The organism is Staphylococcus sp. EG-SA-17, from assembly GCF_017151845.1.
Classification (GTDB): domain Bacteria; phylum Bacillota; class Bacilli; order Staphylococcales; family Staphylococcaceae; genus Staphylococcus; species Staphylococcus aureus.
The window spans coordinates 1-57671 of record NZ_JACVZO010000011.1 but is presented as its reverse complement, the minus strand read 5'-3'; the positions used below and the strand labels follow the sequence as shown (position 1 = coordinate 57671).

Annotated in this window: 62 protein-coding genes and 4 pseudogenes; 47 read left to right on the top strand and 19 right to left on the bottom strand. The window is 30.5% G+C overall.

What is annotated here, in order from left to right; genetic code table 11:
* Nucleotides 1–199 precede the first annotated feature (199 nt).
* From IDG65_RS07200 to IDG65_RS07175, 6 genes and pseudogenes are all read left to right on the top strand, one after another.
* Nucleotides 200–1278, top strand: a pseudogene (locus tag IDG65_RS07200) (YeeE/YedE family protein).
* Between the two features lie 59 nt (nucleotides 1279–1337).
* The gene (locus tag IDG65_RS07195; protein WP_000581077.1) at nucleotides 1338–1562 is read left to right on the top strand and encodes a sulfurtransferase TusA family protein; all 225 of its coding nucleotides are present in this window, start codon (nucleotides 1338–1340) and stop codon (nucleotides 1560–1562) included.
* Nucleotides 1563–1769: 207 nt separating this feature from the next.
* Nucleotides 1770–3020, top strand: coding sequence for an ammonium transporter (locus IDG65_RS07190; RefSeq protein WP_001052258.1), 1251 nt, complete (start codon nucleotides 1770–1772; stop codon nucleotides 3018–3020).
* A 182-nt stretch (nucleotides 3021–3202) separates the two neighbouring features.
* Nucleotides 3203–4153: a LacI family DNA-binding transcriptional regulator gene (locus IDG65_RS07185; RefSeq protein WP_000790322.1), complete on the top strand. Its 951-nt coding sequence runs from the start codon at nucleotides 3203–3205 to the stop codon at nucleotides 4151–4153.
* Between the two features lie 148 nt (nucleotides 4154–4301).
* Complete coding sequence (locus tag IDG65_RS07180) at nucleotides 4302–5786, top strand: sucrose-6-phosphate hydrolase (protein WP_000141410.1); 1485 nt, start codon at nucleotides 4302–4304, stop codon at nucleotides 5784–5786.
* On the top strand, nucleotides 5783–6742 hold the full coding sequence (locus IDG65_RS07175; RefSeq protein ID WP_001253301.1) for a carbohydrate kinase family protein: 960 nt from the start codon (nucleotides 5783–5785) through the stop codon (nucleotides 6740–6742). Before IDG65_RS07180 ends, IDG65_RS07175 begins: the two co-directional genes overlap by 4 nt.
* Before the next feature lie 188 nt (nucleotides 6743–6930).
* Here the strand turns inward: IDG65_RS07175 and IDG65_RS07170 are convergent, their stop codons facing one another.
* The 5 genes from IDG65_RS07170 to agrB all read right to left on the bottom strand — a co-directional run bounded on the left by IDG65_RS07170 (nucleotide 6931) and on the right by agrB (nucleotide 9868).
* Nucleotides 6931–7038, bottom strand: coding sequence for a hypothetical protein (locus tag IDG65_RS07170; protein WP_031789494.1), 108 nt, complete (start codon nucleotides 7036–7038; stop codon nucleotides 6931–6933).
* A 71-nt stretch (nucleotides 7039–7109) separates the two neighbouring features.
* Nucleotides 7110–7826, bottom strand: coding sequence for a quorum-sensing response regulator AgrA (agrA, locus tag IDG65_RS07165; protein WP_000688492.1), 717 nt, complete (start codon nucleotides 7824–7826; stop codon nucleotides 7110–7112).
* Between the two features lie 18 nt (nucleotides 7827–7844).
* Nucleotides 7845–9137 (bottom strand): quorum-sensing sensor histidine kinase AgrC, encoded by a 1293-nt coding sequence (gene agrC, locus IDG65_RS07160; protein ID WP_001670396.1) that lies wholly within the window; start codon nucleotides 9135–9137, stop codon nucleotides 7845–7847.
* Nucleotides 9138–9161: 24 nt separating this feature from the next.
* Nucleotides 9162–9302 carry a cyclic lactone autoinducer peptide AIP-I precursor gene (agrD, locus tag IDG65_RS07155; protein ID WP_001093929.1) on the bottom strand — a complete coding sequence of 47 codons (141 nt, stop codon included), beginning with the start codon at nucleotides 9300–9302 and terminating at the stop codon, nucleotides 9162–9164.
* Nucleotides 9299–9868 carry an accessory gene regulator AgrB gene (gene agrB / locus IDG65_RS07150; protein ID WP_001105713.1) on the bottom strand — a complete coding sequence of 190 codons (570 nt, stop codon included), beginning with the start codon at nucleotides 9866–9868 and terminating at the stop codon, nucleotides 9299–9301. Before agrB ends, agrD begins: the two co-directional genes overlap by 4 nt.
* Before the next feature lie 289 nt (nucleotides 9869–10157).
* Between agrB and hld the strand changes: the two genes are divergently transcribed.
* The gene (gene hld / locus IDG65_RS15125; protein ID WP_000046022.1) at nucleotides 10158–10238 is read left to right on the top strand and encodes a delta-hemolysin; all 81 of its coding nucleotides are present in this window, start codon (nucleotides 10158–10160) and stop codon (nucleotides 10236–10238) included.
* A 598-nt stretch (nucleotides 10239–10836) separates the two neighbouring features.
* Here hld and IDG65_RS07140 read toward each other — a convergent pair.
* Together IDG65_RS07140 and IDG65_RS07135 are read right to left on the bottom strand one after the other, a co-directional pair.
* Entirely contained in the window at nucleotides 10837–11622 is a 786-nt protein-coding gene (locus IDG65_RS07140) for a carbon-nitrogen family hydrolase (RefSeq protein WP_000867943.1), read from the bottom strand.
* A 269-nt stretch (nucleotides 11623–11891) separates the two neighbouring features.
* Entirely contained in the window at nucleotides 11892–12518 is a 627-nt protein-coding gene (locus IDG65_RS07135; protein ID WP_000522384.1) for a nitroreductase family protein, read from the bottom strand.
* 196 nt (nucleotides 12519–12714) lie between these two features.
* Here IDG65_RS07135 and IDG65_RS07130 point away from each other — a divergent pair, with 196 nt between their 5' ends.
* Nucleotides 12715–13974, top strand: a complete 1260-nt coding sequence (locus IDG65_RS07130; protein WP_000120317.1) for an SdrH family protein — start codon at nucleotides 12715–12717, stop codon at nucleotides 13972–13974.
* 24 nt (nucleotides 13975–13998) lie between these two features.
* Here the strand turns inward: IDG65_RS07130 and mroQ are convergent, their stop codons facing one another.
* Nucleotides 13999–14742, bottom strand: coding sequence for a CPBP family intramembrane glutamic endopeptidase MroQ (gene mroQ / locus IDG65_RS07125; RefSeq protein ID WP_000197645.1), 744 nt, complete (start codon nucleotides 14740–14742; stop codon nucleotides 13999–14001).
* Between the two features lie 176 nt (nucleotides 14743–14918).
* On the opposite strand from mroQ, the gene groES reads away from it, so the two are divergent.
* Complete coding sequence (groES, locus tag IDG65_RS07120; protein ID WP_000917289.1) at nucleotides 14919–15203, top strand: co-chaperone GroES; 285 nt, start codon at nucleotides 14919–14921, stop codon at nucleotides 15201–15203.
* A 75-nt stretch (nucleotides 15204–15278) separates the two neighbouring features.
* A complete protein-coding gene (groL, locus tag IDG65_RS07115) occupies nucleotides 15279–16895 on the top strand; it encodes a chaperonin GroEL (protein WP_000240649.1) in 1617 nt (538 codons plus the stop codon).
* Between the two features lie 68 nt (nucleotides 16896–16963).
* Here the strand turns inward: groL and IDG65_RS07110 are convergent, their stop codons facing one another.
* Together IDG65_RS07110 and IDG65_RS07105 are read right to left on the bottom strand one after the other, a co-directional pair.
* Nucleotides 16964–18136 carry a tyrosine-type recombinase/integrase gene (locus tag IDG65_RS07110; protein ID WP_000179345.1) on the bottom strand — a complete coding sequence of 391 codons (1173 nt, stop codon included), beginning with the start codon at nucleotides 18134–18136 and terminating at the stop codon, nucleotides 16964–16966.
* Nucleotides 18137–18149: 13 nt separating this feature from the next.
* The gene (locus tag IDG65_RS07105; protein ID WP_000620857.1) at nucleotides 18150–18824 is read right to left on the bottom strand and encodes a helix-turn-helix domain-containing protein; all 675 of its coding nucleotides are present in this window, start codon (nucleotides 18822–18824) and stop codon (nucleotides 18150–18152) included.
* 172 nt (nucleotides 18825–18996) lie between these two features.
* Between IDG65_RS07105 and IDG65_RS07100 the strand changes: the two genes are divergently transcribed.
* The 16 genes from IDG65_RS07100 to IDG65_RS07025 all read left to right on the top strand — a co-directional run bounded on the left by IDG65_RS07100 (nucleotide 18997) and on the right by IDG65_RS07025 (nucleotide 27757).
* Nucleotides 18997–19215 (top strand): helix-turn-helix domain-containing protein, encoded by a 219-nt coding sequence (locus IDG65_RS07100; protein ID WP_000153640.1) that lies wholly within the window; start codon nucleotides 18997–18999, stop codon nucleotides 19213–19215.
* A 4-nt stretch (nucleotides 19216–19219) separates the two neighbouring features.
* The gene (locus IDG65_RS07095) at nucleotides 19220–19537 is read left to right on the top strand and encodes a helix-turn-helix domain-containing protein (protein WP_000481967.1); all 318 of its coding nucleotides are present in this window, start codon (nucleotides 19220–19222) and stop codon (nucleotides 19535–19537) included.
* Complete coding sequence (locus IDG65_RS07090; RefSeq protein ID WP_000708433.1) at nucleotides 19534–19689, top strand: hypothetical protein; 156 nt, start codon at nucleotides 19534–19536, stop codon at nucleotides 19687–19689. Before IDG65_RS07095 ends, IDG65_RS07090 begins: the two co-directional genes overlap by 4 nt.
* On the top strand, nucleotides 19674–19877 hold the full coding sequence (locus IDG65_RS07085; RefSeq protein ID WP_001231378.1) for a hypothetical protein: 204 nt from the start codon (nucleotides 19674–19676) through the stop codon (nucleotides 19875–19877). The genes IDG65_RS07090 and IDG65_RS07085 overlap by 16 nt, the downstream gene beginning before the upstream one ends.
* Before the next feature lies 1 nt (nucleotide 19878).
* Nucleotides 19879–20262 (top strand): hypothetical protein, encoded by a 384-nt coding sequence (locus IDG65_RS07080; protein WP_000403839.1) that lies wholly within the window; start codon nucleotides 19879–19881, stop codon nucleotides 20260–20262.
* Nucleotides 20263–20580: a type II toxin-antitoxin system toxin TscT gene (gene tscT, locus IDG65_RS07075; protein ID WP_001103930.1), complete on the top strand. Its 318-nt coding sequence runs from the start codon at nucleotides 20263–20265 to the stop codon at nucleotides 20578–20580.
* Nucleotides 20581–20643: 63 nt separating this feature from the next.
* Entirely contained in the window at nucleotides 20644–21513 is an 870-nt protein-coding gene (locus IDG65_RS07070) for a primase alpha helix C-terminal domain-containing protein (protein ID WP_001002721.1), read from the top strand.
* Between the two features lie 13 nt (nucleotides 21514–21526).
* Entirely contained in the window at nucleotides 21527–23236 is a 1710-nt protein-coding gene (locus IDG65_RS07065) for a DUF927 domain-containing protein (RefSeq protein ID WP_000447451.1), read from the top strand.
* Nucleotides 23237–23547: 311 nt separating this feature from the next.
* A complete protein-coding gene (locus tag IDG65_RS07060) occupies nucleotides 23548–23928 on the top strand; it encodes a hypothetical protein (protein WP_000356937.1) in 381 nt (126 codons plus the stop codon).
* Entirely contained in the window at nucleotides 23925–24566 is a 642-nt protein-coding gene (locus IDG65_RS07055; RefSeq protein ID WP_001019766.1) for a hypothetical protein, read from the top strand. The genes IDG65_RS07060 and IDG65_RS07055 overlap by 4 nt, the downstream gene beginning before the upstream one ends.
* Before the next feature lie 535 nt (nucleotides 24567–25101).
* Nucleotides 25102–25443: a hypothetical protein gene (locus tag IDG65_RS07050; RefSeq protein ID WP_001190608.1), complete on the top strand. Its 342-nt coding sequence runs from the start codon at nucleotides 25102–25104 to the stop codon at nucleotides 25441–25443.
* Nucleotides 25444–25454: 11 nt separating this feature from the next.
* Complete coding sequence (locus IDG65_RS07045; RefSeq protein WP_000846285.1) at nucleotides 25455–26033, top strand: hypothetical protein; 579 nt, start codon at nucleotides 25455–25457, stop codon at nucleotides 26031–26033.
* Nucleotides 26034–26050: 17 nt separating this feature from the next.
* Complete coding sequence (locus IDG65_RS07040) at nucleotides 26051–26269, top strand: capsid morphogenesis B protein (protein WP_000448775.1); 219 nt, start codon at nucleotides 26051–26053, stop codon at nucleotides 26267–26269.
* Between the two features lie 50 nt (nucleotides 26270–26319).
* Nucleotides 26320–26847: a spore coat protein gene (locus IDG65_RS07035; RefSeq protein WP_052997658.1), complete on the top strand. Its 528-nt coding sequence runs from the start codon at nucleotides 26320–26322 to the stop codon at nucleotides 26845–26847.
* A gap of 2 nt (nucleotides 26848–26849) precedes the next feature.
* Entirely contained in the window at nucleotides 26850–27191 is a 342-nt protein-coding gene (locus IDG65_RS07030) for a hypothetical protein (protein WP_000358778.1), read from the top strand.
* Nucleotides 27188–27757 carry a terminase small subunit gene (locus tag IDG65_RS07025; protein WP_001293073.1) on the top strand — a complete coding sequence of 190 codons (570 nt, stop codon included), beginning with the start codon at nucleotides 27188–27190 and terminating at the stop codon, nucleotides 27755–27757. The genes IDG65_RS07030 and IDG65_RS07025 overlap by 4 nt, the downstream gene beginning before the upstream one ends.
* 154 nt (nucleotides 27758–27911) lie before the next feature.
* On the opposite strand, the gene tst is transcribed toward IDG65_RS07025, so the two are convergent.
* Complete coding sequence (tst, locus tag IDG65_RS07020; protein WP_001035597.1) at nucleotides 27912–28616, bottom strand: toxic shock syndrome toxin TSST-1; 705 nt, start codon at nucleotides 28614–28616, stop codon at nucleotides 27912–27914.
* 418 nt (nucleotides 28617–29034) lie between these two features.
* On the opposite strand from tst, the gene IDG65_RS07015 reads away from it, so the two are divergent.
* From IDG65_RS07015 to IDG65_RS14815, 3 genes and pseudogenes are all read left to right on the top strand, one after another.
* The gene (locus tag IDG65_RS07015; RefSeq protein ID WP_000812237.1) at nucleotides 29035–29262 is read left to right on the top strand and encodes a hypothetical protein; all 228 of its coding nucleotides are present in this window, start codon (nucleotides 29035–29037) and stop codon (nucleotides 29260–29262) included.
* Between the two features lie 71 nt (nucleotides 29263–29333).
* A pseudogene (locus tag IDG65_RS14820) lies at nucleotides 29334–29432 on the top strand (hypothetical protein); the annotation flags it as partial.
* A 303-nt stretch (nucleotides 29433–29735) separates the two neighbouring features.
* Nucleotides 29736–30011 (top strand): annotated as a pseudogene (locus tag IDG65_RS14815) (hypothetical protein).
* 105 nt (nucleotides 30012–30116) lie between these two features.
* On the opposite strand, the gene IDG65_RS07010 reads toward IDG65_RS14815, so the two are convergent.
* Both IDG65_RS07010 and IDG65_RS07005 read right to left on the bottom strand, forming a co-directional pair.
* Nucleotides 30117–31052 carry a TDT family transporter gene (locus tag IDG65_RS07010; protein ID WP_001239269.1) on the bottom strand — a complete coding sequence of 312 codons (936 nt, stop codon included), beginning with the start codon at nucleotides 31050–31052 and terminating at the stop codon, nucleotides 30117–30119.
* A 1113-nt stretch (nucleotides 31053–32165) separates the two neighbouring features.
* Nucleotides 32166–33473, bottom strand: coding sequence for a TrkH family potassium uptake protein (locus IDG65_RS07005; protein ID WP_001045063.1), 1308 nt, complete (start codon nucleotides 33471–33473; stop codon nucleotides 32166–32168).
* Between the two features lie 160 nt (nucleotides 33474–33633).
* Here IDG65_RS07005 and IDG65_RS07000 point away from each other — a divergent pair, with 160 nt between their 5' ends.
* Both IDG65_RS07000 and IDG65_RS06995 read left to right on the top strand, forming a co-directional pair.
* Entirely contained in the window at nucleotides 33634–34545 is a 912-nt protein-coding gene (locus IDG65_RS07000; protein WP_000825510.1) for an iron-hydroxamate ABC transporter substrate-binding protein, read from the top strand.
* Between the two features lie 61 nt (nucleotides 34546–34606).
* On the top strand, nucleotides 34607–35452 hold the full coding sequence (locus IDG65_RS06995; protein WP_000812008.1) for a class I SAM-dependent methyltransferase: 846 nt from the start codon (nucleotides 34607–34609) through the stop codon (nucleotides 35450–35452).
* Between the two features lie 371 nt (nucleotides 35453–35823).
* Here the strand turns inward: IDG65_RS06995 and IDG65_RS06990 are convergent, their stop codons facing one another.
* A complete protein-coding gene (locus IDG65_RS06990; RefSeq protein ID WP_000206641.1) occupies nucleotides 35824–37047 on the bottom strand; it encodes an ArgE/DapE family deacylase in 1224 nt (407 codons plus the stop codon).
* A gap of 434 nt (nucleotides 37048–37481) precedes the next feature.
* Between IDG65_RS06990 and lukH the strand changes: the two genes are divergently transcribed.
* Nucleotides 37482–38534: a bi-component leukocidin LukGH subunit H gene (gene lukH, locus IDG65_RS06985; protein WP_000791416.1), complete on the top strand. Its 1053-nt coding sequence runs from the start codon at nucleotides 37482–37484 to the stop codon at nucleotides 38532–38534.
* 21 nt (nucleotides 38535–38555) lie between these two features.
* On the top strand, nucleotides 38556–39572 hold the full coding sequence (lukG, locus tag IDG65_RS06980) for a bi-component leukocidin LukGH subunit G (protein WP_000595402.1): 1017 nt from the start codon (nucleotides 38556–38558) through the stop codon (nucleotides 39570–39572).
* A 237-nt stretch (nucleotides 39573–39809) separates the two neighbouring features.
* Here the strand turns inward: lukG and sph are convergent, their stop codons facing one another.
* The gene (gene sph, locus IDG65_RS06975) at nucleotides 39810–40802 is read right to left on the bottom strand and encodes a sphingomyelin phosphodiesterase (RefSeq protein WP_001670393.1); all 993 of its coding nucleotides are present in this window, start codon (nucleotides 40800–40802) and stop codon (nucleotides 39810–39812) included.
* Nucleotides 40803–41190: 388 nt separating this feature from the next.
* Here sph and eap point away from each other — a divergent pair, with 388 nt between their 5' ends.
* On the top strand, nucleotides 41191–43239 hold the full coding sequence (gene eap / locus IDG65_RS06970) for an extracellular adherence protein Eap/Map (protein ID WP_000669724.1): 2049 nt from the start codon (nucleotides 41191–41193) through the stop codon (nucleotides 43237–43239).
* 278 nt (nucleotides 43240–43517) lie between these two features.
* Here the strand turns inward: eap and IDG65_RS06965 are convergent, their stop codons facing one another.
* Nucleotides 43518–44804, bottom strand: a complete 1287-nt coding sequence (locus IDG65_RS06965) for an aminotransferase class I/II-fold pyridoxal phosphate-dependent enzyme (RefSeq protein ID WP_001068520.1) — start codon at nucleotides 44802–44804, stop codon at nucleotides 43518–43520.
* 199 nt (nucleotides 44805–45003) lie between these two features.
* Here IDG65_RS06965 and IDG65_RS06960 point away from each other — a divergent pair, with 199 nt between their 5' ends.
* From IDG65_RS06960 to pmtD, 7 genes are all read left to right on the top strand, one after another.
* Nucleotides 45004–45102 (top strand): Trp-rich small protein, encoded by a 99-nt coding sequence (locus tag IDG65_RS06960; RefSeq protein WP_000990056.1) that lies wholly within the window; start codon nucleotides 45004–45006, stop codon nucleotides 45100–45102.
* Nucleotides 45103–45344: 242 nt separating this feature from the next.
* Nucleotides 45345–45503, top strand: a complete 159-nt coding sequence (locus IDG65_RS06955) for an SE1626 family protein (protein WP_000681967.1) — start codon at nucleotides 45345–45347, stop codon at nucleotides 45501–45503.
* Nucleotides 45504–45779: 276 nt separating this feature from the next.
* Entirely contained in the window at nucleotides 45780–46160 is a 381-nt protein-coding gene (gene pmtR / locus IDG65_RS06950; protein ID WP_000691586.1) for a PSM export ABC transporter transcriptional regulator PmtR, read from the top strand.
* The gene (pmtA, locus tag IDG65_RS06945; protein ID WP_000991299.1) at nucleotides 46157–47053 is read left to right on the top strand and encodes a phenol-soluble modulin export ABC transporter ATP-binding protein PmtA; all 897 of its coding nucleotides are present in this window, start codon (nucleotides 46157–46159) and stop codon (nucleotides 47051–47053) included. Before pmtR ends, pmtA begins: the two co-directional genes overlap by 4 nt.
* A complete protein-coding gene (pmtB, locus tag IDG65_RS06940) occupies nucleotides 47054–47734 on the top strand; it encodes a phenol-soluble modulin export ABC transporter permease subunit PmtB (RefSeq protein WP_000645731.1) in 681 nt (226 codons plus the stop codon).
* A complete protein-coding gene (gene pmtC, locus IDG65_RS06935; RefSeq protein ID WP_000763048.1) occupies nucleotides 47731–48603 on the top strand; it encodes a phenol-soluble modulin export ABC transporter ATP-binding protein PmtC in 873 nt (290 codons plus the stop codon). The genes pmtB and pmtC overlap by 4 nt, the downstream gene beginning before the upstream one ends.
* Nucleotides 48603–49343: a phenol-soluble modulin export ABC transporter permease subunit PmtD gene (gene pmtD / locus IDG65_RS06930; protein ID WP_001221654.1), complete on the top strand. Its 741-nt coding sequence runs from the start codon at nucleotides 48603–48605 to the stop codon at nucleotides 49341–49343. Before pmtC ends, pmtD begins: the two co-directional genes overlap by 1 nt.
* 65 nt (nucleotides 49344–49408) lie before the next feature.
* On the opposite strand, the gene IDG65_RS06925 is transcribed toward pmtD, so the two are convergent.
* Nucleotides 49409–49972 (bottom strand): thioredoxin family protein, encoded by a 564-nt coding sequence (locus IDG65_RS06925; protein WP_000182843.1) that lies wholly within the window; start codon nucleotides 49970–49972, stop codon nucleotides 49409–49411.
* Between the two features lie 120 nt (nucleotides 49973–50092).
* Between IDG65_RS06925 and IDG65_RS06920 the strand changes: the two genes are divergently transcribed.
* The 3 genes from IDG65_RS06920 to IDG65_RS06910 are packed head-to-tail and all read left to right on the top strand — an operon-like array spanning nucleotide 50093 to nucleotide 52073.
* Nucleotides 50093–50617 carry a membrane protein gene (locus tag IDG65_RS06920; protein WP_000966288.1) on the top strand — a complete coding sequence of 175 codons (525 nt, stop codon included), beginning with the start codon at nucleotides 50093–50095 and terminating at the stop codon, nucleotides 50615–50617.
* Nucleotides 50618–50676: 59 nt separating this feature from the next.
* The gene (locus IDG65_RS06915) at nucleotides 50677–51234 is read left to right on the top strand and encodes an HAAS signaling domain-containing protein (RefSeq protein WP_001033968.1); all 558 of its coding nucleotides are present in this window, start codon (nucleotides 50677–50679) and stop codon (nucleotides 51232–51234) included.
* On the top strand, nucleotides 51231–52073 hold the full coding sequence (locus IDG65_RS06910) for a DUF4097 family beta strand repeat-containing protein (RefSeq protein WP_000713068.1): 843 nt from the start codon (nucleotides 51231–51233) through the stop codon (nucleotides 52071–52073). Before IDG65_RS06915 ends, IDG65_RS06910 begins: the two co-directional genes overlap by 4 nt.
* Before the next feature lie 56 nt (nucleotides 52074–52129).
* On the opposite strand, the gene IDG65_RS06905 is transcribed toward IDG65_RS06910, so the two are convergent.
* Complete coding sequence (locus IDG65_RS06905; RefSeq protein WP_001188075.1) at nucleotides 52130–53170, bottom strand: C45 family autoproteolytic acyltransferase/hydrolase; 1041 nt, start codon at nucleotides 53168–53170, stop codon at nucleotides 52130–52132.
* Nucleotides 53171–53620: 450 nt separating this feature from the next.
* Between IDG65_RS06905 and IDG65_RS06900 the strand changes: the two genes are divergently transcribed.
* Complete coding sequence (locus IDG65_RS06900; protein ID WP_000267034.1) at nucleotides 53621–53794, top strand: hypothetical protein; 174 nt, start codon at nucleotides 53621–53623, stop codon at nucleotides 53792–53794.
* Nucleotides 53795–53850: 56 nt separating this feature from the next.
* On the opposite strand, the pseudogene IDG65_RS06895 reads toward IDG65_RS06900, so the two are convergent.
* A pseudogene (locus tag IDG65_RS06895) lies at nucleotides 53851–54156 on the bottom strand (YolD-like family protein); the annotation flags it as partial.
* A gap of 184 nt (nucleotides 54157–54340) precedes the next feature.
* Between IDG65_RS06895 and IDG65_RS06890 the strand changes: the two are divergent.
* Complete coding sequence (locus tag IDG65_RS06890) at nucleotides 54341–55453, top strand: tyrosine-type recombinase/integrase (protein ID WP_000706211.1); 1113 nt, start codon at nucleotides 54341–54343, stop codon at nucleotides 55451–55453.
* A gap of 2 nt (nucleotides 55454–55455) precedes the next feature.
* Nucleotides 55456–57519 (top strand): tyrosine-type recombinase/integrase, encoded by a 2064-nt coding sequence (locus IDG65_RS06885; RefSeq protein ID WP_000026855.1) that lies wholly within the window; start codon nucleotides 55456–55458, stop codon nucleotides 57517–57519.
* Nucleotides 57520–57671: the final 152 nt, after the last annotated feature.

Below are 57671 nucleotides of genomic sequence, written 5' to 3'. Positions count from 1 at the left end.
GAAAGGAAAAACTGTTGTGTTGATAAATATAGTATAGGTTAATAAATTAACACGTAGAGATATAATGATGAATCGTAATTAATCGCCTTCCTTATATGAATATAATATAAATATCAAAAATATTGTGTATAAGGTTGAAAACAAGAAAATCATCACCTATAATACATACTAAACTTATCGGAAATGAGAGGTTAGGATTATGTGGATGATTTTTAGTGGCTTAATTGTCGGGGGACTCTTAGGTTTTGTCATGCAAAGAACAAGATTTTGTTTAACAGGTGGCTTTCGAGATATGTATGTGCAAAAGAATAATAAGATGTTCTATGCATTATTAATCGCTATTACTATTCAAAGTATAGGATTATTGATTTTGACGGCAACAGATATTTTACAAATTCCTGCACATAGTTTTCCAATATTGGGAACAATTATAGGTTCTTTTATTTTTGGAATTGGAATAGTATTGGCTGGAGGGTGTGCAACAGGTACTTGGTATCGCGCTGGTGAAGGGTTAATTGGTAGTTGGATTGCATTAGTATTATATGCTGTTACTGCAGCAATCACTAAAACAGGGATTTTAAAACCAGTAATGGATAAAATTAATCAACCAACGAATGTAAATAGTGATATGTCTCAAACAACTGGCATTCCGTTTTGGGGATTAGTCGTTATATTAACTATAATCACCATTTTTCTAGTTGTAAGAACACTCAATAATAAGAAAGTTCGAGTAGCTGTTCCAAAACTAAAGCAACGTTATACAGGTATTAGATATTACCTTTTCGAGAAACGATACCATCCATTTATTGCAGCAATTGCAATTGGACTTATCGCACTATTAGCTTGGCCAATGAGTGCATCAACTGGAAGAAATGACGGTTTAGGTATAACAACGCCATCAGCAAATTTAGTACACTTTTTGATTACAGGTGAAACTAAATTTATTGATTGGGGTGTCTTTTTAGTTCTAGGGATTTTCATTGGTTCATATATTGCAGCTAGAGGATCAAGAGAATTTAAATGGCGATTGCCAGACAAGATTACAATACGAAACAGTGCTATTGGTGGCATATGTATGGGATTTGGTGCGTCAGTTGCTGGTGGTTGTTCTATCGGTAACGGTTTGGTTGAAACGGCAACGATGACTTGGCAAGGATGGATTGCGCTAGCATCGATGATAGTTGGTGTATGGACAATGAGTCATTTTATCTTTGTTCGTCCAATGAAAAAGTACAACAACAATCTGCAAAGGTCAAACAGCAAACGCAAATAGTATAGAAGATTATTATACAAATGATGTTGATCAAATAAAAGTGATTGGAAAAGGAGAAATAATTATGATACACGAATTAGGTACAGTAGGAATGGTATGTCCATTTCCGTTAATTGAAGCGCAAAAGAAAATGGCAACATTGCAATCTGGAGATGAATTAAAAATTGATTTTGATTGCACGCAAGCGACGGAAGCTATTCCAAATTGGGCAGCAGAAAATGGATATCCTGTAACAAACTATGAACAAATTGATAATGCTTCATGGACAATTACAATTCAAAAAGTTTAACGTTATCATTTTAACAATAAAATAGATGTTAGAGTTTAGGACTACTTCCGCTAGTTTAAAAGCGAGTAAGTAGTCTTTTTTGTTTTAGTTCATGAAATTATTTTTATATAGTGTGGCATATTTTATTCCAAAAGATGTAATAAAACTTAACGCATTTTTGCTTTTTATAAATTGTCAGATTATTATGAAAACAAGGGAGTGGTAAGTATGAATCTTAACGATACGATATTTATGTTTTTGTGTACATTATTAGTTTGGCTAATGACACCAGGATTAAGTTTATTTTATGGTGGGTTAGTTCAATCTAAAAATGCGCTAAATACTGTCATGCAAAGTATGGCAGCAATTGTGCTTGTTACATTTGTATGGATAACAGTTGGTTTTACAATTAGTTTTGGGGAAGGGAATTTATGGTTCGGAAATTGGGAATATACATTTCTTAATCATGTAGGTTTCGCGACACAAGAAGATATTAGCCCACATATTCCTTTCGCTTTGTTTATGTTATTTCAAATGATGTTTTGTACGATTGCAATTTCTATTTTATCTGGTTCAATCGCTGAGAAAATGAAGTTTATTCCTTATTTATTATTCGTAGTAATATGGACTGCTCTTGTATACAGTCCAGTAGCACATTGGGTTTGGGGCGGCGGTTGGATTAACAAACTCGGTGTATTAGATTTCGCTGGAGGTACAGTTGTTCATATTACATCAGGTGTTTCTGGTTTAGTATTAGCTATAATGATTGGAAAAGGAAACAAACATTCTGAATCAACACCACATAATCTTATCATTACGTTGATTGGCGGTATATTCGTGTGGATTGGTTGGTATGGATTTAATGTTGGCAGTGCTTTTACATTTGATCAAATTGCAATGCTTGCATTTACGAATACAGTTATTTCTGCCAGTGCAGGTGCTATAGGTTGGTTAATTTTAGAATATATTTTTAAAAAGACGACAAGTTTACTTGGACTTTTACTCGGTGCATTAGCTGGTTTAGTTGTCATTACACCTGCAGCAGGATACGTGACATATCTTAGTGCAACAATAATGGCTTTAATAGGAGGTATCTGTTGTTATATTGTCATCAATTACATCAAGGTAAAATTAAAGTATCATGATGCATTAGATGCATTTGGTATCCACGGTGTTGGCGGTATTATTGGTGCTGTTTTAACAGCAGTTTTCCAAAGTAAAAAGGCAAATCCTGACATTGAGAATGGCTTTATTTATACTGGTGACATACATATTATACTTGTACAAATATTATGTGTAACAGCAGTTGTAATTTTTAGTATCGTCATGACGTTTATTATTGCGAAAGTAATTAAATTAATTACACCATTATCTGTTACGGAACAAGAAACGAATATAGGATTAGACAAGATTGTTCACGGTGAACACGCTTACTTTGAAGGTGAGCTAAATAGATTCAATAAACATATTCGATATTAGAATATATTTACATAGAATATTTATTGTCCTGACATTTAACTAAAGGTTGATGTTGGGACATTTTGTTATACAAAAGTTTTATTTTGAAATCTTTTTATGAAAGAAGCAGAAATATTATTTAAAGCGGTTACACATATGCTAAAATAAGGCTAAGTGTCACAAATAATGATAGGTGAATAAGTATGAAAAATATATCTGATATTGCCAAATTGGCAGGCGTTTCAAAAAGTACAGTATCTAGATTTTTAAATAATGGATCTGTCAGTAAAAAAACAAGTGAAAAATTAACAAAAATTATAGCAGAACATGACTATCAACCGAATCAATTTGCTCAAAGTTTAAGAGCGAGACAAACACACCTTATTGGTGCCATTATACCTAGAATGAATTCATATGCAGTAGATGAAACAATCAAAGGATTGGCAAAACAATGCCAAAAATATGAATCACAATTAATTTTAAATTATACAGGTTTAAATATCGAAGCAGAAATACAAGCGCTTGAAACATTAGCACGCAGTAAAGTAGATGGTATTGTTTTAATGGCTACAGACATAACAGAGAGACATATAGAAGTCATTAACAAAATGAATGTACCAATCGTTATTGTTGGTCAACAACATGAACAACTTCATAGTATTGTGCATGATGATTATAAAGCAGGTCAAATTATAGGTGAATGGATTGGTCAACAGGGATATCAACAAATTGAAGTGTTTAGTGTGAGTGAAAAAGATATTGCAGTTGGTATACATAGAAAACGTGGTTTACTTGACCAGTTAGCTAAATACCAAATTAAACCTAATATACATGAAACAAATTTTACTTATGTGGAAGCACAAAAAGATGTTGCAAATGTTTTGGAAAATGTGGAGCAAGTAGATGCGGTTGTTGGAGCAACTGATACGATTGCATTAGCTGCCTATAAATATTATTCTGATAAAAAAGAAGTTATGAAACCACATCAAATATATGGTTTTGGTGGTGATCCAATGACACAATTAGTGTCTCCATCGATAAAAACAATTCATTATAATTATTTTGAAGCTGGCCAATGCGCGATGGAAGAGATACAACAGATGCTTAAAAAGCAAGATATGCCATATAGCGTCACAGTAGATGTTAATATTTAGACGCTGTATTTTTTAAAATAAATGTGGAACCGATACCATATAACTATAAATGGATAGGTTAAAAGTTAAAGAACGTAGGTAAAATTTGCTATAATAGAATATAAATTGTTAACAGCATAAATTATAAAAGGAGGACTGGGTAAATATTATGACCGAATGGACTAGAGAAGAACGTTATCAACGAATCGAGGACGTTGATACTGAGTATTTTAAAACATTAAAACAACAAGTTGATCAATCAAAATTTCGTCAACAATTTCATATACAACCAGAAACAGGCTTATTAAATGATCCCAACGGACTTATTTTTTATAAAGGGAAGTATTATGTTTCACATCAATGGTTCCCTTTAGGCGCAGTACATGGCTTAAAGTATTGGTATAACTACACGAGTGATGACTTAATAAACTTTAAAGCTGAAGGGCCAATTTTAAATCCAGATACTAAATATGACAGCCATGGTGTTTATAGCGGTAGCGCTTTTGAATTTAACGGGCATTTATATTATATGTACACAGGAAATCATCGAGATAATCATTGGCAACGACATGCGAGTCAGATGATCGCACGATTGAAAGAAGACGGTTCAGTAGAAAAGTTTCCAAAGCCAGTAATTAGCCAGCAACCAGAAGGATATACAAGTCATTTTAGAGATCCTAAAGTTTTTAAATATGGTGAGAAATATTATGCGATCATTGGCGCACAAAATAATGATCAGCAAGGTCGATTATTACTTTATAATACTGAAGATATAATTAATTGGCATTATTTAGGTGAAATAAATACAGAGTTAGATGATTTTGGATATATGTGGGAATGCCCAGATTACTTTAATGTAGATAATCAAGATGTCATACTTATTTGTCCACAAGGTATTGAACCAAAAGGCGATCAGTTCAAAAATATTTATCAAAGTGGTTATATACTTGGAAAGTTTGATATTGAAAAATTAACATATGAACATGAAAATTTTGTCGAGCTTGATAATGGCTTTGATTTCTATGCACCTCAAACATTTTTAGATGAAAAAGGCCGACGAGTACTAATTGGATGGATGGGGTTACCGGAAATCGAATATCCTACTGATAATGAAGGATGGGCCCATTGCTTAACAATTCCTCGTGTATTAAATGTAGAAAATGGTCAACTTAAGCAACGTCCATATCCAGCGTTGGAAAAATTACGTCATAATAAAGAGACAGCATTAGGCTACGCAAATAAATTTACTCGAAAATTACATCCGTATGAAGGTAAACAGTATGAATTAATCATAGATATTTTGGATAATGATGCTACCGAAGTGTACTTTGAATTACGTACGTCTAAGACTTCTTCAACATTAATCGCTTATAACAAGCGTGAAAATAAAATAATATTAGATCGCAGCGACAGTGGTTTATTGCCTACAAATGTTGAAGGTACGACGCGTAGTACGATATTAGAAACGCCATTAAAGCAATTACAAATTTTTGTTGATACATCTAGTATAGAAATTTTCTGTAATGATGGGGAACGTGTTTTGACATCTCGAATTTTCCCGACAGAAGACGCACTAGGTATTAAAACATCAACAGAATCAGGGCAAGTATATTTACAATTTACTAAATATGATTTAAAGGATGAACATAAATGAGACGTCTATTTTCAATAGGAGAAGCGTTAATTGATTTTATTCCAAATATTACAAATGCGAATTTAAAAGATGTTCAAACATTTACGAAGCAAATTGGTGGCGCGCCATGCAATGTAGCTTGTACAGTTCAAAAGTTAGGACAACAAGCGTATATGATTACACAATTAGGTAATGATGCATTTGGAGATAGCATTATTGAAACGATATCAAGTATTGGTGTAGATGTATCAAAAGTGTATCGCACGAATGAAGCAAACACTGCGTTAGCTTTTGTGAGTTTGACTGAAGCGGGCGAGCGAGATTTTTCTTTTTATCGTAAGCCCTCTGCTGATATGTTATTTGAACCAAGTTTTGTGAATGATATTGATGTGAATGAAAATGATGTAGTACATTTTTGTTCTGTTGATTTGATCGATAGTCCGATGAGAGAAGCACATTATCAATTGATTACCAAAACATTAAATGCAAATGGTACTGTCGTATTTGATCCTAATGTAAGATTGCCATTATGGGATAACGCTGAAGATTTAAGACAAACTATTCATACCTTTTTGCCATTGGCGCATATTGTAAAAGTTTCAGATGAAGAATTAGAATTTATTACAGGTATTCATGATGAAAATAAAGCCATTCAATCATTATTTACAGGTAATGTCACTGTAGTCATTTATACGAAGGGAGCAGATGGTGCTGCCGTATATTTGAAAAATGGTATTAATCATTATCATAGTGGCTATAAGGTAAAACCTGTTGATACAACTGGGGCAGGGGATGCCTTTATTGGCGCAGTTATTAGCAGGATTTTAGCAACCGATGTGTTAAATTTAACTCAGTTATTTGAAAATGAAGGTGAGGAAATTTTAGCGTTTAGCAATCGCGTTGCTGCAATAGTGACAACGAAGTATGGTGCTATTAATAGTTTGCCAACTTTACAAGAGGTTGAACAAGCATTTTAAATAATTCATTTATAAAACAGTGTAGGAAACAAGTTGAATCTTGTGCTACACTGTTTTTTAAAACAAAAATAAGATTCACGGGGTAGGAAATTGTAGTATTTTATTTAAGAAAACTGTCGATTTCAAATTTAGTATATTTTGTTAAAAATTGCGCTATAGGATTGTAGAGTGAAATAGAAATTGATAAATTATGTAGTAATAGGAATAGGTATACAAAGAGACGTTACATCATTTTTTAATTCACGCGTCATATTTAATTTTGCTATTAAAATTAAAAAGCCAGCTATACAGTGCATTTGCTAGTTATCTTGTTAAAATCCAACAAGATTTACATTTGAATACGCCGTTAACTGACTTTATTATCTTATTATATTTTTTTAACGTTTCTCACCGATGCATAGCAGTGTTCTTTATTTTTAAAATAGACAATGCGCTCTTTCGAATCTATAGATTCGATATTATGGCGATTGACGACAAAGCTATTATGACATCTAAAGAAACGATCATCTAATTGACTCAGTTCTTTTAAATTACCATAAAATTCAATTTGACGGTTATCTAAATGGGCAATGAGTCTGTGAGATTTTGTTGATGATTCAAAAAACATAATATCATCATATTGAACATACACTGAATTACTGCCACGTTTTAATTCAATCGTTTCAACGCTATTATCTTTAGACAACAATTGTAAGCGTGTATGTGCAGTTTCTAAACAATCTATAATACGTGTTCTTAATTCTGCTGGATCATCTTTAAAAATAAAATCCATCGCTGCAACTTTGTAGACAAATGTTAAATACGTAAGTTCACTATGACTCGTAACGAAAATAATGTTACCAACTGGGTCATGCTTACGGATTTCACTGCCTAATTTGATACCATTAATATCAGTTGAAAGTTGAATATCTAAAAAGTAACAGCCTATGTCATTCATATTTTTAGCTTGCTCAAGCACCTCATAAGGATTATCAGTTGCGAGGGCAATTTCCATAGGCTTTTCTTCTATCATTATATAATTTTTAATAATGGTAACCATGTTTTCTCTTTGTTTTGGATCGTCTTCGCAAATGAAAATTTTCATACATTCACATCCTTATGGCTAGTTGTTAATAATTTCAACTTTTTGAATAAAGAAACCATTTTCGATAATTGTATCTAATAAGACATTGTCTGCATTATCAGCAATTTCTTTTAAAGTTGATAGACCTAAACCACGACCTTCACCTTTAGTAGAAAAACTTTCTTGGAACAATTCATGAATGCGTGGTATATCATCAGCGCATTTATTCATAACAATAAACGTTACTGAATTTTCACTTTCAATAAATGCAACGCGAATGATAGGGTCATCAATTTCAGTTGATGCCTCAATTGCATTATCAAGAATAATACCAATACTGCGACTTAAATCGATCATATTCAAGTTAATGCTACTTACTTCATCGGGTATTTCTATACTAATCGGAATATTCATTTCTTGTGCACGTAAAATTTTCGCAGTAATTAAGCCTTTAATTTCACGTACTTTAAGATTCTCGATACCATTTAATTTTATAGCATTCATTTGTAAATTGTCTTTCATAGGTACAATATTTTTATTGAAATAATCACGTAGGCCAGGCATGTCATCTTCTCGAATGAATTCTGAAAGCGTTGTTAAGATATTGACATAATCGTGACGGAACTTGCGCATTTCGTTGTTGATAGCTTCAATCTTCAATGTATATTCATAATAGGTTTCAATTTCTTCTTGATTACGTTTATATTTCATCTCTTTAAGGAGAAATTGAGAAATAACAAATGTTAATATACTTAAAAATATAGTGATACCAATAAAAATAAAAGAATACTGCCTTATTACTTTAGCTTCATCCGAGTTTATTTGTGAATAAAAGAAAAATAATGAAAAAGTAAGCAGTAAGATAGTCGAAATAACTATTAAAAATCCTTTGTTTAGTATTAGATATGGTGTGCTAATTTTTTTGAGAACTCTATTTATTATATATGAGAATAGTATACTAATAGTCACATAAACTACAAAAAAGCTAGGGAATATTACAAATATACTATCAGAAATTTTGGTGATATATGCATATATAACTATATACATGTAGTTAGCACAGTACAGAATAATCTGCGAAGTCATAATCAACAAAATAGAATACCATTTGATTTTGACAAAATACATTATAATAATAAATGAAGTTAATATGATTAAGGACGCGCTATCAAACATTTTAAATAGAAATAACGATAATGTCGAAATTACTATGATGAAAAAATAATCAAGTTTACTGTACTTAATACCACTAATTATAGCTGGTATTGTAAACATTAATATCATTTGAGTTAATACGAATAAAACAAAATTATAACTATTTAATAATTCCACCTACTATCACACTTTCTATTTTTATTATTCGTGTAATTGAGTTAATTCTTTAGGTACTTCAACTTCATCCATTATGAAGTCACAAGTACTATAAGCTGCGATGTTACCAATGTTTTTTAAAATCCCAGTAATAAAATCAAAAAATAAGTTAAATAATGTATTCATTTTAAGTCCTCCTTAATAAAGAAAATAGGTAATAATGTAATAGCTTCTATTATGATGCCTAATTGAATGAATTGGGCAAATGGCTCTTTGATGATAAGTGTGATAATGAAAAAGGTTAAACTAACAATAATCGCATAATATTTTTTTCGTTTAATAAGTCGCACAGGAATGGGCTTCTTTTTAGTTGCTGCAGGAGCATATACTGAGATTATACCTAAAGAAATAACTGTTAAAATAATCATAATTAATGGATTAATATGAAAATTTACTATTACTAAAGGTAAGAGTATAAATAATAAAATACTTTCCACATAACACCAAAAGGAAGAAGGTGCATGTGCACCATGTGCATGTCTTCTTATTAAGTAAAATGTTAAATTCGTAATTAACGTAAACAGAAAAATGTTTAAAATATAGGCAAGAGTATACATAACAATTAATTTACCTATATTTTTAGCTAAGACCTGCATCCCTAATCGTACTTGCAAAAATTGAATATGATCTAAGTTATTTCTCTTTTGAAGATACGTGGCAAACTGGTCAATTTTGTTATCAAAATAATTCAATTTTACACCACTCTCCTCACTGTCATTATACGATTTAGTACAATCTTTTATCATTATATTGCCTAACTGTAGTAAATAAATACTTAACTGTTAAATGTAATTTGTATTTAATATTTTAACATAAAAAAATTTACAGTTAAGAATAAAAAACGACTAGTTAAGAAAAATTGGAAAATAAATGCTTTTAGCATGTTTTAATATAACTAGATCACAGAGATGTGATGGAAAATAGTTGATGAGTTGTTTAATTTTAAGAATTTTTATCTTAATTAAGGAAGGAGTGATTTCAATGGCACAAGATATCATTTCAACAATCGGTGACTTAGTAAAATGGATTATCGACACAGTGAACAAATTCACTAAAAAATAAGATGAATAATTAATTACTTTCATTGTAAATTTGTTATCTTCGTATAGTACTAAAAGTATGAGTTATTAAGCCATCCCAACTTAATAACCATGTAAAATTAGCAAGTGAGTAACATTTGCTAGTAGAGTTAGTTTCCTTGGACTCAGTGCTATGTATTTTTCTTAATTATCATTACAGATAATTATTTCTAGCATGTAAGCTATCGTAAACAACATCGATTTATCATTATTTGATAAATAAAATTTTTTTCATAATTAATAACATCCCCAAAAATAGATTGAAAAAATAACTGTAAAACATTCCCTTAATAATAAGTATGGTCGTGAGCCCCTCCCAAGCTCGCGGCCTTTTTTATTGTAATAAAGAAGGGGAGAGTTAATCCTCATTATGAGACCCACCGTTAAAATATATAAATAAGTCTAATGTTGGAAAAGGTCAAAAAATTAATCAATTTAATTAAGAAAATCATTCATTTGCAAAGGGCGAAATGGATTCTTACTGAGTTATCTATTATAAAAAATAAACATAGACTTATGAAAAATCTCTCATAAATCTATGTTTAGTCATGACATGTGTTAAATATTATTTCAGGCGCTTCTTATTTATACAAATCTAATTTAATACTTTTAAATACAGGTATATTTTCGCGTTGCTGTTCTACTTCATTTAAGTTTAAATCTACAGTCAAAATATCTGCGGATTCATTTAATTCTCCAACTAAATCTCCGTTTGGATTTATAACTATCGAATGACCAGCATATTCTGTGTTACCATCGAATCCAGTGCTATTAGTTCCAATGACAAACATATTATTTTCAATTGCACGTGCCTTTAGTAATGAATGCCAATGTTGAAGACGTGACATAGGCCATTGCGCCACATAAAATGCAATTTTAGCACCACTACGAGCAGGATATCTTAATAATTCTGGAAAACGTAAATCATAACAGATAAGTTGGGTCACATAAGTACCGTTAGACAATTGAAAAGGTTCAGCTACGTTTTCGCCAGCGGTTAAAAATTCATGCTCTCTTAACATAGGAACTAAATGAACTTTGTCGTATTCATTAATCAGCTGGCCACTTTTATTCACACTAAAAGCTGTATTAAATATTTGATTGTTTCTAATGTTAGAAACTGACCCAGCTACGATATCGACTTTATATTTTTCAGCTAAATGTTTAATAAATGAAAAACTTTGTCCTAGATTATTATCTGCTTTTTCATTTAAATGCTCTAAATCATAGCCATTATTCCACATTTCAGGTAAAACGACTACATCTACTTCAGCATTCATATTTTTTTCGAACCATTGCGTTATTTGAATTTCATTTTTAGAACTATCTCCAAAAATAATCGGTAATTGATAAATTTGGACTTTCATAACATCACATCCTTGATAGATCTTATATATAACTTACTAAAAGTTATGTTGAAACGCAAAAAACGAGCCCAGGACATAAAATCAAAGTCCTAGGCTCTAACATAAAGAAATACTTTTTCTTTAGAAATTAGTATTTCTTATACATGAGTTTTACTCATGTATTCCTATTCTTAAGTGCACATTAGCAGCGGCTAATGTGTAAGAACTACTACATAATGGATAACTAATGATTCTTTATCATTTCTGTACCATTCCTAACAAAATATTGATTATTTTTTTATTACGAAACGATCTTCCACTGGATTAAATGTTTTTTCACCAGCAGCTTCACGAATATCACCAAATGGCATTTGAGCAATAAGTTTCCAACTTTTAGGAATATTAAATTCATTTGAAGTCATCTCATCAACAAGTGGATTATAGTGTTGTAATGAAGCACCTATGCCTTTAGTAGCTAATGCAGTCCAAATTGCAAATTGATGCATGGCATTTGTTTGAGTTGACCATATTGCAAAATTATCATAGTAGTTTGGCATTTGTTCTTGTAAACCACTTACAACATCTTGATCTTCATAAAACAAAATTGTGCCGTATGAATGTTTGAAGTTATCAATTTTTTGTTCAGTTGGCTCGAAATCACGATTCTCTCCCATGACTTCTTTTAAAATTGCTTTTGTGTTATCCCAAAATTTATTATTGTTGTCATTTAACAAGAGAACAATTCTAGTTGATTGAGAATTAAATGATGAAGGAACATGTTTAACTGCATGTGCAATCATTGATTCTAATTCGTCATCGCTAATTGATATCGAATCTTTCAAATTATATATTGAACGTCTTTCTTCCATTGCATTGTCAAAAGTCATTGCTTTTTTATCTTTTTTAAATAAACCCATAATTATTGCTCCTTCTTTAGTAAAGAATACTTAATAGACTAAGTATAAAATTTATACTCGAACTTGCAAAGTAATATTTACGAAAATTTCAAGAATATTAATATTCATTTTCAAATTCCAAATATAAATGCATTTTCAACGCATATTGATTATACTTAGATTAATACTTACATGAAAAAGGGAGGTGTCTCGTGAAATGTCATATCATTGGTTTAAGAAAATGTTACTTTCAACAAGTATTTTAATTTTAAGTAGTAGTAGTTTAGGGCTTGCAACGCACACAGTTGAAGCAAAGGATAACTTAAATGGAGAAAAGCCAACTACTAATTTGAATCATAATATAACTTCACCATCAGTAAATAGTGAAATGAATAATAATGAGACTGGGACACCTCACAAATCAAATCAAACGGGTAATGAAGAAACAGGTTCGAATAGTCGTGATGCTAATCCTGATTCGAATAATGTGAAGCCAGACTCAAACAACCAAAACCCAAGTCCAGATTCAAAACCAGACTCAAATAACCAAAACCCAAGTCCGAATCCAAAACCAAATCCAGATAACCCGAAACCAAAACCGGATCCAAAACCAGACCCAGATAAACCAAAGCCAAATCCGGATCCAAAACCAGATCCAGATAACCCGAAACCAAATCCAGATCCAAAACCAGACCCAGATAAACCAAAGCCAAATCCAGATCCAAAACCAGATCCAGATAAACCAAAGCCAAATCCGAATCCAAAACCAGACCCTAATAAGCCAAATCCTAACCCGTCACCAGATCCCGATCAACCTGGGGATTCCAATCATTCTGGTGGCTCGAAAAATGGGGGAACATGGAACCCAAATGCTTCAGATGGATCTAATCAAGGTCAATGGCAACCAAATGGAAATCAAGGAAACTCACAAAATACTACTGGTAATGATTTTGTATCCCAACGATTTTTAGCCTTGGCGAATGGGGCTTACAAGTATAATCCGTATATTTTAAATCAAATTAATAAGTTGGGCAAAGATTATGGAGAAGTTACTGATGAAGACATTTATAATATTATTCGAAAACAAAACTTCAGCGGAAATGCATATTTAAATGGATTACAACAACAATCAAACTATTTTAGGTTCCAATATTTTAATCCTTTAAAATCAGAACGATATTATCGTAATTTAGATGAACAGGTACTCGCATTAATTACTGGTGAAATTGGATCAATGCCAGATTTGAAAAAGCCCGAAGATAAGCCGGATTCAAAACACCGTTCATTTGAACCGCATGAAAAAGACGATTTTACAGTAGTTAAAAAACAAGAAGATAATAAGAAAAGTGCGTCAACTGCATATAGTAAAAGTTGGCTAGCAATTGTATGTTCTATGATGGTGGTATTTTCAATCATGCTATTCTTATTTGTAAAGCGAAATAAAAAGAAAAATAAAAACGAATCACAGCGACGATAATCCGTGTGTGATTCGTTTTTTTTATTATGGAATAAAAATGTGATATATAAAATTCGCTTGTTCCGTGGCTTTTTTCAAAGCCTCAGGATTAAGTAATTGGAATATAACGACAAATCCGTTTTGTAACATATGGATAATAATTGGAACAGCAATCCGTTTTGTCCAAACATATGCTAATGAAAAAATGACACCCATACCAAAATAAACTGGAATAAATTTGAAATCATTATGTGCTAATGCAAATATTAATGAACTTACTGTTGTAGCAATAATAAATGCCACGATACGACTACCTTTAATCGCATTAAATAATTCTCCAAAGATTACTTTTCTGAATACATATTCTTCTAATAAAGGACCAATAATAGATACAAAGAAGATAAATATAGGTATTTTTCGAGCAATAATAATTATCTTTTCTGTATTAGGACTTACTTGTTGTCCACCATAAATTTGCGTTAATACAATGCTCACTATAAATTGATAAACCATGACAAGTGCAAATCCAAGTAATGCCCATGGAATAATGTATTTATTAGGTTCCTTTACTTCAGATTCTAATCTTGTAGGGTCTTTGATTTTAAAATTAATAAAAATAATCGTAGTAGCCGCAATTAAAAATAGAACGAGTTGAATATAGATGCCGGCTTTAAGTTGTTCCAAATCACTATATTGTGCAAATTGTGTTGTGTTTACAATGACTGCCGGTAAAAATTGCGACAATAAATATATAATAACAGTTAGCAATGATGCCCATAGTCTTGTCATAATTTTCCTCCACATATTTTATTTATAACTTATTTTATCTTAAATAACTTGAAGTTACAAAACTTAATTAAAAGGTTATGACTTGAAATTTTGACCAAATTTGATTATTATAAATGTATGTTAGCACTCTTTAATGTTAAGTGCTAAACTTTAGGTTTTTTTAAGGAGGAACAATCATGCTAAAACCAATTGGAAATCGTGTGATTATTGAGAAAAAAGAACAAGAACAAACAACTAAAAGTGGTATTGTTTTAACTGATAGTGCTAAAGAAAAATCAAACGAAGGCGTTATCGTTGCAGTAGGAACTGGACGTCTATTAAATGATGGTACAAGAGTGACTCCTGAAGTGAAAGAAGGGGACCGTGTCGTGTTCCAACAATATGCTGGTACAGAAGTTAAACGAGATAATGAAACATATCTGGTATTAAATGAAGAAGATATTTTAGCAGTTATTGAATAATACAGAACTTAATTCATAAATAAATTAAAAAGAACGAAAATGAAACACAACTAAACAAATGGAGGTTTATCATTTATGGTTAAACAATTGAAATTCTCTGAAGATGCACGTCAAGCAATGTTACGTGGTGTTGACCAACTTGCAAATGCAGTTAAAGTAACGATTGGTCCTAAAGGACGTAATGTTGTATTAGATAAAGAGTTTACAGCACCTTTAATTACGAACGATGGTGTAACGATTGCTAAAGAAATCGAATTAGAAGATCCATATGAAAATATGGGGGCTAAACTAGTTCAAGAAGTCGCAAATAAGACAAATGAAATTGCTGGTGACGGTACGACAACTGCAACAGTATTAGCTCAAGCAATGATTCAAGAAGGCTTGAAAAATGTTACAAGTGGTGCGAACCCAGTTGGTTTACGACAAGGTATCGACAAAGCAGTTAAAGTTGCTGTTGAAGCGTTACATGAAAATTCTCAAAAAGTTGAAAATAAAAATGAAATTGCGCAAGTAGGTGCAATTTCTGCAGCAGATGAAGAAATTGGACGTTATATTTCTGAAGCTATGGAAAAAGTAGGTAATGATGGTGTCATTACAATTGAAGAGTCAAATGGCTTGAATACAGAACTTGAAGTGGTTGAAGGTATGCAATTTGATCGTGGTTATCAATCACCGTATATGGTTACTGATTCAGATAAAATGGTCGCTGAATTAGAACGCCCATATATTTTAGTGACAGATAAGAAAATCTCGTCTTTCCAAGATATCTTACCTTTATTAGAACAAGTGGTTCAATCTAATCGTCCAATCTTAATTGTAGCTGATGAAGTTGAAGGCGATGCATTAACAAATATCGTGCTAAACCGTATGCGTGGCACATTTACAGCTGTTGCAGTAAAGGCGCCTGGTTTCGGTGATCGTCGTAAAGCAATGTTAGAAGATTTAGCTATTTTAACTGGTGCGCAAGTGATTACTGATGATTTAGGCTTAGATTTAAAAGATGCATCAATTGATATGTTAGGTACTGCAAGTAAAGTAGAAGTAACTAAAGATAATACCACTGTTGTTGATGGTGACGGTGACGAAAACAGCATTGATTCACGCGTAAGCCAATTGAAATCTCAAATTGAAGAAACTGAATCTGACTTTGATCGTGAAAAATTACAAGAGCGCTTAGCTAAATTAGCAGGTGGTGTTGCAGTTATTAAAGTAGGTGCAGCAAGTGAAACAGAGCTTAAAGAACGTAAATTACGTATTGAAGATGCATTAAATTCTACACGTGCAGCAGTTGAAGAAGGTATTGTTGCAGGTGGTGGTACTGCATTAGTAAATGTTTACCAAAAAGTAAGTGAAATTGAAGCAGAAGGTGACATTGAAACAGGTGTAAATATTGTACTTAAAGCACTAACTGCACCAGTTCGTCAAATTGCTGAAAATGCAGGATTAGAAGGTTCTGTTATTGTAGAACGTTTGAAAAACGCAGAGCCGGGTGTTGGTTTTAACGCTGCTACAAACGAGTGGGTTAATATGTTAGAAGCAGGTATCGTTGATCCAACTAAAGTAACACGCTCAGCATTACAACATGCAGCAAGTGTTGCAGCAATGTTCTTAACGACTGAAGCGGTTGTAGCATCAATTCCAGAAAAAAATAATGACCAACCTAACATGGGTGGCATGCCAGGAATGATGTAAAATGACTGTTAAACGCCGATTTTATAACGTTTGTAATATTGGGTGGTCATAATTTGGTCATAGAAATTTTAAAATAAATCTTTTGAGACGTTTTCCATGAGTTTACTAAACTTTTGAGAAGCGTCTTTTTTGTATGAGTTCGTAATCTTAGCGTAGATGTTCATAGTGGTATTTATATCTTTATGGCGCAAGCGTTCTTGTATTTCCTTAATATGCACACCAGCCTCTATAAGTAACGCACAATGAGTATGACGAAATGAATGAGTGCTTATTTGTTTATTAGTTATGTCAGTCTTTTTAAGTATAGCTTTTATCCATAATTGTAGTTTTTTAATTACAAGAGGGTAGCCGTTAACATCAGTAAAAACGAAATTATTATCTACATACAATTCGTTTTTCCATGTGTCCTGCACGTCGGTTTTATAATTTTTAAGTAATTTAATCACATGAGGATCCACTGAAATTTTTCCGATTGAGCTTTCAGTTTTTGGTGTAAGTATTTGAAATTGCTTTTTATTGTTATTCGGATTGTAATAAGTCTTTGTAATATTGATTGTGTTATTCTCAAAGTCTATATCAGACCATTTCAATGCCAATAATTCACCTGCACGCATGCCTGTATATGCTAATGTACAAAACACCTCAAAGCTGTTTTGGGGTGAATGGTGATTTTTAGCAACCTCCAGGAATTGAAATAATTCATCTTTTTCAAGAAACTTTTTATGTATCTCAGTATCTTCTAATTCTTCCACACTAATTTTCTTTTTAGGTCGTTTAATACCCTCGCTAGGCATTATTCTTATTAATTTCATATCGTATGCGTACTTAAATATCATATTTGTAGAGGCTATAATGCTATCAACATAATTCTTGCTATACTGTGCGCTTATATCGTTTACAAAACGTTGATATTCATGTTTATTGATAGTTTGTATTGGTTTATTGTTAAAGCGTTCTATGGCGTGGTTTATGGCTTTCTCGCGTGCTCTGACACTACTTACTTTTACTTCGTTAGCATATTGTGATATCCAATCGTCAGCAACCTGTTTAAATGTAGATGTGGACGGTGCGATATAATCGCCATTTCTTAACTGACGCTCAACCATTTCAGCGTGATGTTTAGCGTCTGATTTGCGTTTAAAACCTGAGTTTGAAATATATTTATATTTGCCCGTTTCTGCGTCTTTTCCTAGTGATATACGATAGCGCCATGTATTTCCGCGTTTTTCATAACTTGCCATTTGATCACCTCGATTAATATTCTTTAAAAATATCACTAGATAAACGGCTATCAGTTTGTAAAATTTCTTTATGTAGAGTCGTACTTTTTTCGCCTTTATTTGGAAAAAGCTCTTCAATATCGTCTATATTTTTTACTATTATTTCAGAAACATACCCACTTAACTTTTGGTTAATTTTTTTAAATAACAAGTTTTTAAGGCCTGCAGATAAACTATCAACGTATTTTTTTAATCCGATATTTTCATCTTCATTTTTAATCGTGAAAATAAATCTATGTTGTGAATTAGTTATCTTTTCAGTTTCTTTATATGAGACGTCTAAGTCAAAATTTAATTTTTGCCTATTATCTAATTCGACGTCTACTAAAATTTCAAAGTCAAAATTTTCAATCGAAAAAGCGTGAGTAATGTTTGCAGTTACTTCAAATCCCTCGAAAACATCATTAATTTTATAATTCGGTTCTTCATCAAAAGTAAAGTCAAAATTGATCGGATTATGTTCAAAAAATTCTGAAGGAGATATGTGCAGATAACTACATAATTTATCTATAGCATCATATCTTATCATTTCAGAATCATTTTGTGCCATTGAAGTAAGTGAACTTCTTGCTATTTTTACATCTTTTGCAACACGAGATATTTTTAGTCCTCTTTCTGACAGTAGTTCAGACAATCTATTTCTAATCATTACAAACCTCCTAATTATGTTAATAATAGCATTTTTTTGGACGTTTATGTACAAAAAAATAAAAAATGATTGAGAAGTCAGTCGAAAAACTATTGCAAAAGAAAAACGATTATGTATAATAAAGTTATAAATTGATTGAGAAGTCAGTCAAAAACGAAGGAGGATTTTAATTATGACTATTTTAGCGAATACTAGAAAGTTTAAAGAAGCCATGTTCTTAAAAGGCTTTAATTTATCTGATTTATCACGTGAAACAGGTGTTGGAATTTCTTATTTAAGCCAAATTATTAATGGTAAAAAGATTCCAAGCCCTAAATTAGCTAAGAAAATGGCAGAAGTTTTACAAGTTGAGGTAAATGAATTATTTGAATTTGAAGTAAAGGAGGCATAAACCAATGTTCAACATTAATATTGATGAAGATGAAGCACGTGAGTTACTTGAGCAGGCTATCAATGCACGTGTGGACGAATTAGCGAAAGAGAAATATTTTATGACTTACAAAGAGTTGTCTAACTATCTGAATTTAAGTAAGCCTACTATTGAAGAATTACTTATTAATAATGGCATGAAATATTATATGGTCGGATCTACGTACAGATTCAAAAAGTCTGATGTAGATGAATTCATGGAACAGCTTACTGCTCATATGAATATCCAGAATAACGACTTTAAACAAGTCAATATCAAAAAGTTATTGGAGGCAAGGCAATGAAAATCTACTTAACTTATATCTGCTTAGTTTCATTGTTAACAATATTATTACTAGCAATATCTAACATGTATGTTGCTTTTAGCGTTTATGCTTGGCTAATAACTTTAGGATGTAATTTAACAGGAGAGATTACAACGTGCGAAAACAAGTGATTATTACAAAAACAGTAGTTGGCTGGTACAACATTAAAGATACTCAACATAATTTAATGTTAAATATACCGCCAAAAGTATTTGAACAGTACTTTCCTGATGTTAGTAAAGATGTTCAAGTTGTGTGTTTAGAAATGGATTTATCAAAAATTACAGAAATTAAAAATAAGAAAAAAGTAGGTAGTTAAGATGGAAATCAAACAAAAATATCAATTATCAAAAGTGGTTAAAATATTAGAAGTAGTATTATACGAGGAAGATAAGTTTCAATCCGATAAGGACTATCATTATCAGGATAAAGCATTATATGAATATGCTTTAAAGTTAGTTCATAATGGATTGTTCAATATTCTTGCTGAATTAGATTTTGAAGATGAAGCATTTTTAATTCTTGATGAAGTAACAATGACGCTAAGTGATGTCATGAAAGAAACACAACACGTTTACCGTTATAGTGTCATAGATGAAAAAGGTGAACACAAACATACAACAGATCGCAAAGGACACGTGATTGGAATGTTAGAGTGGGCATTAGATTACATTGCGGGAAATATTGAAGTGGAGGAATTATAAATGAATTGGGAAATTAAAGATTTAATGTGTGATATTGAAGCGGTAAAAGAAAAAATCAATGATGTAGCTATCAAACATGCTTGGTTTGTTGAAGATAGATTTGTAAAAAATGAATTAGAAACAAAACGGGAACATATTAATTTTTCTGCTAGCTATTTAGAACATCGTATACAAAATGAACATACAGTTGAGTTATTACATGTGTACTTAAAAGAATTCGGTGAACTTATACAAAAATTTCATGAAATAGAAAAAGCATCATCTGAGAACTTTGGCGAGGTATCAGATGACGCACAAAAATTAAAAATCACAGAGTAATTTAGAAATTACACATGTTTATTATAACATTTTTTACTCTGTGAATCACTAGAGGTGCAAAAAATGAATGAAATTAAATTAGAATATGACACACATGTTTCAGTGGTACATTATGAAAGTTTAGACTCACGTTCATTTAATAGCTTTTCAAAAATTAATTGGAGTAAGTTGGTTAATAAACTGTCTGTACCTATAGAAGCAAATTATAAGTATGCACGTGGTGTTGCTGTTTACGGTGATATTAAAAACGGTGCAAATGATCAAGGTGAAATTATCAAAAAGCATCGAAACGATAAAAATGTCATATACAGAGATGTGATTGTACTTGATTATGATGAAATAAATGATTTAAAGCAATTACATGAAGCAATCAGCTCAGCTTTAAGCAATGTTGCATGGTTTTGGCACACAAGTTACTCGCACAGAACTGAACAAGCTAGAATACGCCTGTATATCCCTCTAAATGAGCGAATAAGTGCAGATGATTATCGTAAATATACAAAAGTATTAGCAAATAAAATTGGCCATAAAGTGGATGAAGGTTCATATCAGCCAAGTAGATGTTTTGCGTTACCAGTTATTCAAAAAGGACACATATTTATTAAGCGAGTGAATGACTGTCCAATTATGAATGTTGATATGCTCGAACAGTGGTCGAAGGAGTTTGAACAATCAAATGCTAGTCCTAATGTCATAGGATACACTCGACGCGATAGTGAGTACTGGCGCGAGCTATGCTTTGGAACAACCGAAGGCAATCGTAACAATGCACTAGCTAGCTTAATTGGGCATTTATTAAGATGTCACGTTAATGATTATATTGTTTATTCATTTGCTTTACTATGGGGGCAATTCGCATGTAAACCACCTATGAAAGAACAAGAAATCAACGCCACTTTTCAATCGATATTAAATAAACACTATAACAATTAGAAAGGGGCTTTGTATGGAAACAGGTAAAAGTGATGTACTTGATAAAATTGAAAAAATTAATAAAAAAGATAGTGCCTTACAAGAAATTATACCAAAAGGTTATGAAATTGAACATCATCAATGCGGTATTGCCTTAAATCAACTTATACCAAGTAAAAAAGAAGGCGAGCCAGATAAAAAGGTTTTTATCACAAGTACAATCCCTCAAATCACTGAACGCTTTGAAGATATTGAGAGTAACGAAGTCAGCTTTAATATGCTTTTCTATGACAATAAAACGCCAGTAAATATAGCTGTGAGTGCCGAAGAAATTTCAGATAGTCGTCAACTCTTGAAATTGGTTAATAAAAAGCTGGATGTAACATCGTCGACATCTACTAAACTTGTTGATTATATTAATGCATCTAAACGGTATAATCCACCATTGAATGTTAAAGTTGCAACGCGTTTGGGGCATGTGAAAGGTTATTTTATTTATCCTTATCAAGAAGTGATGAAAGACAGCAATATCAAGTTGTTTAGTAATGATAAAGGATTTCAAAAGTTAATAGACTCTTTTCAAAGCAAAGGAACATTAGAAGGTTACTCTAAAAAAGTGTTCGGTCAAATAAAAGATCTACCAATGGTAATGGTTATGTTATATGCCTCTTTAGGTTCGGTTTTATTAAGAGAATTTGGATTACAGCCCTTTATTGTAGAAATATCAGGTAGTACATCTACAGGTAAAACATTCACACTCAACTTAGTATCAAGTGTTTGGGGAACGAGCGACCTTATCACGACATGGAGTTCTACTCAAAATAGTATTGAATCGATGGCATCATTTTTGAACTCATTTCCAATGTTTAAAGATGATACACGTAATACACATCCTAAGTTTGTTACCAGTGCCACATATAACTTTTCTAGTGGTGAAAGTAAATCAAGAAGTAATATTAATTTAACACTAAACGCTAAAAAAGAATGGCGAAATATTTTAATTTCTACTGGTGAATCATCTATCGCAAATATGGCTGATGAAAAAGCGGGTGTATCAGCACGTGTAGTTACACTACAAGATCCACCATATCCAGATAATTTTGATTTTACCACATTAGACAAATCGTTTAGGGAGAACTATGGAACGTTAGGGTTGGCATTTATTAAACAATATGAGTCTAAAAAAGACGTGTATAAGAACGCTTTTGAGAGCTATCAACGGTATTTTAATCAAAAAGGTAGTAATGAAATCATGCAACGTTTAGGACGTGCCTTTGCGTTACTACAAGTTACCGGTGAGGTTTTGAATGATATTGATGGGTTTGAACATGACCATTTTAAAATTATCGAACAAGCCTATGACAGCATGGTTAAAAACAATAAGACGATTGATAAACCTAAGCAACTGTTAGAGGAACTATTACAATATTTAGATGCAAATAGAAATAATATCGCTGGTGATGGCTATAGTTCAGTCAAAAATGGTGACATCAAAGCTATATATAAACGTGATTATTTATGTATATTAGGTCAAACTGTACACGATAAATTAGGTCATGAAATGCAGACTATAACAGGTCAATGGGGCAAAAAAGGATATTTAATTAAAGGTGAAAAAGATCGCTTGCAAAAAAAGGTGAGTCACAAAAACATTAAGTATAGAGGATTTGCTATAAACAAAGAAATGCTTGAAGAATTAGGATTTGATTTCTCGAATTCTCATAATCCTTATTCAGATTATTAAATAGTTCCCAAAGTTCCCGATAAGTTCCCGCGAAAAACATACAAACGGGAACTATAAGACTACTTTAACCACAAGCAATTAAAGTTAATAGTTCCCGAAGTTCCCAATAAATAATATTATTATTTATTATTTGAAAACGAACAAATGTTGTTAGCTTTATACCATATATGATAGAAAATTTTTAACGGGTACAACGGGAACTAAGTTTATTTAAAGTTTATATATCAATGGTTTGACTAGTTCCCGATAAGTATTTTAAGTCGGGAATTCAACGGGGACTAGTTCCCATTTAAAAATATTGGAGGTAACACATGGATAAAGAGCAACTTAAAAAGTATATATACGATTATGTAAAAGAATATAAGGAGATACCGATATATCAGTTAGAAGATTTGTTTAAAGAAATGAATCACGACTATATAGGGAGAACCAGTGTCACACACGATAAGGATGAGAATATTGTGTTTTGGAGTGGATGGAACAAAATTACAATGTTTGCGCTGATTGAATTAGTTAAAAGTGAACAACTTGATTTAGTGTATAGAGGTAGTTTTGTAATGCGTTATTTGTTGGATGGTAGAGTTCCTAACTTACCATTAGCAATTTGTTATCCAGAAGATGGACAACAAACGGACGTGCCCTCATGGGTGCCTATGGTATTAAGAATAAATAAAGAGGAGAAAATCAAATGAACATAGAAACTATCGTAAACCAATTTGAAACACGAGCAGGCACGTTACTAAGGTACTACACAGGATTATTAGAACATAGTAAAGTGCAACCATGTTGCTTTAAGTTATACAATGATCCATTTGATATGGCATACGTGATGATGAATGGGAAGTTATTCGGTCATGTATATATTAAAGATTGTAAAGTAAGGCAATCATTTGAATTAGCGTCACCTAAGCACACTGAGGGGCTTATAAGAAGTATAGAAGGTCATTATGTAGGTTATGAATTACATGACGGTAAACAGCTTTCTATTAGTGATATGATGGCCAGTCAATTATTTGAAGATGAGTATTTTATGTATGGATTACAAACATATGCAGAATCAAATAATAGTGATGTGTTTGAGTACCTAGAAAATGGATTTGATACCGATACACTTGAGGGCATTCAATCGAGTAATACTGATGTGATAGCGAATATTGAAATGTTGTATCAGTTAGCTACAGGAATCAATGAACCAGCACCAGAGTTAGTTGAGGGGTTGAGATTAGTAACTGAGTTTGTACAAGATGAGAATGCGACACAAGAGGATTACAAGGCTTTAGAGCATAAGTTAACTGAGTTGAAGTCATCTTATTACAGTTTGAATAAGTAATTAAATATGGAGTCTCACGTGGTGTGTGGCTCCTAATATAAAAGTATAAGGTATAGAAGTTTTAAAATGTAAAGGTTGCAACAATAGTGAGTTAATAGATAGGTAGGCGAAATTCAAAAAAGTGTGAAATGTTGATATTGAGCTGTTTTATGGCTTTGAAAATAATAAGGTTATATAAAGGTGTTAGCTTTTAACATCGGAAGGTATACAGTCTTTGAGAATTGAAAAAATGGCAAGATTTGTGCAAGGTGTGAGAACTTTGTTAACGCTAATACAAGCTAAAGTTTGTGTTTTTGGCATAGGCCTAAAAGTTAAGTTTGTTCGCTGTTTGTTCGTGTTATTTTATCGAACTTAAGTTCTATATTAGGTTAATGTGAAAAGCCTAACGTTAAGTTTATAACATGATTTTATAAGTGTTATATATGATAAGCTAAACAATTGATAAAACGCGCTATAAAGCGAACGTAAGTTTGTTTTAGACCTGTAAAAATGGTATAATTTAGGTATGAAATAATTAAAAGAAAGAGGTGTAGAAATGCAAAGTATCGCAGAAAAAGAGACGTATCATTTACCCACCGAACACCTGCAAGTTTTCAATGTGATAAAAAATACGTCCAATAAGTATATTACTAAAACTAAAATCTTAAATCAATTGGGATATGAATATAATTCAAGCAATGAACGATGGTTACGAAGAGTAATCAATTCATTAGTATATGATTATGGCTATCCTATCGGGTGCAGTTATAAACCTAGTGAACGTGGTTATTACATCATTATGACAGAACAAGAAAAGCAACAAGCGATGAGAAGTATTAAGAAATTAGCTGATGGCAGTATGAAACGCTATGAAGCTTTGAAACGAATTAAAGTGTAAAGGGGATAAAAATGAAAACTGAATCGTACTTTAAAGAATACAACCAATTTGTAATAGATCAACAAAAGGCTATACAAGAATTGAAACAAGAGCGTAATGCATTGGAGAGTAAAATAAAGATAGATAAGTCCACATATAAACAGTTAATCATGGATGGACAAGATGATAAAGCAGATAACCTATATCAAGCAACAGATGCTGATGAAAAGAAACTAAAAGCACTTAATAAACGCTTAGAGACAAAGAAAAGTGTGTCGAAAGAAGTTAAATATCAAAAGACAATTGAATTATTAAAACATCAAAGCGAGTTGTCATCATTATATGAATCAGAAAAACAATCAGCTTTAGGTAAATTAAAAAAGGTAGTCGATGCATATAATGAGATCATTGATGAAATAGAAGATATTAATGATAGATATGAAGATGAGCATCAGCAATATGCGAGTATTTATAGTCAAGAACAATTATATGATGATAAAGAGGCTAGGGAAGCATTGAATGGCTACTTTAGAGAAAATATATTTACATCATATATTAATGGTAATGATTTGCCATACGAACACAATAACAAGTTGTTTTTAAAACGTTAAAAAGAAAGGGTAATTAAATGGAAACAAAATACGAGTTAAATAATACTAAAAAGGTCGCAAATGCATTTGGTTTAAATGAAGAAGATACAAATCTATTAATAAATGCAGTTGATTTGGATATTAAAAACAATATGCAGGAGATTTCAAGTGAGTTACAACAATCAGAACAGTCTAAGCAAAAGCAATATGGTACAACGCTACAAAATTTAGCTAAGCAAAACAGGATTATTAAATAGCAATGATTGCCTATCCAATTCGGGTAGGCTCTGTTTATAGGGGTGAATAAATGAAACTGCTTAAAACGAAGAATTGTTTATATTATCGTAATGGCGACAATAAACTATCTGAGTATCAACTATTAACGCAATTTAACCCAGCATTTATTAATAAAAAAAATAAGATGTGTGAATTCCAAATTGAAAGTATGTACCATATGAGTGCGTCGACCACAACATGTGATGAAATAATGGGGGTCGTGTCTGTCTCATATCCGATTGAAAAATTAGTTATCAAAATTATTGAAACAAAAGCAGGGTTACAAAACTATAAAAATAGATCTATAAATAATATGGCGTTGTTGAAAAAGGTACTAAATCATTATACAGAAAAAGAGCAGAAGCAAGTTGTAAAATATATGCGTTCAAATGGACGATATAAGCCTTACAACGTCATTGAACGCTTACAAGTTGATTTGTATCAAGCAAGTATTAAACAACGTTCAGAACGTCAAAAACAAAGAAATACAGCAATTGAAAACAGTAAGATTGCACGAGTAAATGCATATCACCAATCTTCATATGTAAAAGTGGTGTAACAATGGATAAAAAGCAAATAAAAGACTTCGTTTGTGATTATCATAAGCGAACTAGAAGTGATGTGTTGATAGATGATGAAATAAATACCGATGAATTCTTTTCAATAGGTGATGAAAATTCTAATGAATGGATGGCAGACGATAACATTGATGATCATATTGTAAAGAATCACTTAGAAATGATTGTTGACCAAGTAGCTAATGACAAAGAGTTTTATATTTTCGATTCTTTAATACAAGGACGTAGTTTTAAAGATATTAGCAATGTCTTAGAGTGTTCAGAACAATCTGTAAGATTATGGTATGAAACCTTATTAGATAAAATTGTGGAGGTGATAGAATGAGTGAGTTAACGGCAAAACAAGCGCGTTTTGTGAATGAGTATATAAGAACACTTAATGTAACACAAAGTGCCATAAAAGCAGGCTATAGCGCAAATAGTGCACATGTGACAGGATGTAGGTTATTAAAGAAGCCACACATCAAGCAATATATACAAGAACAAAAAGATAAGATTATAGATGAGAATGTATTAACCGCAAAAGAGTTACTACATGTGCTTACGAATGCGGCAGTCGGTGATGAGACAGAAACGAAAGAAGTTGTAGTCAAGCGAGGGGAATATAAAGAGAATCCACAAAGTGGCAAAGTACAGCTAGTCTATAACGAACATGTTGAACTGATAGAGGTACCAATAAAACCTAGTGATCGTTTAAAAGCTCGTGATATGTTGGGTAAATACCATAAGTTATTTACAGATAAGCATGATATTAACGGGAATGTGCCTATATTCATTAATATTGGTGAATGGGATGGCGATGATGAAGATTTAGATAAGACGGTACAAGAGGTATCTAACGCTAATCCTAATCATACTGTGATTGTGGATGATATACCGTTAGAGGATTGATTACAGTAAAAACGATTATCATATTGAGTTAGTGAGGATTAGTTTACTAATTCACCCTAGCTTTATATTAAAGCGTTATAAAGATAAAAGGGAGAACGCTTATTATAATTAACGGACTCCCTTTATTAATAATTATTACAGAAAAAGTGGTAAATTAATTAATTTCTGCTTCTATAGTTTTTATTTCATCAATATTTATAGGTGGTTTTTCAGTATTGTATTCAAACTTTTTAGATAAATCACTTTGATATGTGGATCCGTCATTCATTGTTATTTTCCAATAACCACCCGTTTTATCGCTTGAACGATATAATCCATGTATTTGAGTTAGCTGATGACGAATTTCAAAGTCTAAAGTTGATATAGCTAATTGTTTTTTATCGAACTTTGGCCAATACTTTAAGGGGCTATCTTTACCATGAACCTTAACTTTTAAAGGTAGTTCTATTGGAGTAGGTAATTTTTCAGTATTTGTAACGCCACTTATTTGGAAATGGATATAAGTTCCTTCGCTAGTATGTTGGCTTTTTTTAGTTCTTTTTGTGTTTAAGTCAACTTTTTCCCCTTTTGTAAAAGCAGGGCTATAATAAGGACTCGGAAAAATTATAAGGCTGATGCTGCCATCTGTGTTTTTTATACGCATAGATCCTAAGGAATTATCTAAAACTTCACTATTTGTAAAAGTGTCAGACCCACTACTATACCAGTCTAGCAAATCCTTTATATTATCGTTTGTAGATGCTTTTGCAGTTTTGATTATTTGATTAGATAATAAGGGAACAGGGGTAAAATCTGTAGCGATTGTCGCAAGCAACAAAGGGCTTACGATAAAAAAATTCATTAGTAATTTTTTATTCATTTTTAATTCTCCTTCATTCAAATGTGTAAACGTTTACATATAGAATGTATAAATATTATTTAAATGAATCAATTAACCATCTCTAAATTATTGTTTAAATATATATTAATTAAAAAGTGTTTGTTACATAGGGAGCTATATCAAAAAATATAGATTTAAACAACATTTTAAAGTTACAAATAGCAAAAAACAAAGTGTGAGTGGTCATTTAAAGAATATTAATTAATATAAGTTTGAATTAGTTATATTCTTTAAAGTCACTTTCTAGTGGCGTTTTTTACGCTGAGAAACGTCCTGTGTTGCAGTAAGGGATGGGAACCACGCACAAATACTTTAACTGTAAACATAACGTCGTGAAATATGGCTTTAAACATCGCTGGTCAATCTATCTTTGAGATTGGTCGAAGATTAAAACCATATGAAACAAAATGACCTAGCACATGGAGAATTTGGTAATTGGTTGAAAAATATCAACTTAGATAGAACACAAGCTCATCGTTTCATTAAAGTTTCTGAAGAAATTAAAGATGTTGGTACATACCAACATTTAGGTCTGAGAGCTTTATCGGAAATAGCTAGCTTACCTGTACCAGTACGCATCAAAGTACACATAACATCAAACGGCAAAACTAAAATTCCATACTAAATGTTTATGAATTTAACTGCAGAACTCAATTTTGAGCCTTGTAAAATTACATAAATTAGTTATATAAATATTATTTATGGGTATTATATAAACGGGAGGGGCAACGTTATTACTTGCCTATTAGAACATGGAATGGTTCTGCCCCAACTAGTCAGGTACTAGGCGACTAATGGGGAGAAATCAGTTGAAATGACATAGTCATGTCTATTTAAGCAGGTGTGTAACACACCTGCTTTCTATTTACATTTAAAGATAAAATGTGCTATTATTTTACTAGAACTTTTTAACATTTCTCTCAAGATTTAAATGTGCATAACAGGCAGGTACTTCGGTACTTGCCTATTTTTATGTAAACATATTAGGTGTATGTATAAATTTAGGGTATTGATTATAGATACTTAATATATGGCGGAATGGTTGAAAAATGATAAAGTGAGGAAAGTGTTTGACTTTCATTAGTATTAGTACTTTTAATGATTTTATTTTTAATGTGTATAGTAATTTATAAAATTGAAAGTTATCTAACAGTTAAGAAAATACTAAAACAATTACAAATAAATATTACATTGTCTTGGATTACCAAATGGTAATTGAAACCTCAGATCTTTAGTTTAAAGCTAATTTTAATAATGCAAACATTCAAGCAAGTTTAAGGGTTGGTGGATAAAGAGAAAAAAATAATAGGGTATAGAATTAAGTTTTTTACCCTATACCCAGTTTTATATGAAGCAAGTAAAATCGGCAGCTGAATGGCTGGTTGATTTTGAGCAAAGATTTATTAAGATATGTCTTGTCATATTTCTCTTTATCATTTTGTCATTACTATAAGATATTTTTAAAAGTGCTACATTAGATTAAGAGTTATAGCTAGCCTTCGGGCTAGTTTTAAAAAAGAAATGAACATAGCCTAAAAAGACTCTTAATACTATTAAAGTTGCTAATGTAATTTCAAAAAATAAGAGCCATTCCCAAATTTCTGGGTACGTTAGTACAGGTAAACTATTTTTTAAGGCAGTTGCTGAAATTACTAAAGGAAAAGTGAAAGCTGAAAATACTGGTGAAAACGGCTCTTTTAGCAACTTTGGAAGTTTAAATATAATATAAAAATAAAAAAACTGAGCCAATACCAAAAGAATAATAACGATTAGATCATTTGCCTTAGGAAAAGTTATAACATATGCCGCAGCAACTAAAGAAAATGGTGCACAAATTGTGGAAGTGTTCGGTTTAATAGACGTTTGCAATGGATACGTTTTTAATCGTTTGAATACTATTGGTAAGACAATACATGTTGCTAAAAAACCATATATAACTGATAATTTTCCAATTAAATAAAATCCGCTGATTGGTGCTGTTAATCCAGCAATAGCAATACCAATATAAAGCACTGTCCATGATGGATAAACATTTTCGAGCGAGAACCCTTTTAAATATTTAATTGAAAAAATAATCATATGTATCATAATCCCCATAAGACATAAGAGCCATAAGGGTGTTATTAAGCTAGTGATAATGGTTACATCACTAAAATACGTATTTAAATAAGTGGTTCCCAAAAATCCAGACATGAAAAATGTTGTGAACACAGATGAAACTAGAGGGGTATTCAATTGTTCTTTAACATTTTTAAAATTATTGAGAATAGTACATAAAAGGTGAACCCAAATAAAGAGGGCAAAGATACCACAAATAGCATTTAAAACAAGTGATATGTCTTTCAAGAGATTGCCCAACCCCAACAAACCTAAGATCAATCCCGATGTTACTAAAGGTGCTTTTTGAAGTCTCATGATTTAAAACCTTCCTTTTGTGATTTTATTCACTAATTATAACATGATATCTTAGAACTATTAATAAGCAGAATGAGTTTTGTATGTTTAATGTGGATTAATATGATGTTGTTTCGGGAAATATATGTATTTATCTATTTTTGATATTTTATATTCAGTATAATACGTGATTACAACGTTGAATATAAAAAAATATGACGATGTTTATACGTATTAATATTAATATAATCACACGTTGCAGGCATCAAACGCTTATTTATTAATCAAAAATGGGTGGACAAATTTATATAGTTTTATCAATTTTAATATTTTACACTAACTTTATTAGGTGATATAAGATGCTGAGATAAGCATTATATTGCAATGAAAAAGCATTATATGGATAATCATATCTATCATTGCAAATATACTTATAGAGATTTATGTGTGTGATAATTGGTGGTCATAAATTGGTCATAATGAAATAAAAAAACTAAAAAAATTGAATGCATAAAGAATACACGATGCTGATTTAATAGGATTTTTGTATATGATTTATATCTATTTCATACTGCCCTTAATGCCGGGAATGATGTAAAACTGTATATAGTTTTGACTAATTAGAAAATTACATTATGAACGAGTATGATGTATTCTAAGTACAAATTAGAATGCACGCAAATATATTTTAATTACGAGACGTTTTCCATTTGGTGACTAGACTTATGGGAGGCGTCTTTTTTATGTGCTAATTTGTAATTGAGATTCATAATGGTATTTAAATCATTATGGTGCGGGAGTTATGGTATTGCCATAATATGAGAGTGCATCCACTTCTATAAGTAATGCATATTGCGAGTGCAGGAATGAATGAGTGCTTGATTAAAATCCTTATGGGTGGTTGACATAATTAAAAGAAACCACATTTAAAATTTCTTAATCACAAGCGGTTAACTAGGTATAGTTTAGTTTTGAGTAAATCTTTTTAAAGGTGTACTTGTGCATTTTACTTAATTAAAGACATAAGACATTTAATGGGCCTAAAATAAATAGAAAAACTACCTGTTTAGGTAGTTTTTTAAATGTAATAGATTAAAACACTAGTTCATTTCTTGTTAAATATTGATAGTTATCTTATAGATAAATTTGTCCTTTAGTGTAGCGGTAATTTTTAGGATTTTTTGGTGGTATAAATGTTCTTAATAAAGTTAATAGTCCTACTTTACCGCAAAGCATAACGAATATAATAATTATTTTAGTAATACCATGATATTCTGTGGTAAGGTTCATACTTAACCCTACTGTTCCGAATGCAGAAACCACTTCGAATAATAACTTGATTAATGATATGTTCGGATTAATTATCGATAATATAAAAGTAATGATACTGATAAATAGAAATGAGATATTAATGGTAACAATAGATAGTTTTATATGTTTGTCAGATATTTCTTTATTGAATACTGAAACATTATTTTCTTTACGTATATAATTTAGTACAAAAATAAACGCTACTGCAAAAGTAGTTATTTTAATTCCTCCAGCTGCACTGAGAGGGGCACCACCAATAAACATAAGTAGCATTAACATTAAGGCGGTAGATTTGTTAATGCTTGCTATATCTATACTGTTAAAACCCGCTGTTCGTGTTGTTACTGATTGGAAAAAAGAATTTCCGATTTTTTCAACTAGTCCCATATGTTGCATAGTATTAAACTGTTCTAATAAAAAGAATGTAATAGCTCCTATAATTATTAGGATACTAGTTGTAGTTAAGACTAATTTAGAATGTAAAGATAATTTACTCAATTTTTTACAATTAATAAAGTCTATCACGACAAAATGTCCAATACCTCCAAATATTATGAGTATTGAGATTGTAATAATGACAATTGGATCACTAGAATAATCTATTAAGTTATTCTTAAAAAGGGCAAATCCAGCATTATTAAAAGCTGATACTGATGTGAATAAGCTTAAAAATAAACCTTTGCCTATACCAAATTTTGGTATAAAAGATAAACACAAACAAATCATACCAATTAATTCAGTGACTAAACTATAAATAGCCAAGTGTTTAATTAGTTTAATAACACCACCAAGTTCGTCAATATTCCATGTAACCATAATCAAGAATCTATTTTTCATTGATATCTTTCTATTTAAAAATACTAGTGTCAATAGGGTTACGGTCACGATACCCAGACCACCTATTTGAATTAATAATAGTATTACTATTTCACCAAGTATATTAAACTGTGATCCTATATCAACTGGGGATAGGCCAGTAACTGTAAATGCACTTGAAGCTATAAATAGGGCATCTAAAAAAGATATTGGCTTTTTACCAGTGAAAGGTAAATACAATAAAAGTGCACCTATGATAGTTGTAGAGAAGAAAAGCATTAAATAAAAATATAAAGGTTTGTGGACTTTGTTCATTTTAATTTCATACTCCTTTATATTATAAATTAATAATTAGATAATATCATAAATGAAAATAGAAATGTTACTGATGTGTATTACTAACAGGCGTTGACTAATTCTTTTAATATTTTATAATTGAAAATGAATATCAATTAAAAAACAAAAGGATGATATTATGAAAAGATTAATTGGAATTTTATTATGTAATTTATTTATTTTGACTGCGTGTTCAGCATCTGTCGATAAAACAAGTAACTCGACAAAGACTACAGACTATAAAATTGAAAATGGTGAAACACTGAAAGTACCAGAGAAACCTAAAAGAGTTGCTGTATTAACTGGATTTTATGTTGGTGATTTTATAAAGTTAGGAATCAAACCAATTGCTGTTTCAGATATAACTAAAGATTCTTCAATTTTAAAACCCTATTTAAAAGGGGTTGATTATATTGGAGAAAATGATGTTGAAAGAGTTGCTAAAGCAAAACCAGATTTAATTGTTGTAGATGCTATGGATAAAAATATAAAAAAATACCAAAAAATAGCGCCAACAATCCCATATACATACAATAAATACAATCATAAAGAAATATTAAAAGAAATAGGCAAGTTGACTAATAATGAAGATAAAGCTAAAAAATGGATTGAAGAGTGGGACGATAAAACTAGAAAAGATAAAAAAGAAATTCAAAGTAAAATTGGTCAAGCAACAGCATCTGTGTTTGAACCAGATGAAAAGCAAATATACATATATAACTCTACATGGGGTCGTGGTTTGGATATTGTTCATGATGCATTCGGTATGCCAATGACAAAGCAATATAAAGATAAATTACAAGAAGATAAAAAAGGCTATGCTTCCATTTCAAAAGAAAATATTAGTAAATATGCTGGTGATTATATATTTTTAAGTAAACCTTCGTACGGAAAATTTGATTTTGAAAAAACACATACATGGCAGAATATTGAAGCTGTAAAAAAAGGACATGTAATTTCATATAAAGCAGAAGATTATTGGTTCACAGATCCTATTACATTAGAACATTTGAGAAGTAAATTAAAAAAAGAAATTTTAAATAAAAAATAATAGAAATAAGTTGTAAAAATTTTCTTATGCATTGGTACTAATGTTTTTAAGGAGTGATTAAATGAAGCAACTGGTTGGAATTCCCGAATCAATGTTAATTCCTTTGATAGCTCGAGCAAAAGAGTACGAAAACGAAAAACCAATAATAAAAGACGCACTATCTAAAAAAATATTTGATGGTTTAGATGATATGTACAAAAATGTTACATGTGATGACATGTCTCAAATTGGAATTAGTATACGTACTGTGATAATAGATTGTGTTACTAAGAGGCTTATCAAGGATAATAAAGATTTAATCGTGGTCAATATAGGTTGTGGCTTAGATACAAGGTTTCAAAGATTTAATAAAGAAAAAATATCATGGATAGATTTAGATGTACCAGAATCAATAGAAATACGAAAAACATTTTTTAAAGAAAGTAATAGTTATAAGATGATATCTAAATCTATGCTAGATTACAGTTGGATTGATGATGTCAAAAATTATAAATTTTTTAATAGTAAGTCAGATATATTGTTTATTATTGAAGGTGTATTGATGTATTTTGATGAGAGTGTAATGACTCAATTATTGGACACTATTATCAAAAAGATGGGAGATCATAATTTGACATTTGCGATTGAATTTTGCTCAAAAACAATTGCGAATAATACAAAGAGACATCAATCGGTATCAAAGTTATCCTCACAACCTGTTTTTAAATATGGTTACAATGATTTAAAAAAATTGAATGAAATTTTACCAAATACAATAAGAGTAATACATGAATATAATTATTTTGACTATTATAAGAATCGATGGGGCTTATTTGGATATTGTAGATTTATACCTTATTTAAAAAAAAGGTTAAACAATAAAATAGTACTTATGAAATATAAAGTTCCAAAGAGACAGAGACATTAAGTTCTTAGACAATGTAAAAAAGCTGATTTCTATAAATTATTTGATAGAAATCAGCTTTTTTCAAATGTATTTGATAATTTACAGCTCGTTGAGCTGCTGTTTTCTAGGGATTTATGTCCCATTCCTTTTACGAGAAGGTTTTTACGAGTTTTATGTAACTATTAGAAGCTATCTTTTTATATGACCATTAGTCAATATATGTATGACAAATCAGCACAATAATTTCAGTTTTACATCACTTAATCAATGAAAATGTGCTTGTTGATATTTGAATATTTACATTCAAACAATATTCATCGTTATTTCTATCAACTTAAAATTCGCAATAAAAAACTGCCAGCACGCGAATAGGGCAGCTGACAGCATCGTTCTTATTTCTCTTTTAAATATTGAATGGAAGCTTCTTTAAAAATATCAATATATTTCAGATACATATCTTTTTCAATATATTCATCGATTTGATGTGCCATTAATGGATTACCTGGTCCAAAAATGGCTAAATCAACATTGTCCTTATTATCACCTAAGAAACTAGAGGCATCTGTTGCACCTACAAGCGCCGAAACAAATATATCGTCTTGTTCTACATAACTAGAAGCTACATCTTTAATCGTAGTAATTAATTTGCTATTTTTATCGCTTGTTACAGGTCGGTGATTGCTTGGAATATCGAGTGAAAGCTTATTGCTATCCACATCATTAATGATATTTTGGAAAAACGATTCTATAAAGTCGTTATCATACTCAGGAACTGGTCTTACGTTAAATTCAAGTGAAGCTTCATCTGGTACAGAGTTAAATTGTTTGCCGCCATTTATAATCGAACATACAGCTGTAAGACCAGATGCATAATTTGCATCCTCTTCAGAAATTTCTTTTCCTATCAATGATTTGAACATGGGTGCAACATCTAATTCATGTTTAGTATCATGTTTTTTAAGCTCTGAATATTTTTCTTTAAATTGATTATAAAATTCAAGCAGTGTATCAATTGCATTGTCACCAATAAATGGAACTGAGCTATGGACAGCTTTGCCAGTTGCAGTTACTTTACATGACATAGACCCTTTATGTGCATAATAAATTCCAGATCCAGTTGGTTCAGCAATAATTAAGCCATCTACATCGTCTAAATAGCCTTTATCAGCCAATAATTTGGCACCTTCTTGTTCTTTCTCTTCGCCAGCAGTAGCTAGTAATCTTATCGTTCCTTGAGGCAATTGATTTTGTTCTTTTAATTCAATGAGTGTGATGACCAAAGCCATCAGACCGCCTTTCATATCCGTTGTGCCTCGACCGTATAATTTGCCAGCTTTTTCTGTGAGTTGAAAAGGGGGATAAGTCCAATTATCTTGATTTCCTGCATCAACAACATCCATATGACCACTCAATGCGAGTATAGGTGAGCCGTTACCGATTTCTGCAACGATATTGGCGCGGTGTTCATTAACTTTCAAAATTTCAGATTTAATATCATACTTGTCGAATAAATCTGTTAAATAATTACAAACGTCTATTTCATTATTATTTTCAGTTTGTAGTTCAACAATATCTGCTAGTAATTGAATTTTTTCTTTTTCACTAAAAGTTGTCATTAAGCTCACACCTTTCAAAGTAGTATATATATTTATATAAACATAATTTTTATTCTTAAACATAATTTAAAATGCAGAAAGTAGTGTGTTATTTGATTTCGTTCTATGAAATTAACTGTCTAGTATCAACGATCTTATTAACGCTGATATCGGATATGCTTAATTTTATAGTAAATTGTATGAGAAAGATGCAGGATATTATTTAGCTAATAATTATATATAAATTTCAAATCGATGGTTATTAACTACTAAATAAAAATATTTGCTAAATTAATGACTTTGTACACACATTATTTTTAAAGAGGATAAAGTATTTAATAATATTAACAAAATCATTTAATAAATAGTTAAATATATATTCTCTGTTTTTGTGATATTATTCACATGTCGATACATATCAACAAATATCAATCATACGAAAGAAGGTTATAACAATGAAAAATAAAAAACGTGTTTTAATAGCGTCATCATTATCATGTGCAATTTTATTGTTATCAGCAGCAACGACTCAAGCAAATTCAGCTCATAAAGACTCGCAAGACCAAAATAAGAAAGAACATGTTGATAAGTCTCAACAAAAAGAGAAACGTAATGTTACTAATAAAGATAAAAATTCAACAGCACCGGATGATATTGGGAAAAACGGTAAAATCACAAAACGAACTGAAACAGTATATGATGAGAAAACAAATATACTCCAAAATTTACAATTCGACTTTATCGATGATCCAACTTATGACAAGAATGTATTACTTGTTAAAAAACAAGGCTCAATTCATTCAAATTTAAAGTTTGAATCTCATAAAGAAGAAAAAAATTCAAATTGGTTAAAGTATCCAAGTGAGTACCATGTAGATTTTCAAGTAAAAAGAAATCCTAAAACTGAAATATTAGACCAATTGCCGAAAAATAAAATTTCAACTGCGAAAGTAGACAGTACATTTTCATATAGCTCAGGTGGTAAATTCGATTCAACGAAAGGTATTGGACGAACTTCATCAAATAGCTACTCCAAAACGATTAGTTATAATCAGCAAAATTATGACACAATTGCCAGCGGTAAAAATAATAACTGGCATGTACACTGGTCAGTTATTGCGAATGACTTGAAGTATGGTGGAGAAGTGAAAAATAGAAATGATGAATTATTATTCTATAGAAATACGAGAATTGCTACTGTTGAAAACCCTGAACTAAGCTTTGCTTCAAAATATAGATACCCAGCATTAGTAAGAAGTGGCTTTAATCCAGAATTTTTAACTTATTTATCTAATGAAAAGTCAAATGAGAAAACGCAATTTGAAGTAACATACACACGAAATCAAGATATTTTGAAAAACAGACCTGGAATACATTATGCACCTCCAATTTTAGAAAAAAATAAAGAAGGTCAAAGATTAATTGTCACTTATGAAGTTGATTGGAAAAATAAAACAGTTAAAGTCGTTGATAAATACTCTGATAATAAATCATTTAGAGAAGGATAAAATCGAAGGGAAGGATTACAAATGATTAAACAACTATATAAAAATATCACAATTTGTACGTTAGCACTATCGACTACTTTCACTGTATTACCAGCTACTTCTTATGCAAAAATTAATTCTGAAATTAAAGCTGTTTCTGAGAAGAATCTTGATGGTGATACTAAAATGTATACACGTACAGCTACAACAAGTGATAGTCAAAAAAATATTACTCAAAGCTTACAATTTAACTTCTTAACTGAACCTAATTATGATAAAGAAACAGTATTTATTAAAGCGAAAGGAACAATAGGTAGTGGTTTAAGAATTCTAGACCCAAATGGTTATTGGAATAGTACATTAAGATGGCCTGGATCTTATTCAGTTTCAATTCAAAATGTTGATGACAACAATAATACAAATGTGACTGATTTTGCACCAAAAAATCAGGATGAATCAAGAGAAGTTAAATATACGTATGGTTATAAAACAGGTGGAGATTTTTCGATTAATCGTGGAGGGTTAACTGGAAATATTACAAAAGAGAGTAATTATTCAGAGACGATTAGTTATCAACAACCATCGTATCGTACATTACTTGATCAATCTACGTCACATAAAGGTGTAGGTTGGAAAGTAGAAGCATATTTGATAAATAATATGGGACATGACCATACGAGACAATTAACTAATGATAGTGATAATAGAACTAAAAGTGAAATCTTTTCTTTAACACGAAATGGAAATTTATGGGCGAAAGATAATTTTACGCCTAAGAATAAGATGCCTGTAACTGTTTCTGAAGGGTTTAATCCAGAATTTTTAGCTGTTATGTCACATGATAAAAAAGATGAAGGTAAATCAAAATTTGTTGTTCATTATAAAAGATCAATGGATGAGTTTAAAATAGATTGGAATCGTCATGGTTTCTGGGGCTATTGGTCTGGTGAAAACCATGTAGATAAAAAAGAAGAAAAATTATCAGCATTATATGAAGTTGATTGGAAGACACATAATGTGAAGTTTGTAAAAGTACTTAATGATAATGAAAAGAAATAAGTAATAAAAGTTGCCTGCTACATAGAATGTAGTAGGTAACTTTTATTTATATTTGAGTAGATAGATTTATTATGATGTGCAGTGTATGAATCTTGTTTGAGTGTAGAGTAAAGACTTGTATTAATGAAAAATTAAAATTGTTAAGATGATTTTATTAAAATGTAAGTCAATTCAAATTTTAACAATATAACTCGCTTCGACCTTTTAGAACGAAGCGAGTTATTAGTTAGTTGAGCACTATTTACTATAGGCTTTGATTGGATAATGATCTGAAAAATCATTGTAAACGTAGTAATATGGGAACGCATATACATCCCATGGCTTAGGTTTTTCAGTCACAACTTCATTGACTAATTGTTTTGGTTGTTTATGATCTTTATCTGTAAATATATAGTCTAAATGTTCTGGTTTACCATTAGGGTAATTATATTTCGCAATTGAATTTGATTGAGGGTCCCATGTGCTATTATGACCTGCATATAGAACATCATTTACATTCAAGTTTTTAAGCATATCTTTGAACTCTGGAGTGCCTTTATTAACATTAAGGTCGCCACCGATATATACCGTTTCATCTTTAGGGATATTTTTCTTTTTAACAAAGTCACTGATTTCTTTCATTTGTTCAGCTCTAATTTTTCTATCATGTCCAGCACCACAACGTGAATCTTCAGATTGTGTATGTGTACCGATAACGTGAACGTTCTTACCGTTTTTCTCTATTTTTGTATAAACAAAGCCTTTGTTGCTATCATTATCGAATCCACAACCGCTTTTGAAAACATGCTGGATTTTTTCTTTAATAGGATATTTACTTACAATCGCTACGCCACCATCTTCTGCAACAGTTGATGAGTAGCTACCTTCAGTTTTGTCCCACCCTGATTGAGAACGACCGAGTACAGGTGTTTGATAAGGATATTCTTTTTTTACATTACTTAATAATTTATCTGATGCGCCATTATCAAATGCTTCATTGAATATTACGACATCATTATTTTTAATATAAGAAGATTGTCCGATTAAATCAGCGCGTTTATATTGCCCCCAGTTTGGATACAAAACGGTCGATAACATATAAACGTTATGACTGACTAATTTTAAATCAGTATCATCTTTCTTAGTTTCTGCTTTGGCACTATTGTCAGTAAGTGCACCAACTAATAATAAATTTGCTAATGCAAGTGTTGCAACTTTTTTTAGTGAATTGGATTTTGTTTTTTTCACCATCATTATCACTCCTTTTATATAGCTTACAATAAAATAGTCACAAAATTGATTAACTAAAATTAAATTAATTATTAAATCGAATTTATATTTTTAAGCAAATGCTTTTTATATATTAAGACAATGTAAACATATTAGATAAATAAAGTCGGAATTAAGGGTTAGAGGCGAGTAAGCCATTTACATTTAAGGCTTAACATCCATAAAAGCAAACAACTTTTTTGCAACTAAGAATTTAGCAGTTAATCAAAATTAAAAGAACTTTTAACTGTATTAAAGAATTGTTGTTAAAGATAATTTATTATTAATATTCAGTTAATTCAAAAAACGGAGCAGACCTGGCTATAATAAAGTTGCAATCACGAATTACATAAAAAAGGAGAGATAATTTATGAAATTTAAGTCATTGATTACAACAACATTAGCATTAGGTGTTTTAGCATCAACAGGAGCAAACTTTAATACTAACGAAGCATCTGCCGCAGCTAAGCCATTAGATAAATCATCAAGTACATTACACCATGGACATTCTAAAATCCAGGTTCCATATACAATCACAGTGAACGGCACAAGCCAAAACATTTTATCAAGCTTAACATTTAATAAGAATCAACAAATTAGTTATAAAGATTTAGAGAATAAAGTTAAATCAGTTTTATACTTTAATAGAGGTATTAGTGATATCGATTTAAGACTTTCAAAGCAAGCGGAATATACGGTTCATTTTAAAAATGGAACAAAAAAAGTTGTCGATTTGAAATCAGGTATCTACACAGCTGACTTAATCAATACAAGTGACATTAAAGCTATCAGTGTTAACGTAGATACTAAAAAGCAACCTAAAGATAAAGCTAAAGCAAATGTTCAAGTGCCGTATACAATCACGGTTAATGGTACAAGCCAAAACATTTTATCAAGCTTAACATTTAATAAGAATCAAAATGTTAGTTACAAAGATTTAGAGGATAAAGTTAAATCAGTTTTAGAGTCCAATAGAGGTATAACTGATGTAGATTTAAGACTTTCAAAACAAGCGAAATTTACAGTTAATTTTAAAAATGGAACGAAGAAAGTTATAGATTTGAAAGCAGGTATTTACACAGCGAATTTAATAAATTCAAGTGATATTAAAAGTATCAATATTAACGTAGATACAAAAAAACATATCGAAAATAAAGCTAAAAGAAACTATCAAGTTCCATATTCAATTAATTTAAATGGTACATCTACAAACATTTTATCGAACCTTTCATTTTCAAATAAACCTTGGACAAATTACAAAAATTTAACTAGTCAAATAAAATCAGTACTGAAGCATGATAGAGGTATTAGTGAACAAGATTTAAAATATGCTAAGAAAGCTTATTATACTGTTTATTTTAAAAATGGTGGTAAGAGAGTGGTACATTTTAATTCAAAAACTTACTCAGCGAATCTAGTTCATGCGAAAGATGTTAAGAAAATTGAAGTTACAGTTAAAACAGCATCTAAAGCAAAAGCGGAGCGTTATGTACCATACTCAATTGCAGTAAATGGTACATCAACACCAAATTTATCAGATTTAAAATTTACAGGTGACCCACGTGTAGGCTACAAAGATATCACTAAAAAAGTTAAATCAGTATTGAAGCATGATAGAGGTATCGGGGAACGTGAATTAAAATATGCAAAAAAAGCAACTTACACAGTACATTTTAAAAATGGAAAGAAAAAAGTGATTAATTTAAACTCAAAAATTAGCCAACTGAATCTACTTTATGTTCAAGATATTAAAAAGATAGATATCGATGTTAAAACAGGATCAAAAGCGAAAGCAGATAGCTATGTACCATATACAATTGCAGTAAATGGTACATCAACACATATTTTATCAAAACTAAAAATTTCAAATAAACAATTAATAGGTTATCAAGATTTAAATGAAAAAGTTAAATCAGTTTTAAAACATGATAGAGGTATCAATGATATTGAATTGAAATTTGCGAAACAAGCGAAGTATACTATACACTTTAAAAATGGAAAGACACAAGTTGTTGACCTTAAATCAGATATCTTTACAAGAAACTTATTCAGTGCCAAAGATATTAAAAAGATAGATATTGATGTAAAACAACACACTAAATCAAAAAAAATAAATAAATCTAATAATGTGAAATTCCCAGTAACAATAAATAAATTTGAAAACATAGTTTCAAATGAATTTGTGTTCTATAATGCAAGCAAAATTACAATTAATGATTTAAGTACAAAACTTAAATCAGCAATGGCAAATGATCAAGGGATTACTAAACATGACATAGGACTTGCTGAACGCGCGGTGTATAAAGTGTATTTTAAAAATGGTTCGTCAAAATATGTAGACTTAAAAACTGAGTATAAAGATAGAAAAGTATTTAAAGCAACTGACATTAAAAAGGTAGATATTGAACTTAAATTCTAATCTTTAATTTTATAATAAGGCATCTCACAATCGTGGGGTGCCTTTTACATTTGTAGAGATGTGGTGCTTGAATGCTTGAAGTGATTTGCCAAAAGTTATATAAATTTGCACCAAATAAATTAAGTTTTGTTAGGAGAGATGTATAAAACTAATTAGGTATAGCGTTTGACAAGTTGCTGAATAAAATATATCTTATGATGCTTTAAAAGAAGGAATAATTTTAAAAATAAAAAACCAATAATCCGAGTCATATTCATCAGATTATTGGTTGAAGTTAATTATCTTAAGTCATCTATCGCTTTAGCAATTGAATCGAAGACATGTGGGATATCGTCTTTTTCTACACAGCTAAATGCAATACGAATATCTGTTGCATTTAGTGCAATAACACCAATTGAATATTTTTCAATTAAATGTTTACGAAGTTCTTCAGGGTCAACATCATGAACTTTTATTGCCATAAAGTATCCAGAGTTAAAGTCATATGCTTGCCAATATGATCGGTATTGATCAGCATAGACTACTTTCTTAGTGACTTCATAGCGTTCTTTTAATGTTTGAATATTTTGTTCGATTTCGTGATCGAATTGCTTATTATTTTTCAGTACATGTTTAACAGCGCTTTGTGTTGGAAGCGGTCCGCTGGAAATATTGCTTCTAATAAGACCTTTTACTTTGGCTTCTAATACTTCTTTAGTTGTTTGATCAGACGTTCCAAATGTCATAAATCCAACACGGAATCCCCATGCGAAAAATTCTTTTGTTGCACCATCTAAACGAACAGGTAATATTGCATTTGAATGTAAATTAGTTAATGCAGTAAATAATGATTGAGTATACACATCTTCATAGAATAAACCATAGTATGCATCATCCACAACAGCTATAACTTTTGTACCTTTATCAGCTAATGCTTTAATTGCATCGACGATGGTAGTCACTTCTTTATGCGTAGGTGTGTAACCTGTCGGATTATTAGGATAATTTAAAATCATAATGACTTTATCTTTATTGTATGATTGTAAAGCTTCTACTAGTGAATCAGTAGTATAATGTCCGTCTTTATCAAAGATAGGATATGTTTGAAGGTTTGCACCTTTTCTCGTATTGAAAACAAGTTTGTAATTACCCCAATTATGCTCTGGTAACAAGATAGTGTCACCTTGATTTACAAATAAATCGCCAACTAGAGATAAACCATGTGTTAATGCATTCGTAACAATTGGTCGTGACATGTTGTCGATTGATAGCTCTGGATTGTCACGCAACATTTTTTGTTGCCATAAATCACGTAATTCTTCGATGCCTTGTGGTGGCGCATAAGGGAATATTTCATCTGGAGTTAAATCATTAAACATTGCATCTAAAGATGATGCAAACATTTTTCCGTCTTTGTTTGTCGCCATACCTATAGTTGCATTATATGTTGTACTCTTTGCTTCAGCAGATTGAGATAAAATGCCTTTTGGATAAAACATATTTTGACCTAAGTCAGATAACATTGCAAAGGCAGTTGCATTTGACTGTTGAATTTGTTCATTTAAGCTTTGGGCTAAAGGATTCATTATTGCTTAACCTCTCTTTAAAAAAATTGTATGCCTATATATTATCTTCAATTATACCAAATATAAAGTGTTGTTGGTGAATTAACGAATAATATGTAAAATCTGCTACCAAAATACGAACATATGTTCTGTTTTTGTGTTAGAATATGTATAGGTCATCCTTCAGTATGATACTTTAGTCGAACGGAGGTGTAGTGTAATGATGTGGTGGCAAGAAGGGATGATGACACTTATTACAGGTGGCTTACTAATTATTTTTCGACTTTGGTTAGAACTGAAATGGAAAAATAAAAAATGATCCTACACACATAAATAACCCCAAGTCTGCTGGTACCAGACTTGGGGTTGTGTAGTATAATTCTGTGGATACACTTAAATAATATCATTGAACACAATATATCGCAATCAATAATCATTTTGATTGAATGGTTTTGTTGCGCTATTTTAGTTGAAAGTGATTAGTACCTTGAACTTTTGAAATTCAATAACTTATTAAAAAAATTTATATTTGTTATAATGTCGATGTTGAGGTGAAATAAATTGAAACATCTAACAAAAATATTTGTAGTACTTGCAATTATTTTATTTATTATTGGTTATTATTTACAAGCAACTAATCATGAAAGTCAAGGTATAAAATTATTATTAGCAGCGATTATGTTTATGATTTGTGCTTTTATAAGTAGAAGTAATGATTGACGTAAAAATAGTAAATAGGATTGACTGTTTAAAACGATTGTTTATGTTGACGCTACGGTTGTCACGTAGAGATTAAAGACATTCGTTTTAGCAGTCTTTTTTATTGAAGTAGACAATGCAAGATTAAATGGTAGTGTCATTTCATTTTATTCAACTGCTAGTAATACAATACTCAGTGTTATTTCTGAAGACTGGTTGATAATGAGACATGCATATTTACAAAACTGTGTATATTGTGTATATTGTATATATACAGAAGGCGATAGGGGGACGTTGATGAAAATAATTTTAAAAAACAATAGTGATTTTCCGATTTATGAACAGATTAAGCAACAAGTAAAACAAAATATTTTAAAGGGACATGTTGTTCCTGGAGAGCATTTGCCGTCAATGAGAGAACTTGCCAAAGATCTTCAAGTAAGTTTGATTACTACCAAACGTGCTTATGAAGATTTAGAGAAAGACGGTTTTGTTACAACAATTAGAGGAAAAGGGACCTTTGTTAAGGAGCAAGATAGTTCTATTTTAAAAGAGAAACAATTTTTTACCATTGAAAATTTGGTTAAAGAATTGGTTAATGAAGCGCAAGCAATCGAAATGTCACTTGAGGAACTTCAAGATATTTTAACGTTCATCTATGAGGAGGAATCATCATGAATGCCATAGAATTAAGTAATGTTAATTATTCAAGTGATCAGTTTAATTTAAAGAATATCTCTTTCAAAGTTCCTCAAGGTTTCGTCACTGGTTTTATTGGTAGAAATGGCGCTGGTAAAACCACAATAATAAGGTTAATTATGGATTTGTATCAACCACAAACTGGTGTTATTAGAGTATTAGAAGAGGATATGGCTCTCAATCCGATAGAGTTAAAGAATAGAATTGGGTTTGTTTACGCTGAAAATTATTTTAATGAGAGATGGACTACGAAGCAACTTGAAAAAATGATTGCCCCTTTTTATAGTAACTGGGATCATCAAGTATTTCAGTTTTATCTTGAAAAGTTCGATTTACCAATCAATAAATCAATAAAAACATTTTCAACTGGCATGAAAATGAAATTATCATTAGCAGTTGCATTTTCACATCATGCTGAATTGTATATTTTTGATGAGCCTACTTCAGGTCTTGATCCCTTAGCTAGAAATGAGTTATTGGAGATAATTCAGCAAGAATTAATTGATGAAAATAAAACAATATTCATGTCGACACACATTATCTCAGATTTAGAAAAAATAGCTGATTATATCATTCACTTAAGTGACGGTGAAGTTATCTTAAATGGTTCAAAAGAACAACTGTTACAAAGATATCAAGTTGTGAGTGGAGCCCTTGAAGATTTAGATGAAGAATTGGCTGCTTTGCTGATTTACGAAGAACATAAGCGTACGGGATTTATAGGATTAACAGAACATGCACAAGTATTTAAAGAAATTTTAGGTCATAAAGTGAATATCACTACACCTTCTATTGAGAACTTAATGGTTTATCTTGAAAAGAGAAAACCTAAATACCATGAAAACATCAAATTGATGGAAGAAGGTTTTTAAATGAAGGCATTGTTAATTAGGAATTTTAAATTACGACGATATACACTTATCATCTATGTTCTATTATTAACCTTATATCCTTTTTATATAATGCTTGACTCAACAAAGTTCTTTTACCTATTGCAATCTTTTATAAGTCCAACAATATTGATTATTTGGATTTTAGATGCTGGTCACTTATTTAGACTCAATCGTAGATTAGGTGGTAATGATTCATATTATTTTTATATGAGTTTACCAGTGTCAAAAAAACAATTGCTTAATGCCAACTATATTACATGCATTGTTTTAACATTAATTGGAACGCTTGTTATTAGTTTATATGCTTATGAAGCAAATGTGATTGAACCAAATTCAATCTATTTTTCAACTGCATATGCATTTGTCATATCTAACTTCTTGTCTATACCAATTGCATTTAGTCAATTTACAGAATTGCGTAGAGTCAAAGTGCCATATGGTATATACGTGTTTACTATTATCATTTTAGTTCCATTTTTATTTTCAATTGCAATAGTGTTGGTGAATTATTTTGTTCTAAGTCAATCATCATTCCCAGATTTATATTCATATATTTTAAATATTGGTTTTCTAATTATAAGCATTGTTATACTTATTGTTAATTATTTTAAACAGCTCAATAAAATAAATACTAGAAAATTTAAAGGAGGCAGTCGATGAAATTAGAACATATTACAAAAAAATACGGCTCAAATGTCGTTTTAAATGATATTGATTTTGACTTTGGCGATAGTAGAATTGTCGGATTAATAGGAAAAAACGGTGTTGGTAAAACAACCGTTATGAAAGTAATGAATGGTAATATTATTAAATTTGATGGAAAAGTAGACATTGATAATGCAGATAATATCGGTTTTTTAATTGAGCATCCTAAATTATATGATAATAAATCAGGATTGTATAACTTGAAATTATTTGCACAAGTATTAGGTAAGGGTTTTGATAAAGCATACACAGACAAAATTATAGATGCATTTGGTATGAGACCTTATATTAAAAAGAAAGTTAAGAAATATTCAATGGGGATGAAGCAAAAGTTAGCAATTGCAGTATCTTTAATGAATAAACCTAAATTTTTAATCTTGGATGAGCCTACAAATGGTATGGATCCAGATGGCTCAATTGATGTGCTGACTACAATTAAGTCTCTAGTAAATGAACTTGATATGAGAATTCTAATATCAAGTCATAAGTTAGAAGATATTGAATTAATTTGTGATAGAGCTGTATTTTTAAGAGACGGACATTTTGTTCAAGATGTAAACATGGAGGAAGGTGTTGCATCTGACACAACGATAGTTACTGTTGATCATAAAGACTTTGATAGAACTGAAAAATATCTTGCAGAGCATTTCCAATTACAAAATGTCGACAAAGCAGACGGACATTTAATGATCAATGCACAAAAAAATTATCAAGTTATACTAAAAGCATTATCTGAATTAGATATTTATCCGAAATATATTGAAACACGTAAAAGTTCATTGCGTGATACGTACTTCAATATAAATCAAAGAGGTGATAAATAATGAGAATTTTAAATTTAGTTAAGTATGATTTTTATAGTATATTTAAAAGTCCTTTAACATATTTAGCGATACTAGTCGTATCTAGTTTGATTGCAACTCAAAGTATACTTATGGCAAATTCGATGGATAACCCGAAACATATTATTGTCTATGGATCTGTATTTGCTGCAGCAAAATGGTTATTGTTAATAATTGGATTAATGTTTGTTGTTAAGACAATTACGCGTGATTTTTCACAAGGTACAATTCAACTATATATGAGTAAAGTTAAAACACGCGTTGGATACATTATTTCGAAAACAATTTCAATTATTTTAATTTCAATATTATTTGCAGTAATTCATTATGTGATTTTGATTGTTGTGCAGGCATCTAGTAATGGAAAAAATTTGGCGTTTTCTAAATATGTAGATAATTTATGGTTCTTCCTAATCTTTTTACTATTCTTTGGCTTGTTTTTATTCTTAATCACACTTGCATCACAAAAAACAGCAATGATATTTTCATTAGGTGTATTTTTAGTACTCATTGTACCGTTTATTAAACCTTTTATTACATTTATCCCAAGATACGGTGAAAAAGTTTTAGATGCTTTTGATTATATCCCTTTTGCTTACTTAACTGATAAAATGATTAGCTCTAACTTTGATTTTAGCAATTGGCAATGGGTAATTTCATTAGGTTCTATAGTGATATTCTTCATTTTGAATATCTTATATGTCGCTAAAAAAGACATTTAATAAAAATAATTTTGAGGTTGGGAATTTTAAATTTTCCCAACCTCAAAGTTTGTCTTATTGTAAATTTATTTATTTTCTAATTTATTTAGGATGGAATTATAAACTGCTTTCCAAAATGAAGCGTCAGTTTTATAGCGGTTTGATATAACTAAGTGTGTTTCTTTTTCTAAATCTGCATAGTCTGGATGATCTTTGCTCGGTAATTTATCAGAACGAACATCAGTTACAAATTTTTGGACTTCATTTGCTCTTGGTCCCCAAACTGTTTCTTGTTCGAATTGATCATTCAAGAATACGAAGATAGGAATTGCACGTGATTTACCATTTGTTAAATATTGATCGATCAGTTTTGTATCATCATCTCTATGGAACACGCGTACTTCTAAATTTAATGCTTCACTGATGTGTTTTAGAATTGGGAGATTCATCATTGCATCTCCACACCAGTCTTCAGTAATTACTAATACTTTAGAATAATTCATCTCTTTTATTTTTTTGATGCGTGAATCATCTTCTGGTAACTCAAATGATTGATAGATACTGAGAACGGTATCTTGATTTGTCTTCATTCCATCAATGTATTCATTTAAGGGTTGGCTATTTTTGAAATAAGTTTCTAAATTTGTCATTGTAAAAACCTCCTTTAGCATTTACAACATTATACCAATTTATAGTAATAAAAGGTAATGAAATAAATTAATTGCAAATTCTTTGTTAATTTTTGTTAAGGATGAAACGGGAAGCACCTTATGCTATATTTAAATAAGTACAAAGAAAGGGTGACATCAGTGCGTATTCAAAATCGCTGGGTTGTGTTTATATTATTTTTAATCTGTTCTTTTGGTGTATTAATTGGTTTATATCAATATCGTCATACGAAAACTGTGGATTTGTCTAATCTTGAAATAAACGATATTAAATTAAATGAGAAGTTTGATAAAAAAGGCTATGAAGTAAATAAAAAAATTAAGTTTGATCGTTTTAAATTTTATAACAGTAAAGCTCACCCTGACCTTACCGTTAAAGTGAGAGAAAAGGATAACATCGTTAAGGGGATAATATTAGTAAGAGATGAAAAGATACATACTAATTTTGATGGGGGAATTGGTTCGCCGATAAATAACGCGATTGAAAATCTTGGGTTCGGATATAAAAGAACAAAAGTTGGCAATGATTTCTCATCGGTAAAGTATATTGATAGAGATAACCATTTAAAATTAAACTTACTTTATCAAGATTTAGAAATTAAACGTATTGAATTTTTTAGTAAATAGCTTTAGGTCTTAAAGTTATAAAAAACGAATGAATAATTTTATTGGGATGAGTGACCTATATGAACAAGATTACTTATTTAAATGAATTAGAAACAGCACTTGATGCGCTACCTAGGCATTTAAGAGATCAAAAAATGTATGAATATGAACGTTATTTTTATGAGCAAGAACTTAATGGCGTTGATGAAGAGGAAATTTTAAAGAAGTTAAAAGACCCACAAGATGTTGCAGCTGAAACAAAAGCTAGAAGTGTTATTGATTATGCTGAATCTAAACCAACATTTGAAAATATTTCAAGAGCTGTTGCTGCTTCATTAAGTTTAGGCATTCTATCTATTTTTGTCATCCTTATACCAGTATCTATAGTTGGATTATTTGTATTAGCATTATTTTTAATATCACTTTTGCTGCTGTTTTGTCCAATTATTTTATTAGCATCAGCAATATCCAGAGGAATTGTAGACTCAATTAGTAATGTATTTTTTGCCATATCATATTCAGGATTAGGATTAGTATTTATCATTGTCATATTTAAGATTTTAGAATACATTTATCGTTTAATCTTAAAATATTTACTTTGGTATATTAAAACTGTCAAAGGAAGCGTTAGAAAATGAAGAAATTCTTTTTTATTGGGCTTTTAGTGTTTGTTGTCTTTTTTACAGCAGCAACCATTATTTGGTTCAGCTATGATAAAAACAAATATGGTACTAAACAATATGATAAAACATTCAAAGACGATGCTTTTGACAATGTATCTATAAATTTGGATAGTACAGAACTTCGTATAAAACGGGGGAATCAATTTAGAGTTAAATATGATGGTGACAATGATATATTAATTAATATAGTAGATAAGACGTTGAAGATTAGTGATAAAAGGTCTAAGACAAGAGGATATGCAATTGATATGAATCCTTTTCATGAGAATAAGAAAACTTTAACGATTGAAATGCCTGATAAAATGATTAAACGTTTAAATATATCGTCTGGAGCAGGAAGTGTTAGAATCAGTGATGTTGATTTAGAGAACACAAGTATTCAAAGCATTAACGGTGAAGTAGTTATTAAAAACTCAAATCTTGACGCACTAGATTCAAAGACAAATAATAGTTCTACTTATATTAGTAAAAGTAACATTAAAAATAGTAATATTAAAGTTGTTATTGGTACGCTACAAATCGACAAGAGTCAAATTAAACAATCCATATTTTTAAACGATCATGGTGACATTGAATTTAAAAACATGCCATCAAAAGTAGATGCAAAAGCTTCTACTAAACAAGGAGATATTCGTTTTAAGTATGATAGTAAACCTGAAGACACTATACTAAAGCTAAATCCGGGAACGGGTGATAGCGTAGTTAAAAATAAAACATTTACTAATGGTAAAGTTGGGAAAAGCGACAATGTTTTAGAATTTTATACGATTGATGGTAATATCAAAGTTGAATAAATAAAGGATGTAAGCACCGATATTAGGAAGCATAATTTCTCTAATATCGGTGTTATTTATTTGTTGGCAAAAGTTAAGTCGGTATCTATATTGCCAGTAAAGTGAGTGATATTAAGCTCTTGACCATCTAACCATGATTTGAAATCTATTATTTCTGGTGGCGCATTTTCTCCCAATGTAAAATATGCAGTTAATGTTTCAGGGTGATACATTGATGTATGGATGGTGCCAGACCAGCTTTTGAATAGTTTACTGTAAATTTCATACTGAGGATTATTGAATAACTTAAATGCTGTAGTCATATCTAAATTATCATTAGTTTGTGAAATGGTACGCGCCAGTCTTTCTTTAGATTCTTTTGTATAATTGCGATTTTCATGTGTTAATATTTCAAAATGATTTGTACATATATTATCATAACGAACATCTATTGATCTCGGCGTCACTTCAACAATTGCATGGTTCAATGATTTGTCCATCAGTATGTAGCTAAATGAGCTTCTGTGTGGTATTTCTTTCAATAATTGGATTGCTTCTGTTACATTTCGGCAATTTTCAAGAATTAGACGACCAATCATATAACATACAAAACCATTTGCTGGTTTCTTCCGGTGCATAAAGTTATAGCCCATAGTTAATCCTGACTCATTCATACCATCCATTCTTCCAGTTACCCTTGATACAGGACCAATTTGAGCTAAACCGCTATCTGTAGGTTGATATAGTAAGTAGCGACCATCATAAGTTGCAGGGTGGTAATCATAATTTCTAACCATGAAGTCTTTGCCTTGAAAGACCGTGCAACCACTTTCTTTTAAATCGGTAAAACGATAATGTCCAAAGTTTAAAATAATTTGGCGTGTTGGCATTTTGAGTATACTTTGTAGTCCCATTAATTCTTCCCATATTTGAGGTGCGTAAGTTTGGAATATTTGATAAGTTTCATTTACATCTATATCGAAACGTGGGACACGTTTTTTCCATTCTTTTTCTCGATTTTTTAGAAGAGGTGTTTGTTGAAGCCATTTACCAGTTTTAACACCTAACTCGAAATGTGAACCTCTAAAAGTCATAATATCTGATGTCACTTGTTGCATATCATCGGCCCCTTTCTTTTTAGTTGTAATATATTGTAAATAAATAGTAATCGTATGTATATTGAATGTCATGTTAAATAAAGTTATATTTTACTAAATGAAATATAAAATTGTTTGAGGTGATTTCTCGGTGTATAAGACTTATCAATCAGTTAAAACATATTTTTATAGATGGTGGGGATATTAAGTTAAAAACTTAAAATCATCTTATCATAAATAACAATCTTAAGTTAGCATTCACGATAATAGTCATTGTTAACATTAGCATATAAGGTCATGTCACGTTGAAACAGAGGTTCCTCGGCATTTTTGAAAATAATCATTAGCTTGCTCGCTATATAATTTGATGAATATATTTCGTAAAAGTGGGTATTTATTTAATGATTATTCTATATATGATAGTATAATGAAATGTAGATAGGTATTTAATTTAACAGAGGTGAAATTGAGATGTGGAATTTTATTAAATGTGTGTTTAAATTCGTATTTAGCTTAGTTGCTATTACAACATTAGTTGCTGGTGTTGGTGTAGTAGCATTTGCTTATATCTTTAAAAAAGATTTTGAAGATATTGAAAGAAAAACTAAAGAAATTATTTCTGATATCGAAAGTAAAAATAACTAATAACATTTAGGCAAGGACAATATAGATTGTTCTTGCCTTTAATTATGTTCAAAGCATTAAGGTAACAAGACAATATCTAAGATATCAAAGATAGAAATTTTTTGACGTTGTTGCTGATTGTAAACATAACCATCAATTTCATAATTAATAGCATCAATACGATAAATGGTTAAGCGTACTGAATCTACAAAGCCATTATTATAAAATTTAACTTCTACAGGTTGGGCATATTGTAGCGCCTCGTGTAGCCGAATGTTTAGCTCAGCCAATTGATCATCTGATAATACAGGACGTGTAATTTTGTTTTGGTCGATAATGTATTGTTGAATCGTTTCGAATTGTTCGGGTAATGTTGCAAAAGGTTATATATATATTGAAGAATATAGACTATTTTGTTTAAAATGAATCATATTTTAAGAAAAAATGAACAAAGTAAAAATATTAAATAGTCTTTTTTTATTACGTGTAATAAGTTTAATATGTATGATGTAAAAAGAGTTCGAATAGTGTATACTTATACTATTAAAAATTAGAAATGAGATTATTATGAAAATAGTAGAAGTAAAATCTAAGAATGGTATCAATTTTATGATTTTAGATGGTAATAATGAACCTATAGTAGATGCAGTAAGATATTTGAAGTATCTGGATAGTGTTAATAAAAGTTTAAATACCAAGAAAACCTATGCCTATGCACTAAAAAAATTTTTTGTTTACTTAGAAAGTAAAAAGATATGCTATAAAGAAGTTAGTTTTGATAACTTTGTTGATTTTATAAGATGGATGAAAACACCTTTTGAATATGAGAATGTCCTCTCTTATCACCGAAAAGGAAAAAGCATTAGTCCTAAGACAATTAATCTGACTATTACTGTAGTATCTAATTTTTATGATTATCTCTATAGGAGCAAAAAATTAGATGTTAATTTCTATGATTTTATACATACGGAAAGTAAATACTCTAAAAAATATAAAAGTTTCATGCATCACGTAAACAAGGACTATGGAATGTTGAAAAATATTTTGAAAGTAAAAGAACCAAAGAAAAAACTAGAAGTGTTAACCAATGTTGAGGTTAAGAAATTATTAGGAGCAGCTAATAATATTAGAGATAAATTCTTAATACAATTATTATATGAAACAGGATTGCGTATAGGTGAGGTATTATCATTACGCATTGATGATATCAAATTTGATTTTAGAAAAGGTCACCAAATAGTTTTGAAAAATAGATTTAATAGCAATGGTACTTATTTAAAAACTGGTGAAAGAAAAATATTTATTTCTCAATCGTTAATTGATTTATATGACGATTATGTGTACGAAATAATTGACGAACTTTCCATATGTTCTGATTATCTTTTTGTAAAAATAAAGGGTAGAAATGTAGGAGAAGCTATGCATTATAGTGATATATATTCATTATTTAAAAGGCTAAAACATAAAACATCTATAAATGTTCACCCCCATTTATTTCGCCATACACATGCAACTGTTTTTTATAATGAAACTAAGGATATTAAACAAGTTCAAGAAAGACTCGGTCATAGTAATATACAAACGACTATTAATTTATATGTTCATCCCACTGAAGAAGATATACGTGAAGATTGGAATAAAGTTAAGCATCAATTTCAAGTTTTTAATAAAGGGGAATAACTATGTCAATACCAATTAATTTACCTACAAACAGTACTATGATTAATGAATTATGTACATTACAAAGTAGAACTATAAACATAAAAGGAGAAGTGCTAATAACTGAAATATATGATGATTACTTTTTAAAAAATGATGAATGGCACATTTCAGCTTTTAACAAGTTCGAGCAATTTCAAGATAGTATCAAGAACTATAAAGACAAAAGAAAAAATATTTTCTTTAGGATTAAAAGTGAAAATTTGAATTTAGAATTTAAATACCTTTTTTTGAAACTTATAGTTAAAGAGGATTGGTCTTTATCTAATGTATTTAATACTGGAGCAGTGAAACTTAACAAGATTGCTGAGTTCTTTAATGAAGTTTATCCAAATTTAAATTCTTTACTAGATTGTGATATTAATATGTTAGAAAAGTACTGGTTTAGTTGGTTGACTAAAAATAATATACCTATAAAAAGAAAATCATCAACAATAGTTTTTGGTGATTATGAACATAAAAGTGGACTAGCTTCTTTTTTAAAGAATATGTATATTAATCTAAATAAATTTATTGATAAGCGAGAAGAATGGGAAAAAGATAAATGGGATATTAGAAATTTAGAAAAATATGGATTGAGTTATAATAAAACACTAACTGGTAATTATTTGAACTTTGAAAAAATTGAGTCAATTAAAATGCGAGAATTAGCAAAAAAATATTTAAAAAATCGTTTGATAACTGGTGATATAGCATTTGCTACAGCAAGATTTTATATAAGAGTTTTGACTAGGTTTTTTCAAAATATATCTAAAAATAAAGAAACAAGGAATAGTTTAAATGAACTAGATAGATGTCATATCGAAGCATATATAGAATTTTTATTTGAATATGCTAATAGTAAAAATGTGCAAAGTTCTAGGAACTTCGTTAGAGAAGAATTAAAAGCAATTAGAAGGTTCTTAAATGATATTGCTAGTCAAAATTATGATATAGCCCCCTCTGAAGATATACGTTTTTTAATTTATCCTCAAGACTTTCCTAAGCGCGAAAAGAAAAATAGTAGCCAAATTGATTATATCCCAGATTTTGTATTGGAACAGCTTTTTGAGCATATAAATGATTTGCACAAAGATTTAATACCTGTAGTTTGGATAGCTTTTAAAACAGGACTAAGAATTTCTGATGTATTAACATTAAAAAATAATTGTCTTGCAAAAGTTAATGGAAAGTTTTCAATAATTACTGATATTGCTAAAACTTTTGTTAAAGGACATAGGATACCAATCGATAATGAATTAGCTGATATAGTAGCAGTTTTAATAGCCAATTCTAAAATTAAAAGTACAAAAGATAACAACCCTAATAATTATATTTTTGCTATTCATAAAGGAAAAAGAAAAGGAATGCCCTTTACACAGCATATGGTCAGAGCACACTTAAATCATTTAGCAAAAACAAAAAATATTCTTGATGAACAAGGTGAAGTCTTCCATTTCAAAACTCATCAGTTTAGACATACCTATGCAGTGAAATTGTTAAATGGTGGAGCAGATATATTAACCATACAAGAATTATTAGCACATTCCTCACCAGAAATGACACTCAGATATGCTAAGTTACTTGATGATACAAAAAGAAAGGCTTTTGAATCAGTTATTGATCAAGGGGCTTTTAGTTTTGATGTTGACGGTAAAATTAAAAATATACAGCATAGTAGTGAATTATCAGAAAAAGCATTGAATTCTTTATGGCAAGAACATAAATTAAACGCAATGGACAATCCTTATGGTACTTGTCATGCTAGATTGAGCGGTGATTGTCCATATATGGAAGCTCCGCCATGCTTAACTTGTAATTCTGGGAAACCATGTAAGGATCTAGCTATTGGATTTTCTGATTTAGATGTTGAAAAATATGAATTACATATCAAATCAACGGTCAAATCTATAGAATTAGCTAAAAATAATAATAGACAAGATATGGTTGAAAAACATACTAATATATTAAATAAATATGAAGAAATATTAGGTAATATAAAAGATGGAAACATTATATTCGGGAGAAGTAATAGAATAAAAGTATAGAGGTTAAGATGGGAAAATTTAATAGATGTCAATAGCGGTTTAAAAATGCTGTTTTATGGCGGTTTGAAAATGTCGTTTTTTAGCGGTTTAAGATTGTCGTATATTTAATGATTTTTCGGTTTTATAATCTTTTAATCGATATGATTCTCCAG

Excerpts from the sequence above, each read along its gene's own strand:
- IDG65_RS07195 (WP_000581077.1), top strand. The coding sequence starts at position 1,338 with ATGATACACGAATTAGGTACAGTAGGAATGGTATGTCCATTTCCGTTA.
- IDG65_RS07190 (WP_001052258.1), top strand. The coding sequence starts at position 1,770 with ATGAATCTTAACGATACGATATTTATGTTTTTGTGTACATTATTAGTT.
- IDG65_RS07185 (WP_000790322.1), top strand. The coding sequence starts at position 3,203 with ATGAAAAATATATCTGATATTGCCAAATTGGCAGGCGTTTCAAAAAGT.
- IDG65_RS07180 (WP_000141410.1), top strand. The coding sequence starts at position 4,302 with ATGACCGAATGGACTAGAGAAGAACGTTATCAACGAATCGAGGACGTT.
- IDG65_RS07175 (WP_001253301.1), top strand. The coding sequence starts at position 5,783 with ATGAGACGTCTATTTTCAATAGGAGAAGCGTTAATTGATTTTATTCCA.
- IDG65_RS07170 (WP_031789494.1), bottom strand. The coding sequence starts at position 7,038 with ATGCACTGTATAGCTGGCTTTTTAATTTTAATAGCAAAATTAAATATG.
- agrA (WP_000688492.1), bottom strand. The coding sequence starts at position 7,826 with ATGAAAATTTTCATTTGCGAAGACGATCCAAAACAAAGAGAAAACATG.
- agrD (WP_001093929.1), bottom strand. The coding sequence starts at position 9,302 with ATGAATACATTATTTAACTTATTTTTTGATTTTATTACTGGGATTTTA.
- hld (WP_000046022.1), top strand. The coding sequence starts at position 10,158 with ATGGCACAAGATATCATTTCAACAATCGGTGACTTAGTAAAATGGATT.
- IDG65_RS07140 (WP_000867943.1), bottom strand. The coding sequence starts at position 11,622 with ATGAAAGTCCAAATTTATCAATTACCGATTATTTTTGGAGATAGTTCT.
- IDG65_RS07135 (WP_000522384.1), bottom strand. The coding sequence starts at position 12,518 with ATGGGTTTATTTAAAAAAGATAAAAAAGCAATGACTTTTGACAATGCA.
- IDG65_RS07130 (WP_000120317.1), top strand. The coding sequence starts at position 12,715 with ATGTCATATCATTGGTTTAAGAAAATGTTACTTTCAACAAGTATTTTA.
- mroQ (WP_000197645.1), bottom strand. The coding sequence starts at position 14,742 with ATGACAAGACTATGGGCATCATTGCTAACTGTTATTATATATTTATTG.
- groES (WP_000917289.1), top strand. The coding sequence starts at position 14,919 with ATGCTAAAACCAATTGGAAATCGTGTGATTATTGAGAAAAAAGAACAA.
- groL (WP_000240649.1), top strand. The coding sequence starts at position 15,279 with ATGGTTAAACAATTGAAATTCTCTGAAGATGCACGTCAAGCAATGTTA.
- IDG65_RS07110 (WP_000179345.1), bottom strand. The coding sequence starts at position 18,136 with ATGGCAAGTTATGAAAAACGCGGAAATACATGGCGCTATCGTATATCA.
- IDG65_RS07105 (WP_000620857.1), bottom strand. The coding sequence starts at position 18,824 with ATGATTAGAAATAGATTGTCTGAACTACTGTCAGAAAGAGGACTAAAA.
- IDG65_RS07100 (WP_000153640.1), top strand. The coding sequence starts at position 18,997 with ATGACTATTTTAGCGAATACTAGAAAGTTTAAAGAAGCCATGTTCTTA.
- IDG65_RS07095 (WP_000481967.1), top strand. The coding sequence starts at position 19,220 with ATGTTCAACATTAATATTGATGAAGATGAAGCACGTGAGTTACTTGAG.
- IDG65_RS07090 (WP_000708433.1), top strand. The coding sequence starts at position 19,534 with ATGAAAATCTACTTAACTTATATCTGCTTAGTTTCATTGTTAACAATA.
- IDG65_RS07080 (WP_000403839.1), top strand. The coding sequence starts at position 19,879 with ATGGAAATCAAACAAAAATATCAATTATCAAAAGTGGTTAAAATATTA.
- tscT (WP_001103930.1), top strand. The coding sequence starts at position 20,263 with ATGAATTGGGAAATTAAAGATTTAATGTGTGATATTGAAGCGGTAAAA.
- IDG65_RS07070 (WP_001002721.1), top strand. The coding sequence starts at position 20,644 with ATGAATGAAATTAAATTAGAATATGACACACATGTTTCAGTGGTACAT.
- IDG65_RS07065 (WP_000447451.1), top strand. The coding sequence starts at position 21,527 with ATGGAAACAGGTAAAAGTGATGTACTTGATAAAATTGAAAAAATTAAT.
- IDG65_RS07060 (WP_000356937.1), top strand. The coding sequence starts at position 23,548 with ATGGATAAAGAGCAACTTAAAAAGTATATATACGATTATGTAAAAGAA.
- IDG65_RS07055 (WP_001019766.1), top strand. The coding sequence starts at position 23,925 with ATGAACATAGAAACTATCGTAAACCAATTTGAAACACGAGCAGGCACG.
- IDG65_RS07050 (WP_001190608.1), top strand. The coding sequence starts at position 25,102 with ATGCAAAGTATCGCAGAAAAAGAGACGTATCATTTACCCACCGAACAC.
- IDG65_RS07045 (WP_000846285.1), top strand. The coding sequence starts at position 25,455 with ATGAAAACTGAATCGTACTTTAAAGAATACAACCAATTTGTAATAGAT.
- IDG65_RS07040 (WP_000448775.1), top strand. The coding sequence starts at position 26,051 with ATGGAAACAAAATACGAGTTAAATAATACTAAAAAGGTCGCAAATGCA.
- IDG65_RS07035 (WP_052997658.1), top strand. The coding sequence starts at position 26,320 with ATGAAACTGCTTAAAACGAAGAATTGTTTATATTATCGTAATGGCGAC.
- IDG65_RS07030 (WP_000358778.1), top strand. The coding sequence starts at position 26,850 with ATGGATAAAAAGCAAATAAAAGACTTCGTTTGTGATTATCATAAGCGA.
- IDG65_RS07025 (WP_001293073.1), top strand. The coding sequence starts at position 27,188 with ATGAGTGAGTTAACGGCAAAACAAGCGCGTTTTGTGAATGAGTATATA.
- tst (WP_001035597.1), bottom strand. The coding sequence starts at position 28,616 with ATGAATAAAAAATTACTAATGAATTTTTTTATCGTAAGCCCTTTGTTG.
- IDG65_RS07015 (WP_000812237.1), top strand. The coding sequence starts at position 29,035 with ATGAAACAAAATGACCTAGCACATGGAGAATTTGGTAATTGGTTGAAA.
- IDG65_RS07010 (WP_001239269.1), bottom strand. The coding sequence starts at position 31,052 with ATGAGACTTCAAAAAGCACCTTTAGTAACATCGGGATTGATCTTAGGT.
- IDG65_RS07005 (WP_001045063.1), bottom strand. The coding sequence starts at position 33,473 with ATGAACAAAGTCCACAAACCTTTATATTTTTATTTAATGCTTTTCTTC.
- IDG65_RS07000 (WP_000825510.1), top strand. The coding sequence starts at position 33,634 with ATGAAAAGATTAATTGGAATTTTATTATGTAATTTATTTATTTTGACT.
- IDG65_RS06995 (WP_000812008.1), top strand. The coding sequence starts at position 34,607 with ATGAAGCAACTGGTTGGAATTCCCGAATCAATGTTAATTCCTTTGATA.
- IDG65_RS06990 (WP_000206641.1), bottom strand. The coding sequence starts at position 37,047 with ATGACAACTTTTAGTGAAAAAGAAAAAATTCAATTACTAGCAGATATT.
- lukH (WP_000791416.1), top strand. The coding sequence starts at position 37,482 with ATGAAAAATAAAAAACGTGTTTTAATAGCGTCATCATTATCATGTGCA.
- lukG (WP_000595402.1), top strand. The coding sequence starts at position 38,556 with ATGATTAAACAACTATATAAAAATATCACAATTTGTACGTTAGCACTA.
- sph (WP_001670393.1), bottom strand. The coding sequence starts at position 40,802 with ATGGTGAAAAAAACAAAATCCAATTCACTAAAAAAAGTTGCAACACTT.
- eap (WP_000669724.1), top strand. The coding sequence starts at position 41,191 with ATGAAATTTAAGTCATTGATTACAACAACATTAGCATTAGGTGTTTTA.
- IDG65_RS06965 (WP_001068520.1), bottom strand. The coding sequence starts at position 44,804 with ATGAATCCTTTAGCCCAAAGCTTAAATGAACAAATTCAACAGTCAAAT.
- IDG65_RS06960 (WP_000990056.1), top strand. The coding sequence starts at position 45,004 with ATGATGTGGTGGCAAGAAGGGATGATGACACTTATTACAGGTGGCTTA.
- pmtR (WP_000691586.1), top strand. The coding sequence starts at position 45,780 with ATGAAAATAATTTTAAAAAACAATAGTGATTTTCCGATTTATGAACAG.
- pmtA (WP_000991299.1), top strand. The coding sequence starts at position 46,157 with ATGAATGCCATAGAATTAAGTAATGTTAATTATTCAAGTGATCAGTTT.
- pmtB (WP_000645731.1), top strand. The coding sequence starts at position 47,054 with ATGAAGGCATTGTTAATTAGGAATTTTAAATTACGACGATATACACTT.
- pmtC (WP_000763048.1), top strand. The coding sequence starts at position 47,731 with ATGAAATTAGAACATATTACAAAAAAATACGGCTCAAATGTCGTTTTA.
- pmtD (WP_001221654.1), top strand. The coding sequence starts at position 48,603 with ATGAGAATTTTAAATTTAGTTAAGTATGATTTTTATAGTATATTTAAA.
- IDG65_RS06925 (WP_000182843.1), bottom strand. The coding sequence starts at position 49,972 with ATGACAAATTTAGAAACTTATTTCAAAAATAGCCAACCCTTAAATGAA.
- IDG65_RS06920 (WP_000966288.1), top strand. The coding sequence starts at position 50,093 with ATGCTATATTTAAATAAGTACAAAGAAAGGGTGACATCAGTGCGTATT.
- IDG65_RS06915 (WP_001033968.1), top strand. The coding sequence starts at position 50,677 with ATGAACAAGATTACTTATTTAAATGAATTAGAAACAGCACTTGATGCG.
- IDG65_RS06910 (WP_000713068.1), top strand. The coding sequence starts at position 51,231 with ATGAAGAAATTCTTTTTTATTGGGCTTTTAGTGTTTGTTGTCTTTTTT.
- IDG65_RS06905 (WP_001188075.1), bottom strand. The coding sequence starts at position 53,170 with ATGCAACAAGTGACATCAGATATTATGACTTTTAGAGGTTCACATTTC.
- IDG65_RS06900 (WP_000267034.1), top strand. The coding sequence starts at position 53,621 with ATGTGGAATTTTATTAAATGTGTGTTTAAATTCGTATTTAGCTTAGTT.
- IDG65_RS06890 (WP_000706211.1), top strand. The coding sequence starts at position 54,341 with ATGAAAATAGTAGAAGTAAAATCTAAGAATGGTATCAATTTTATGATT.
- IDG65_RS06885 (WP_000026855.1), top strand. The coding sequence starts at position 55,456 with ATGTCAATACCAATTAATTTACCTACAAACAGTACTATGATTAATGAA.